We start from the raw sequence: 57,671 nt of genomic DNA on the forward strand, positions 1-57,671 counted from the left end.
GGCGAAACACCTGAAATCAGCGACGGTCTGATATCAGTACAGAATCGGTGGAGCGGTAGTTCAGTTGGTTAGAATACCTGCCTGTCACGCAGGGGGTCGCGGGTTCGAGCCCCGTCCGTTCCGCCACCCTAATTAGGGGCGTAGTTCAATTGGTAGAGCACCGGTCTCCAAAACCGGGTGTTGGGGGTTCGAGTCCCTCCGCCCCTGCCAGAAAATAATCCTTTGCTTCGGCAAAGGATTTTTTTTGCCTGAAATTCGGCACACGCAAGAGCCTGAGTTTCATTTCTTCCACTCAAACTCCCTCAATTATTGCTTCAGTGAGTCAGGACCGGATATTTAAGCAGCTGACGAATGTGTGCCTGTTGATCGCTATTCTGCAGCCATACCGCATATAACGGTCGCACTGCGACAGGTGTGTCTGGAATAACCATCAAATCACTGTAAATGCCGTGCCAGAAATCAGGTAAAAAAGCGCAGGCTCCCGTGGTATGCAGCAATTCGCGGGTCACATGTGCTGAAGTGGTAGTTAATACCGGTACGTCATCACTGGAAAGATAACTTTCATGCTGATGGAAATCCGCGCCCCACTCGAGTTTGATGTAATCATATTTTTCACGCTTTTCAGTTTTGCGTGCACGAAAGAGCGCGAGTGAAATATGACCGATCTGCTGACTGGTGAGTTCATCCATTTTTGGCGCTTCGGTGGTGATCAGCAGATCAAGCTGGCGCTCATGTAACTGCTTGACCAGCAAATGGCGCTGAGCAATACGTGCTTCCAGATGCAGGCTCTCCCGGTTCTCGTATAGCGTCTGCAGCCAGGGCGTAAGATACGCTTCCCAGAGCGATGCACTGGCACCGATTGATAGCTCATGGTGCTGCTGGGTATGCGAAACCTCCTTCTTTGCCATCAGCCAGGTACTCATCAGGCTCTCAGCGTAGGGCAATAAGCGCTCGCCTGCTGAAGTCAGCCGGATATTATTGCGGTGACGGGTAAAAAGATTAACGCCCAGCTGATTTTCCAGCTGACGGATGCGAAAACTAACGGCAGATTGCGTGAGGTAAAGCGCTTCAGCAGCACGCCCGAAATGACGCGTTCTGCTCACTTCGAGGAAAGTTTTCAGTAATTCCGTATCCACAGCATTCTCCCAAAAAATGTTTGTCGTACTGATTTAAATGTTTTGTTTTACACTCTGTCAAGCCTATCTAATACTCCGCGCCATAAATAGCACGGCCATATGAGAATCAGGAGCGTGTAAGATGGCGGACAGCTTCGCAACAACTAATCGTTTCTTTGATAACAAACATTACCCTCGTGGTTTTTCGCGTCATGGTGACTTCACCATTAAAGAAGCTCAGCTTCTGGAACGCCACGGATACGCTTTCAACGAACTGGATCTCGCTAAGCGCGATCCGGAGACCGAAGAAGAGCGTCTGTTTATTGAAGTCTGTCGTGGTCTGCGTGAGCCGCAGACTGAGGCTGAACGTGTCTGGTCAAAATACACTGCACGTATCAAGCGTCCGAAACGTTTTCATACCTTGTCCGGCGGTAAACCGCAGATGGACACGGTGGAAGACTTCAGCGATAGCGACGATTAACATGACGGGGCTGATTTCAGCCCCGTTGTCATTCCAGGCTTTTATGCAGGTAAATCAGTAAACGATCGATACTGCGATATCCCACCGCCTCCTGCAGATGCTGACGCGTAATCTGCCGTTCACCCGCTAAATCTGCGATGGTTCTCGCCACCTTTAAGATGCGCTGCCATGCACGCACCGATAATCCCAGTGCATTCAGGATCTCCTCCAGCCATTCCGCGTCCTGCTGCTGTAACACACAATCACGGGCGATCTCCGGATTCGACAGCTGCGCATTCACTTTGCCCGCGCGTGCCATCTGTATCGCCCGGGCGGCCAGTACGCGGGCGCGCACCTGCGCGCTGGTTTCGCTTTGCTGCTGCTTCTGGCTAAGCGAGCCGCCCGGTAGCAGCGGAATCTCCAGCGACAGGTCGAAGCGATCCAGAAACGGGCCAGACAGCCGGCTGAGATAGCGCAGCACCTGCTGCGGCGTGCAGCGATTATGATTCCCCTGATAATGGCCCGTCGGGCTGGGATTCATTGCACCAATCAGCTGAAAGCGCGCAGGGAAAGTGACTTTGGCGCGGGAACGGGAAATGGCGATTTCACCGGACTCAATCGGCTCGCGTAACGCATCCAGCGCTTTGCGCTCAAACTCGGGCAGTTCATCAAGAAACAGCACCCCATTGTGCGCCAGCGAAATTTCGCCCGGCCGCGGCAGGGATCCTCCGCCGACCAGCGCATACAGCGATGCGCTGTGATGAGGCGCTCTGAACGGCCGTCTACGCCACTGATGATGTAGCGTACCGCTGCTGACCAGGCTGGCAATTGCGGCGCACTCCAGCGCTTCCTGGTCATCCAGCGGCGGCATAATGCCGGGCAGTCGGGTTGCCAGCATGGTCTTACCGGTGCCGGGCGGGCCCAGCAGCAACAGGTTATGGCCACCGGCGGCGGTAATTTCCAGCGCGCGCCGTCCCTGCTGCTGGCCAATAATATCGCTCAGGTCCTGCTGCTCGTGCGGCACCGTTTCAGGCTGGTAATGGGCGACCGTCAGCGCCGTCTGGTTATGCAGGAAAGCGCAGATCTCCACCAGATGCTTGCCCACCAGCGTTTCACCCTGTTGTATCAGGCCGACATCCTGTTGATTCTGCTCCGCTAAGACCATCTGACGTCCGGCCTGCAGCGCCGCCATGGCAGCAGGAATCGCGGCCTGAACGCCACACAGCGCGCCGTTTAGCGCCAGCTCACCCAGGAACTCATAATGGGCCAGCTTATCGCCTGGCAGCTGCTCTGAGGCCGCGAGAATGGCGATAGCGATCGGCAGGTCGTAGCGCCCACCCTCTTTAGGTAAATCAGCTGGCGCGAGATTAATGGTGACGCGCTTCGCCGGAAAGGTGAAACCGCTATTGATAATGGCGCTGCGCACGCGTTCGCGGGCTTCTTTGACGGTGGTTTCCGGCAGACCAACCAGCGTCAATGCTGGCAGACCGTTGCTGATATGCACTTCAATCGTCACCAGTGGAGCCTGCACTCCGAGCGCCGCGCGTGTTAATACTTTCGATAAAGACATAACCGCTCCTTGTTGCCTTTATCCTTGCTGAAAAAAATCCACACGGCGACCGCTGAAACTATCATCCTGAAGCGGTATTCAGGAAAATCGCTGCGCTTTTCATCCTGTTCATTAATTTTCGCAGCCAGATCGCAAAAGCAAAATAACGGTTGCGTCGCGGGCGTAATGAATAATTATCACAAATGCGAATAACCTTTTACTTACAAAGCGATAACGCACGCCAGCTGCGCGCGTCATAAAATTTTCCGATGAAAATTATTGTAAATCCCCTGCTAACTATGGTAACTCTGTAGGTATTACTTCGAACTAACGAAAAAACAGACGACACATGAAAGCCCTTCTACAAGTGATTAGCCTAGTCGTGATTAGCGTGGTGGTGATTATTAACCCACCGTGCGGGGCTACGCTTGGAGAAAGAAAGGCTTAAAAATCAAGCCTGGAATTCGAAAAACCCCCGCACCGTAAGGTCCGGGGGTTTTTTTTCGACCAGACGAAATATCAGCGAATCAGCGAGGAACAGATTATGAGCAGTAGCATAAAATTCTGTTGTTCCAGCAGGAATACAGGAGAATAACCATGACAGGTGCACAGTGGGTAGTTCAGGCTTTACGCGCGCAGGGTGTCGACACAGTGTTTGGTTATCCTGGCGGAGCAATCATGCCAGTGTACGATGCGCTCTACGATGGCGGCGTGGAACATCTACTGTGTCGTCATGAACAAGGTGCGGTGATGGCAGCGATCGGTTATGCGCGTGCGACCGGCAAAACCGGGGTTTGCATCGCGACTTCCGGACCGGGCGCCACCAACCTGATCACCGGGCTGGCCGATGCGATGATGGATTCCGTTCCGGTTGTCGCCATCACCGGGCAGGTCTCTTCAGCGTTTATCGGTACCGACGCCTTTCAGGAGATCGACGTTCTTGGCCTGTCATTAGCCTGCACTAAACACAGCTTCCTCGTTGAATCGCTTGATGATTTACCCTCGGTGATGGCGGAAGCTTTCGCCATCGCGCAGTCCGGCCGTCCGGGACCGGTGCTGGTCGACATTCCCAAAGATATTCAGATTGCCAGCGGTGACCTGACGCCGCACCTGCTGCCGGTTGAAGAGGCACTGAGCCATTCACCGCAGCACATTGCCGAAGCGCGCGCGCTGATGGCGCAGGCGCAAAAACCGATGCTGTATATCGGCGGCGGTGTTGGCATGGCGCAGGCCGTCCCGGCGCTGCGGGCTATGGCGCAGGAGACCGGCATCCCGATGGTTTCTACCCTGAAAGGGCTGGGCAGCGCCGAAGCCAGCAGCGATCTCTATCTTGGTATGCTCGGCATGCACGGCACCAAAGCGGCCAACCTGGCGGTGCAATCCTGTGATTTGCTGATTGCCGTCGGCGCACGTTTCGACGACCGCGTCACCGGTAAGCTGGATACCTTCGCGCCGCACGCCAGCGTCATTCATATCGATATCGATCCGGCCGAATTGAACAAACTGCGTCGCGCTCACGTTTCGCTGCAGGGCGATCTCAACCAGGTGTTGCCGGCGCTGAGCATGCCGCTGCAGATCGACGGCTGGCGTACTGAAGTTAAAGCGATGAACGCGGAGTTCGCGTGGCGCTACGACCATCCCGGTGAGGCGATCTACGCGCCGCTGCTGCTGAAGCAGTTGTCAGATCGTAAACCTGACAGCGCGGTGGTAACCACCGACGTTGGCCAGCACCAGATGTGGGCGGCGCAGCACATGCGCTTCAGCGCGCCGGAAAACTTCATCACCTCCAGCGGCCTGGGCACCATGGGCTTTGGGCTGCCGGCTGCGGTGGGCGCGCAGGTTGCCCGTCCGGATGACACCGTTATCTGCGTGTCCGGTGACGGCTCAATCATGATGAATATTCAGGAGCTGGGCACCATCAAGCGTAAGCAGCTGCCGGTAAAAATCCTGCTGCTGGATAACCAGCGTCTTGGCATGGTTCGCCAGTGGCAGCAGCTGTTCTTTGATGGTCGCTACAGCGAAACCATCCTCACCGATAACCCCGATTTCCTCACGCTGGCCAGCGCCTTTGATATTCCGGGCCAGCGCATTAGCCGTAAAGATCAGGTCGACGCCGCGATTGATGCTCTGCTGAACAGTGAAGGTCCTTACTTCCTGCATGTTGCGATTGATGAGCATGAAAACGTCTGGCCACTGGTACCGCCGGGTGCCAGCAACGCAAACATGATGGAGAAAACCGTATGAACCAGCATCAATTGTCTATCGAAGCCCGCTTTCGCCCTGAAATATTGGAGCGCATTTTGCGCGTCGTGCGTCACCGTGGCTTCCAGGTCTGCGCGATGAATATGGCGTCCGCCGTCAATGCGGAGAACATTAATATCGAAATGACCGTTGCCAGCCAGCGCTCTGTCGATTTACTGTCTTCGCAGTTAAGCAAACTTATGGATGTCGCCTGTGTCGAGATCCAGCAACAGACAACACAACAAATCCGCGCCTAGTCGCCAAAGGAAATAACAATGAGTACGAAGAAAGCAGACTTTATCTGGTTCAATGGAGAGATGGTTAAGTGGGAAGACGCCAAGGTTAGCGTTATGTCTCACGCACTGCATTACGGCACCTCTGTGTTCGAAGGCGTTCGCTGCTACGACTCACACAAAGGTCCGGTGGTGTTCCGTCACCGTGAACACATGCAGCGTCTGCACGACTCCGCCAAAATTTACCGTTTCCCGATCAAAGCCAGCGTGGATGAGCTGATGGAAGCGTGCCGCGAAGTCATCCGCGTCAATAAACTGAAGAGCGCCTACATTCGTCCGCTGGCCTTTGTCGGCGACGTGGGCCTCGGCGTTAACCCGCCAGACGGCTTTACCACCGATGTGATCATCGCTGCGTTCCCGTGGGGGGCTTACCTGGGTGCCGAAGCGCTGGAGCAGGGCATCAACGCCATGGTTTCTTCCTGGAATCGCGTGGCGCCAAACACCCTGCCAACCGCGGCGAAAGCGGGCGGTAACTATCTCTCTTCCCTGCTGGTTGGCAGCGAAGCGCGCCGCCACGGCTATCAGGAAGGTATCGCGCTGGATACCCAGGGTTATATCTCCGAAGGTGCTGGCGAAAACCTGTTTGAAGTGAAAGACGGCATCCTCTTCACCCCGCCGTTCACCTCTTCAGCGCTGCCGGGCATCACCCGTGACGCCATCATCAAGCTGGCGAAGGATCTCGGTATCGAAGTGCGCGAGCAGGTGCTGTCTCGCGAATCACTGTACCTGGCGGATGAAGTGTTCATGTCCGGTACTGCCGCAGAAATCACGCCGGTACGCAGCGTGGACGGCATCCAGGTGGGTGAGGGCAAACGTGGTCCGGTGACCACCAAAATCCAGCAGGCGTTCTTTGGCCTGTTCACCGGCGAAACCGAAGACAAGTACGGCTGGCTGGATCAGGTGAATCCATAACAAGACAGTAACGCGGGTGCAGCAGCGCCCGCGTCATTTTTCAGACTGGAGTAAATAGAGCATGCCTAAGTACCGTTCCGCCACCACCACCCATGGTCGTAACATGGCGGGTGCCCGTGCCCTGTGGCGCGCCACCGGAATGACCGACGACGATTTCGGTAAGCCGATTATCGCCGTGGTCAACTCCTTCACCCAATTCGTACCGGGCCACGTGCACCTGCGCGATCTTGGCAAACTGGTTGCTGAGCAAATCGAAGCCGCGGGTGGTGTAGCCAAAGAGTTCAACACCATCGCGGTGGATGACGGTATCGCCATGGGTCATGGCGGCATGCTGTATTCACTGCCTTCACGCGAGCTGATTGCCGACTCCGTGGAATATATGGTGAACGCCCACTGCGCCGACGCCATGGTATGTATCTCCAACTGCGACAAAATCACCCCCGGCATGCTGATGGCCTCGCTGCGCCTCAACATTCCGGTGATCTTTGTCTCCGGCGGTCCGATGGAAGCCGGTAAAACCAAGCTGTCAGACAAAATCATCAAGCTGGATCTGGTGGACGCGATGATTCAGGGTGCGAACCCGAACGTCAGCGATGCCGACAGCGAGCAGATTGAGCGTTCCGCCTGCCCGACCTGCGGCTCGTGCTCCGGCATGTTCACCGCCAACTCCATGAACTGTCTGACCGAAGCGCTGGGCCTGTCGCAGCCGGGCAACGGCTCGCTGCTGGCAACCCACGCCGATCGTAAAGACCTGTTCATCAACGCCGGCAAGCGCATCGTTAACCTGACCAAACAGTATTACGAGCAGGATGATGCGCGCGTGCTGCCGCGTAACATCGCCAGCAAAGCCGCGTTCGAAAACGCCATGACGCTGGATATCGCCATGGGCGGTTCCACCAATACCGTGCTGCACCTGCTGGCCGCCGCGCAGGAAGGCGAGATCGATTTCAACATTTCCGACATCGATCGCCTGTCACGTAAAGTGCCGCACCTGTGCAAAGTGGCGCCGAGCACACAGAAATATCATATGGAAGATGTGCACCGCGCGGGCGGGGTAATCGGTATTCTTGGCGAGCTGGATCGTGCCGGCCTGCTGCATACCGACGTACGCAACGTGCTGGGTCTCAACCTGCGCGAAACCCTCGATCAGTACGACATCATGCTGACCAAAGACGAAGCGGTGAAGAAGATGTTTCGCGCCGGCCCGGCGGGCATCCGTACTACCCAGGCGTTCTCACAGGACTGCCGCTGGGACACGCTGGATGACGATCGTCAGGAAGGCTGTATCCGCACGCGCGAACACGCGTTCTCTCAGGATGGCGGTCTGGCAGTGCTGTACGGCAACATGGCGGAAGATGGCTGCATCGTGAAAACCGCCGGCGTCGACAAAGAGATCCTCACCTTTAAAGGTCCGGCAAAAGTGTATGAAAGCCAGGACGATGCGGTGGAAGCGATTCTCGGCGGTAAAGTGGTCGCCGGTGACGTGGTGGTAATCCGCTACGAAGGACCGAAAGGCGGTCCGGGCATGCAGGAAATGCTCTATCCGACCACTTATCTGAAATCGATGGGCCTTGGCAAAAGCTGTGCGCTGATCACTGACGGACGCTTCTCGGGCGGCACCTCGGGCCTCTCCATTGGTCACGCATCACCGGAAGCGGCGAACGGCGGCACCATCGCGCTGGTTAAAGATGGCGACATCATTGAAATCGATATCCCGAATCGTGGCATTAAGCTGGCGGTACCGGATAACGAACTGCATGCCCGTCGTGAAGAAGAGGAAGCGCGTGGCGAAGCGGCTTATACGCCGCACGGTCGTGTGCGTCAGGTCTCCTTCGCACTGCGTGCTTATGCATCGCTCGCCACCAGCGCTGACAAGGGCGCGGTGCGCGATAAGTCTAAGCTGGGAGGCTAATCTCTGATGGCTGAGTCTCAACCGCTTTCCGCGTCGCCCAATGGCGCGGAGTATCTGCGCGCGGTGCTGCGTGCGCCTGTGTACGAAATTGCCCAGGTGACGCCGCTGCAAAAAATGGAAAAAATTTCGTCGCGTCTTGGCAACACCATTCTGGTGAAGCGCGAAGATCGCCAGCCGGTGCACAGCTTCAAGCTGCGCGGTGCCTACGCCATGATCGCCGGGCTGACGGAAGAGCAGAAAGCGCGCGGCGTGGTTACTGCTTCGGCGGGTAACCACGCGCAGGGCGTGGCGCTCTCGGCCAGCACGCTCGGCATTAAGTCACTGATTGTGATGCCAGTGGCGACGGCGGACATCAAGGTTGATGCAGTGCGCGCGTTTGGCGGTGAGGCTTACCTGTTCGGAGCAAACTTTGACGAGGCAAAAGCCAAAGCGATCGAGCTGGCGGAGCAGCAGGGTTACACCTTCGTGCCGCCGTTTGATCATCCGGCGGTGATTGCCGGTCAGGGCACGCTGGCGATGGAGCTGTTGCAGCAGGATGCGCATCTCGATCGCGTGTTTGTGCCGGTAGGCGGCGGCGGCTTAGCGGCGGGTGTGGCGGTACTGATTAAACAGCTGATGCCGCAAATCAAGGTTATCGCGGTCGAGTCGCAGGACTCTGCCTGCCTGAAGGCGGCGCTTGATGCCGGCGAGCCGGTGGATTTGCCGCGCGTCGGGCTGTTTGCCGAAGGCGTGGCGGTCAAGCGTATCGGCAGCGAAACCTTCCGCCTGTGCAAAGAATACCTCGACGACATCATCACCGTGGACAGCGATGCCATCTGCGCAGCGATGAAGGATCTGTTCGAGGATGTGCGTGCGGTGGCGGAGCCTTCCGGCGCGCTGGCGCTGGCGGGCATGAAGAAGTACATCCAGCAGCACGACATCAAAGGCGAGCGGCTGGCGCACGTGCTGTCGGGCGCCAACGTCAACTTCCACGGTCTGCGCTATGTCTCCGAGCGCTGTGAGCTGGGTGAACAGCGTGAAGCGCTGCTGGCGGTCACCATTCCTGAGCAGCAGGGCAGCTTCCTGCGTTTCTGCCAGACGCTGGGCGGCCGTGCGGTAACCGAGTTCAACTACCGTTATGCCGATGCCGACAACGCCTGCATCTTTGTTGGCGTGCGTTTAACGCGCGGCCTTGAGGAGCGCAGCGAGATCATCAGCCAGCTGGCTGAAGGCGGCTATCAGGTGGTGGATTTGTCGGATGATGAGATGGCGAAGCTGCACGTGCGCTACATGGTGGGCGGACGCCCGTCAAAACCGTTGCGTGAACGGCTGTTCAGCTTCGAATTCCCGGAAGCGCCGGGCGCGCTGCTGAAGTTTCTGCAGACGCTGGGTGCGCACTGGAATATTTCGCTGTTCCACTATCGTAGCCACGGCACCGATTTTGGTCGCGTGCTGGCGGCGTTCGAGATCAACGACAAAGAGCCGGATTTCGACACTCACCTCAACGCGCTCGGCTATGAGTGGCACGACGAGGCCAGCAATCCGGCGTTTCGCTTCTTCCTCGCCGGCTAAACTACAGCAGGTGCCAGAAAGCATTAATCAGCGGCTCCCCGAGCCGCTTTTTTTGTACGCATACGCCAAGCTCCAGCGGCGCCACCGACTCGACATTCTCCAGCGTCAGCACGCGATTGCGCACCGGTTCCGGACTGTTTTCCAGCACCACATCCGGCAGCAGCGCGATGCCGCAACCGAGCGCCACCATCGACACAATCGCCTCATGGCCTGACACCGTGGCGTAAATCTGCGGGTTGGCAATGCGGTGGCGGCGAAACCATACATCAATACCGCGCCGCGCCGGCCCCTGATCCGGCAGGATAAAGGGAATCTGCGACCAGTCCGGCTGTTCCTGCGTCGCCTGGCTGCGCACCGGGCAGGGCAGCGCCGGGGCGATTAGCACCAGCGGGATCAAACCCAGCGGTGTAAAATCGATACTGGCGGGCAGCGACTCCGGCCGGCCGGCGATGGCCAGATCCGCTTCGCCGGACTGCACCATTTCAATGGCATCGGCGGCGTCGCCGGTGGTGAGTTTGATCTCCACCTGCGGATGCTCCGCGCGAAAGCGGTCGAGAATCGGCGGCAGATGGCTGTAGGCGGCGGTTACCGAGCAGAACAGGCGCAGCTCGCCGCTCAGCGACGGACCGTTCAGGTCCATGACATGGCGCAGTTGCTGATACTGCAGCAGGGTCTGCTGGGCGAACTGACGCAGCCGCTCGCCGGCTTCGGTCAGCGTCACGGTGCGGTTGTCGCGCAGGAAAAGCGCGTGTCCGACATCCTCTTCCAGTCGCTGAATCTGGCGTGATAATGTCGACGGGCTGACGTGCATGGCGCGCGCGGTGCGGCCAAAGTGGCAGCTTTCCGCCAAGTGAAGAAACAGTTTCAGGTCTCGTAAATCCATGCGCGTTTTGCCCTCAGCGTGATGTTGCAAATTCTGCAATGTGACGTTGTTAATATATCAATTTAAGCAACAGATTTCCTGTCATATGATGGGGTCATTCGCGGCGCTAAATCCGGCGCCGTTACTGAACAAAAGCAAACACAACATCTGAGCGGAGTACCCATGGCTAACTACTTCAACACATTGAATCTGCGCAATCAGTTAGCGCAGTTAGGCAAATGTCGCTTCATGTCGCGCGATGAATTCGCGGATGGCGCTAGCTTCCTGAAAGGTAAGAAAGTGGTCATCGTCGGCTGCGGCGCGCAGGGCCTGAACCAGGGTCTGAACATGCGTGACTCTGGCCTTGATGTGTCTTACGCACTGCGCGCTGAAGCCATCGCTGAGAAGCGTGCGTCGTTCCGTAAAGCCACCGAAAACGGTTTTAAAGTGGGTACTTACGAAGAGCTGATCCCGCAGGCGGATCTGGTGGTTAACCTGACCCCGGACAAGCAGCACTCTGCCGTTGTGCAGGCCGTTCAGCCGCTGATGAAAGACGGTGCCGCGCTGGGTTACTCTCACGGTTTCAACATCGTCGAAGTGGGCGAGACCATCCGTAAAGACATCACCGTGGTGATGGTGGCACCGAAGTGCCCGGGTACCGAAGTGCGTGAAGAGTACAAACGTGGCTTCGGCGTCCCAACGCTGATCGCTGTTCACCCGGAAAACGATCCAAAAGGCGAAGGCATGGCGATTGCCAAAGCCTGGGCTGCAGCCACCGGCGGCGACCGTGCAGGCGTGCTGGAATCGTCTTTCGTGGCAGAAGTCAAATCAGACCTGATGGGCGAGCAGACCATTCTGTGCGGTATGCTGCAGGCCGGTTCACTGCTGTGCTTCGACAAGCTGGTGGCTGAAGGTCACGACGCGGCTTATACCGAGAAACTGATTCAGTTCGGCTGGGAAACCATCACCGAATCGCTGAAGTTTGGCGGCATCACGCTGATGATGGATCGTCTGTCTAATCCGGCAAAAATCCGCGCTTACGCGTTGTCTGAGCAGCTGAAAACCATCATGGCACCGCTGTTCCAGAAGCACATGGATGACATCATCTCGGGTGAATTCTCCTCCGGTATGATGGCTGACTGGGCGAATGACGACAAAAACCTGCTGACCTGGCGTGAAGAGACCGGTAAAACCGCGTTCGAAAATGCCCCGCAGTTCGAAGGCAAAATCGACGAGCAGGAGTACTACGACAAAGGCGTGGTCATGGTCGCGATGGTGAAAGCGGGCGTTGAGCTGGCATTTGAAACCATGGTTGACGCGGGCATCATCGAAGAGTCAGCTTACTATGAATCCCTGCACGAGCTGCCGCTGATTGCCAACACCATCGCCCGTAAGCGTCTGTATGAAATGAACGTGGTAATTTCCGATACCGCAGAATACGGTAACTACCTGTTCTCCTTCGCAGCCGTTCCGCTGCTGAAAGAGTTCATGACCACGCTGCAGCCTGGCGATCTGGGCAAAGCGGTGGAAGGCACGCAGGTGGATAACGCGCAGCTGCGCGACGTGAACGAAGCGATCCGCCAGCATCCAATCGAAGCCGTTGGCCGCAAACTGCGTGGCTATATGACCGACATGAAACGCATCGCCGTCGCGGGCTAAGGCACGCGAGACACAGTTTTCAGCACACTCAAACCCCGGCTTGCCGGGGTTTTTTTATGTCTTATGTCTGGGTGCAGAAGGGTTTTTCTCACCCTAGCCCTCGCCCTCGCCCTCGCCCTCACCCCGGCCCTCTCCCGTAAACGGGAGAGGGAGCGTCCGCGCGGTGTTGATGGATAAGTGCAGAAACATCAGCCCGCACCAAACGGTTCCCTCTCCCGCCAGCGGGAGAGGGCCAGGGTGAGGGACACACCGCACGATCCCCACACCGCCAATAAAAAACCCGGCCGGAGCCGGGTTCTGTCAACACGCAATCAATCACACCGCTTCATACAGCGTCTGGTGGCGCGTCTCTTTACAGGCGATCAGCGCGATCAGCGTCAGCACCGCCATGGAGGCCAGATAGAAGCCCACCGCCTGCAAGCCATAGTTCGCATTCAGCCAGGTCGCAATATAAGGCGCTACCGAGGCACCAAGAATCGACGACAGGTTGTAAGAGAACGACGCGCCGGTATAGCGTACTTCGGTCGGGAACAGTTCTGGCAGCAGCGCGCCCATCGGGCCGAATGTCAGACCCATAATACTCAGGCCGAGCAGCAGGAAGCCCATCACCAGAATCTGCGAGCCGGAGCCGAGCAGCAGCGGGAACATCAGCGCAAAGGCGATGATCATCAGCGTAATGGTGATCATCGTTTTGCGACGGCCAAAACGGTCCGCCAGCAGGCCGGCAATCGGCACCATCACGCCAAAACCGATGACCGCCACCATCAGCATCCACAGGAAGCTGTTACGCGAATAGCCGAGACCAACCGGCGCCGGCGCGGTGCCGTAGCTCATCGAATACACCGTCATAATGTAGAAAAGTGTATAGGTCGCCAGCATGATAAACGTGCCAAGAATGGTCGCGGTCATATGCTTGCTCAGCAGCGTACCGATGGGGATCCGCACCTGTTTCTTCTCTTTCTGCACTTTGGCAAACACCGGGCTCTCATGCAGCGATACGCGCACATACAGACCGATAATCACCAGCACCGCAGAAAGCACAAACGGCACGCGCCAGCCCCAGTTCATGAACTGCTCATCGGTCAGCAGCCACGAGAGCAGCAGGAACGTGCCATTGGCAAAGAAGAAGCCAATCGGTGCGCCCAGCTGCGGGAACGAGCCGTACAGCGCACGTTTCTTCGCCGGGGCGTTCTCGGTGGCCAGCAGCGCCGCGCCGCCCCATTCGCCGCCCAGTCCCAGGCCCTGACCAAAACGCGCCAGCGCCAGCAGCAGCGGTGCCGCCACGCCAATGGTCTGATAACCCGGTAGCAGGCCGATCAGTACGGTAGAAACGCCCATGGTCAGCAGCGAGGCAACCAGCGTCGCTTTACGGCCCACGCGGTCGCCAAAGTGACCAAACAGCGCAGAGCCAATAGGGCGCGCAACAAAGGCGATAGCGAAGGTCGCCAGCGATTGCAGCGTGGCAACCGTAGCGTCACCCTGCGGGAAGAAGATATGCGGAAAAACAATTACCGCGGCGGTGGCATAGATATAGAAATCGAAGAATTCGATCGCAGTGCCGACCAGCGAGGCAACTACCACTTTACTGCGTGAGTTAACCGGTGTGCCGTCGTGTGGTTGGTCGGGTGTTTCGGAGATGGAGGCTTGCATAACTGTTTCTTAATTGTAAATGTAAACAAAGAATCTTACGCACCTGTTTTGCCGCATTCAATGACGAAAAACCGCGTCACACCGGGCTTTGGCGGCGAAAAAGAGGATAATTTCTGAGTTATGGCAATCGGCGGCGGATGGGAAGGGGAAGCGCGGCTTTTCTGGCGTGATTCTCTGCAAAAGGGCCAAATAAAAGTGACCCTTTAGCGTTTCCTGCTGGTTTTTGCTGCTTTAATAGCCAGCAGGAAACATTTTTTGCTGTTGCGGCAAATGTAACTGAATTGTCGCGTTACGCAGAGTGGTGCGGCTGCGACATCTCGGGATCATCCTTGTATTTTGCGGTGGCGATCCACGCGGCGCAGAACAGCGTCAGACGGGCAAAGAAGTAGAAGAAGGCCATCAGCCCCAGTACCGATCCAAAGGCGGCACCGGAGGGCGACGTCGCCAGCTTCGGCAGCGTCAGCGTCATGACAAACTTGATCACCTCAAACCCAATCGCCGCTAGCAGCGTACCGCGCAGCAGCGCTTTTTTGCGTGGCTTGTGGCGCGGCAGAATCCAGAAAATCCACAGGAACAGCAGATAGTTGGCGAAGATGGAGATCGACAGCGCAATGATGGTCATCGCCGGCCGCAGCCACTCGATATCGCCCAGCCCCAGCGCATTCACGATCGCCGCCTGCGCTGCGCCGGCAATCGAGGTCAGCGACAGCGTAATCACCAGCGCCAGCATCAGACCCAGCAGCGAAACCAGGTCGCGCAGATATTTCTTCCACCACTTCTCCTGGTCATCGGGCTTGCGTTCCCATACGTCACGCGACTGGGCGCGCACCGCTTCGCGCAGGTTACCCATCCAGTTAATGCCGGAGTAGAGCGCCAGCAGCAAACCGGTCAGGCCCACGGTCGCGCGCTGCTGAATCGCGGTATTCACGGTATTTTTCAGCGTGGTGGCCAGCGTCGGGTCGCTGATGCTGTTAACGATTTTGTTGATCAACTCAGAAAGCAGGTCCTGATTGGACGCCAGCACAAAGCCGACCGCCGCAAAGGAGACCATCAAAATCGGTATCAGCGAAAGAAATGAAAAATAGGTGATAGCCGCACCAAACTGGCTGCCGAGGCGATCGTTAAAGCGCTCCAGCGCGCGCAAAAAGTGAGCTACTGCCGGGATCGCCTGAAACCAGGCGGCAAAGCGTGAGACGCGCCTGATCGAGCCATCCACCGTTTTGTTCCCGGTTTTGATATCAATCAGCGGCTTAGCTTCAGCCGCTGAGGCTTTTGTGGTTTTGTCCGTCATAGACCTTCTGCATCCTGTTCACAGCGAAAATAAAATTATAGCCTGCCCGTTCAGGTCACGTATTCCTGCAGCACCTGACTCAGCCACTCCATAAACACCCGCACGCGGCGCGCCACGTTGCGACGGTGAGGATAGAGCAGGGAAATCGGCATCGGTTTGGCCGGGAAGTGGTGCAGCACTTCGACCAGCTGGCCGGATTCCAGCAGCGGCTGCACGCCAATCGCCGGTACCTGAATAATGCCCAGCCCGGCAATACAGGCGGCGCGATAGGTTTCGGTGCTGTTTACCGTCACCACGCCGCCGGTCTGCACGTAGTGGCACTGTTTGCCATCAAAGTACTCAAAGCCCGGCGAGGGCTGCCCCAGCTGTTGGGTATAGTGCACCATGGCGTGCTGGCCGAGATCGTCCAGCCGCACCGGCATGCCGAAGCGGGAAAGGTAGCCAGGGCTGGCGCAGTTGATCAAGGCGTGCGAGCCAATTTTTCGCGCAATCAGGCCGGAATCTTTCAGTTCGCCAACGCGCAACACGCAGTCAAAGCCCTCGCGAATCACATCAACCTGGCGATCGCTGCTGCTCAGTTCAATCTCCACGCCCGGATAGTGCTGCAAAAACTCCGGCAGGCGCGGCAGGATAAAACCGGTCGCCATTGCCACCGACATATCGACGCGCAGCTTGCCGCTCAGCGTGGCAGGATCGTGCTGGAACAGGCTGTCCATATCATCCAGCATCGACAGCAAATCCAGGCAGCGATCGTAATACACCAGCCCATCCTGGGTGAGATGCACACGGCGCGTGGTACGGTGCAGCAAACGTGTGCCCATCTGGTTTTCCAGCGCCTGCAGCTGGCGGGACACGCTGCCCTTGGGTAAACCCAGACTCTCAGCCGCGCGGGTAAAACTGCCCATTTCTGCCACCCGCACAAACACCTGCATAGCGTGAATTTTATCCATGTTGTTCACCGATTGTTGTTGTTAGTGAAACAGTGCTGTGTATTCCCCTGCGTTTATAGATCAATTATTCGCGAATATCCTTAATCCGTGTTCAATTTTCCAACCGGAGCGAAACATGTCTCATAAAATTGCATTGATTACCGGCGGTAACCGCGGTCTGGGCAAGAATGGCGCGCTAAAACTGGCGGCTAAGGGCGTCGATATTCTGTTTACCTGGCGCGGTCATGCTGAAGAAGCGCAGGCGGTCGTGAAGGAGATTGAGGCGCTGGGCGCGCGTGCGGTGGCGCTGCAGCTGGATGTGGGCGACAGTAAACAGTTCGATGACTTTGCGGCGCGGGTCAAAGCAACGCTGAACGAGACCTGGCAGCGCGATAACTTTGATTATTTAGTGAACAACGCTGGCCACGGTCATTACAAGCTGTTGGCCGAAACCAGTGAAGAGGAGTTTGATGCGCTGGTGAATGTGCATTTTAAAGGGCCGTATTTCCTGACGCAGAAACTGCTGCCGCTGATCGCCGATGGTGGACGCATCCTGAACATTTCCAGCGGTCTGACGCGCATGACGCTGCCGGGTTCAGGCACTTACGCCGCCATGAAAGGGGCGATGGAAGTGCTGACGCGCTATCAGGCGAAGGAGCTGGGCGAGCGCCGCATTCGCGTCAACATTCTGGCACCGGGGGCGATTGAAACCGACTTTGGCGGCGGTCGCGTGCGCGACACCAAAGATCTGAACGCGCATATTGCTTCAGTGACCGCGCTGGGCCGCGTTGGTCTGCCGGATGACATCGGTGATGCCATCAGCGCGATCCTGAGCGACGAAACCGGCTGGATTACCGCCCAGCGCCTCGAGGCCTCTGGCGGTCAGGCACTGTAAAAACATCGCGCTGCGACCGAATCGTGTTAACGAACGGAGCAGCGCCCGTTTTACACCTCAATCGTGCCATCAATCAGGGTGAGGGTTTGCCCGCCGATCCAGATTGTCTCACCGGCAAAACGCACCACAATGCGACCGGCACGCTGGATGGCGCTGCCCTGACGCGCGCAGTAATCCTGCCGCTGGCCCTGCGCCGCCAGATAGCGTGCCAGACAGGCGTTGGCGCTGCCGGTGACCGGATCTTCGACCAGGCTACCGTTCTCGACCAGCAGCGCGCGCACCTCGTACTGCGCCTCTGCATCCTGCGGCAGCGGGCCAAACAGGGCGATGCCGTTCACACCCGCATGCTGCTGCAGCCGCAGTAAATCGTCCGCCTGGGTGACCACCTCCAGCACCGCCTGCGCGCTGCTCATCGGAATCAACAGCCAGCGAATCCCCATATCCGCCACGGCTGGCGTCTGGCTGAGATCGAACGCGTCACTGTGCAGTGCGCTGCTCATCAGCGCATCGCTGAACGGCGTCAGGCTGGCGTCCGGCGCGGCAAAGGCCAGCGTACCGTCAGCGCCAATCTGCACCTCAACCAGGCCCACGCCGCACTCCTGCACAATCTTACCCGCTGTTTTCAGGGGCCAGCCGGCTTCCAGCAAGGCATGCGCGGTGCCAAGCGTGGGGTGTCCGGCAAACGGCAGCTCGCCGCCGGGCGTAAAGATGCGCACACGATAGTCGGCTGTGGCATCCTGTGGTGGCAGCACGAAGGTGGTTTCCGACAGATTGGTCCAGCGTGCGATGGCCGCCAGCTGTGCGTCGCTCAGACCCTGGGCATCCATGATCACCGCCAGCGGATTGCCGCTGAACGCGCCTGTGGAGAACACATCCACTTGTTTAAACGCCACCTGCATGTTTGCTCCTTTCCTCATTGAGGTTGTCTGAAATCCGGATTTACATCCTGCAGATTGCTTAAGGCGTCTAACAGGACTATGAATAGATTAACAATTCTGCCAGCGGAGTCCGCTATGTTAAAAATTCTGGGCCGTAACTCGTCAATCAACGTTCGTAAAGTGCTGTGGCTCTGTTCAGAGCTGGATATTGCCTGGGAGCACGAGCCGTGGGGCGAAGACCCGCAGTCGTTGCACTCACCGCAGTTTATGGCGCTCAATCCCAACGCCATGGTGCCGGTGATCATCGAAGATGACTTCGTGATGTGGGAGTCCAACGCGATTCTGCGCTACCTCGCCAACAGCAACGGCGGTGAATGGCTCTACCCGGATAATCCGCGCGCGCGTGCGCCGGTCGATCAGTGGATGGACTGGCAGGCCACCGAGCTCAACACCTCATGGCGCTATGCTTTTATGTCGCTGGTGCGCAATTCGCCAGCCCATCAGGATCCGCGCCTGCTGGCTGCCGCCGTCAAAGGCTGGAGCCACACCATGGGTATTCTTAATCAGCAGCTGGAAAAAACCGGGCGCTACGTCGCGGGCCGTAACTTTACCCTGGCCGATATTCCGGTTGGCCTGGCGGTGAACCGCTGGTTTGAAACCCCGCTCGACCATCCGGACTTTCCCGCCGTGCAAACCTATTACGAGCGGCTGACCGAACGCGAGGGTTACACCACCTGGGGCCGCAACGGTAAGCCCTGATCCTGACCCGGCGCGATACCGGTGATTTCACAGGCCAGCGCGCCGGTGCGTTTCAGTGCCCAGGTGTAACGCTCATCAAACGGATAGCAGCAGGAGAGACGCAGCGCATGGCGATAGCGATCGCTCAGTGAATAGAGCGCGCCCGGCGTGACGCAAATCTGCTCCTGCAACAGGCGATGGAACATCTCCACCGTGTCAACCTTGCCCGGCAGCTCGACCCAAAACACAAAGCCGCCGCGCGGCAGGGTAGCGCGCGTGCCCTGCGGGAAATGACGGGCAATGATGCCGCGCGCCGCATCCAGATTGGCGGCATAGCGACGCCGCAGCGAACGCAGATGGTGATCATAACCGCCGCTGGCGAGAAATTCGGCCAGCGTTTCGCTCAGCAGTTTTGATTCGGTCATCGACGATACCGCTTTCAGCCGCGCAATCGCCGGGTGGAAGCGGCCGGCAGCCGTCCAGCCCACGCGAAAATCGGGCGCGACGGTTTTGGTGAAGCTGGTGCAGTAAATCACCCAGCCGTCGCGGTCAAAGGCTTTGACCGGCGGCGACAGCGGCCAGTCAAACTGCAATTCGTCATACAGCCCATCTTCCAGCAGCGGAACGTGGTAAGTATTCACTAACTTCGCGAGACGCTTTTTATTCTCCAGCGGCATCACGTAGCCCAGCGGATTCTGCGCGCCCGGCATGGCGATCAGCGCCTGAATGCGCTGCTCCTGTAGCAGCATCTCCAGCGCATCCAGCGACAGGCCGTTTTGCGGATCGGTGGGGATTTCCAGCGCCTTCAGCCCGAGTGAGGCCAGCAGCGGGAACAAAAAGAAGTAGGTCGGCGATTCCAGCCCGACGCAGTCGCCCGGCTTCGTCACCGCACGCAGCGCCAGCTGCAGCGCTTCCATGCAGCCGTGGGTCAGGGTGATGTCCGCGACAGTGAGATTCAGGCCGGTGTGCAGGCTACGGCGCGCAATCTCCTCCCGTAAGCGCTCACTACCCGGCGGAAGCGCGTAGCGACCAATGATGTCGTTATCGCGGCGAATAAGGGAGGCGGTAATGCGTCCCAGTTTCGCCGCCGGAAACAGCTCACTATCCTGCGGGCAGGCCAGCGAAATATTGGTGTAGTCGGGGTGATTCTGCGCGGCGAACACCTGCTCGATCAGTTCCAGTTTTTGCGTGCTGGGGTCATTAACGCTGGCGCTCATTGGCCTGAGCGGTCGCGTCACCGCGGGCAGCACGCCACGCACGTAGTAGCCCGACTGCGGACGGGCTTCTATCAGGCCGCGATCTTCCAGGATATGCCAGGCACTTAGCACGGTATTGATGCTGACCTGGTGCGACTGTGCCACGCGCCGGATGGCCGGCAGGCGCTTACCCGGCTTCAGCGTGCCCTGATGGATAGATTCGGCAAAACTGTCTGCCAGCTGCTGGTACAGCGTCTGGCCGGATGAGAGAGGAAGGGACACAAAAGCCTCCGCGCGCGATAGGTACAATTTAAAATTGCCTTAACTGTATCCATCACAATAGTCATTTTGTGTCTCTGTTGCCATTGTAATTTGCGCATTAGCATGGTGTTTCGTTGATTCTCAGGGAAACGCACCATGCTCGATCCATCCTTCTTTAGCTACGTTACGGTGATGTCGATTACACCGGGTCCGAACAATCTGTTACTGGCCACGTCCGGCGTCAATTTTGGCTTCCGGCGCACGCTGCCGATGCTGTTTGGCATCCTGCTCGGCTGTGCGTTACAGATGCTGCTGGCGAGCGTGGCGCTGGAGCTGCTGTTGCACTGGATGGCGTCGGTGCGGTTGCCGCTGACGGTGGTGGGATGCAGCTATTTGCTGTGGCTGTCGTGGAAAATCTTCCGCGCCGGTGCGCCGCAGCTGCGCGAACGTCCGCGTCCGATGACCCTGCTGGGCGGCGTGTGTTTCCAGGCGGTGAATCCCAAAGCCTGGCTGATGGTCACCAACGTGGCGCTGATGTACGCCAACAGCAACGGTGTGCTGGCGGTGCTGCTCGGCTTCGCCGCCCTCAACCTGCCGTGCATTTTAATCTGGGCAGCGCTGGGCGATCGGCTGCGCCATCACCTGCAGATTGCGTGGAAACGTCAGGCATTCAACACGCTAATGGCGCTGTCGCTGGTGGCGACCACAGGGTGGATGCTGTATGACGCGCTGCTATTGGGCTGATGCCACGGCGTTGGATGGCGCGGTAAGCAGGGGCACAATATGGGGGGCTGGTCAGTTAACGAAGCCGTACGACGCACCCTGATGTAGCGGCGCGATTTATCGCGCAATGTGCAATGTATTGTGCCGCTAACAAACGTGCGCTTCCTGGTGAATAAATCCCAGGCTGGAACCGTCAGGGATTGCGTCATCCAAAGGGCGACACTGTAATCAAAAAAGAGGCCGCGATTGCGGCCCCAGTCAGGTCTGTATTTACCGGTGAAGGGACAGGCGTCGCCGCTTACTTGCCCACCACATGGGCGGTTTCACGGCCTTCGTCGTTGGCAGCTTCCGGCGTGATGACCGGTGCGTAATCCAGCTGCAGCACGCGACTGGTTTCGGCCAGCACCTTCTCGGTCAGCGCCACGTCGCCGTTCAGCTTGCGGCCCCACGACGGGATTACCGCGCGGATTTTAGTTTGCCACTCGGGCGAGCGCATTTGCTCCGGGAACACTTTCGCCATCAGCTCCAGCATAATCGGTGCTGCGGTGGAGGCGCCCGGTGACGCGCCCAGCAGCGCAGAGATCGAGCCGTCGGCCGAGGTGACCACTTCGGTACCGAGACGCAGCACGCCGCCCTCTTTCTCATCATTTTTGATGATTTGCACGCGCTGACCGGCCGTGACCAGCTTCCAGTCTTCCTGTTTTGCCTGCGGCACATAAGCGCGCAGCGCTTCCATACGATCGTCATCGCTCTGCAGCACCTGATCGACCAGATATTTCACCAGATCGAAGCTTTTCAGCCCAACCTGCATCATCGGCAGCAGGTTACTGCTGTTCATCGCGCCGAACATATCCAGCAGCGAGCCCTGCTTGAGGAATTTGGTGGAGAAGGTCGCAAACGGGCCAAACAGCAGCACCTGCTTGCCATCCAGCACGCGGGTATCAACGTGCGGTACCGACATCGGCGGTGCGCCCACACTGGCTTTGCCGTACACCTTCGCCATGTGCTGCGCCACCACGTCCGGGTTTTCCGTGACGAGGAACGAGCCGCCCACCGGGAAACCAGCGTAGCCTTTTACTTCCGGGATGCCGGTTTTTTGCAGCAGCGGCAGCGCGGCACCGCCGGCACCGATAAACAGCTGGCGCGCAGTCAGCACCCGCGACTCACCGCTGGCGAGGTTGTGCAGGCTTACCTGCCAGCGCCCATCGCTCAGGCGCTTGATGTCGCGCACTTCCTGACGCAGACGCAGGCGGAAATTCTCTTTCTTCTCCAGCGCGGCAATCAGCTGGCGCGTCACTTCACCGAAGTTAACGTCGGTGCCCATGTCGGTCCAGGTGGCGGCCACTTTCTGCTTGCGGTCGCGCCCGTTCATCACCAGCGGAATCCACTCAGCGATTTGGTCACGATCTTCGGAGTAGTTCATGCCGCGGAACAGGGTGCTTTTCTGCAGCGCCTGGAAGCGCTTGCGCAGGAAAGCCACGTTGGCCTCGCCCCAGACAAAACTCATGTGCGGCGTGCTGTGAATAAAGCTTTGTGGATTACTCAGGTTGCCTTTCTGTACGTGATACGCCCAGAACTGGCGGGAAATCTGGAAGGATTCGTTAATCGCCACCGCTTTGGCAATGTCGATGCTGCCATCCGCTCTTTCGGGCGTATAGTTCAGCTCGGCCAGCGCCGCGTGGCCGGTGCCGGCATTGTTCCAGCCGTTAGAGGATTCGACCGCGACATCATCCAGCCGCTCGACCATCTCAATCGACCAGTCTGGCTCGAGATCCTGCAGCCAGGTGCCTAAGGTAGCACTCATCACGCCTGCGCCGATCAGCAGGACATCTACGTCTTTTCGTTCCTGAAGGTGTGTGCTTTCCATGCCAGCGGCGGCTAGCGCCAGATTTACCGCAGTGTTGCTCATGAGGCGACATCTCCTCTCTGTTGCCCTGAAGCTCAACAGGTTCGCAGGCGAAACAGCCACGCTTTTTGCAAGCGCGTTGCGCTATTTCTCAAAGGTTAAGACTCAGGTTTAAGCCATAGGTGTGATAACGGTTAACTGCACGTTATGCATATGCATTCGAATATAACATTCTCGTATCGGAATTAAACGTTTGTTTATTTTTTAAATGCAGAAATGATTCAGCATAAGAATTAATCAGCCCGACGGCGCTGTCATAAGGGATTTTTATCCCCTAATCAGGCAGTTATAGTAACGTAGTTGTTGCGACAGTGTGAGGGAAATGGAGAGGGTTGATTTCACAAGGTGAGCTGGGTCACAAATTAACGCATTGAAAAAGATAGGTTTTAGCGAAATTGATTTTTTATGCGGATTTTATGTTGCCTGATGTTTCGCCAGATCGTGTAAAAATAATGTTACATTTGTGTGACTTTTAATTTGGGCACCGTGTCAGGCGCCCGTCAGAAGAAAAATGCATCACGCGCAACACTCAGCGCAGCTGGAACCAGCGGCGCCAGACGAAGCGGATAATGAAAAACTCAACGGTACCCAGCAGCAAAAACCAGACGCAGAACACCATGGTGTACAGCTGATTCACATCCTGCAGATGCAGAGCCTGCTGCAGCTGTTTTGCCAGCGCTACGCCAAACGAAGGGGCGGGCAGCAGTAGCGCCGAAAGAAAGCCCAGCAGCAGAATGCCGCCCGGGATGATCAGCGTTTCAAACGGGTTTTTCATCGCATCATTCCAAATCAGTTAGCGCGGGCATTAGCGCATAAAACCGCGGCGCGGTGCAATCCCCGCAGTAGCGCGCGCTAAGAAATTTCTTCTATTCCATCCACTTAGCTGCAGAAATAGCGGCAGTTAAGAGTTATAGCCTTTGCTATACTTAAACCCATGATTTTGTTGTCTTTTTTTTGGCGGGTTGGCGTGCTAGACTGCGCGCACTTTTTCATTACTGAACCCGATATGCGGACAAAGTGCAGGCTTAATCGTCTTATTTCCCCGCATTGACTGAAAACCATGACATTTATCGCAACCCTGATTCTGGCCTTTGGTATGTCGATGGACGCTTTCGCTGCAGCACTGGGCAAAGGCGCGTCGCTGTATCGTCCGGGTTTCAAAGAAGCATTACGCACAGGGCTGATTTTTGGCGTCATTGAAATGCTGACGCCGCTGGTGGGCTGGGCCATCGGGCTGGCCGCCAGCCACTACATTATGGCGTGGGATCACTGGGTGGCATTTGGTCTGCTGGGCATTCTTGGCGGGCGGATGATCATGGAAGGTTTCCGTCAGACGGCCGACGAGCCGTGTGAAGCGCCGCAGCGCCACGGCTTTATGGTACTGGCGCTGACGGCGGTAGCGACCAGCCTTGATGCGCTGGCGGTGGGGGTTGGCCTCGCGTTCCTGCAGGTTAACATTGTGCTCACCGCGCTCACCATCGGTGCGGCTACCACTATCATGGCGACCACCGGTGTGCTGGTCGGCCGCTTTATCGGTCCGGTAATGGGCAAATGGGCAGAAGTGCTGGGCGGCGTGGTACTGATCAGCATTGGCTGCACCATCCTGATTGAGCACTTAGGGCTGTTCCGTTAACGTCTGGCACGATGGGGTGGGCGCGTTTTTGTGATCTGGTTCAAAAATAATTGCGTGAAAAATGCGCGGGCGTTATAATTTTCACGTAATTCTTCAACAATTTTTGTATCAGGTGCACCATGAAACGTTTTTTCCGCTCCGTGTTTCGCTCTTATGTTGAGACCTTCAAACACGTACCGCCGGGCGCCTTAAACTAAGCGCTCCGCCAGAAACCCTCGATAATCGCGGTCAGGGATCGACCTGTGGTTATCACCCGGCGCCGTTCCCCTCTGCGCATCTCTGTCACCAAAACTCACAAACATTAATTACTTTACCCTCAGGTCATACCGCTTTTCCGTCTGGCTTTTGATAACCTGCGCGCAAATTCTCTATAACATTGAGGCCATCATGCAGCTGTGCAGTTTTTCTCTTATTGACCAGGCAAGAAAAAGTTATGGCATCGTGCAACCCGACGGCGTGATCGATCTCGGTGCGCGGCTGGGCGACAGCTGTCCGGATTTGAAAACTCTGCTACAGCGCGGTGGCCTGAGTGACCTGCAGGTGTACCTGAGCGAGCCGGTGGACTATGCCTTCAGCGCGATTCGCTTCCTGCCGGTGGTGGAAAACCCAGGCAAAGTCTTCTGCGTTGGTATGAACTATGCCGACAAGCGCCAGGAGTTTGCCGCCACGCTCGACGCGCCGACGCTGTTCGTACGCTTTGCCGATTCGCTGGCAGCACACGAGCAGCCCCTGCTGAAACCGGCGACCACGGCTGAATTTGATTACGAAGGCGAGCTGGCGGTGATCATCGGCAAGGCTGCTTATCAGGTAAAAGCCGCCGATGCGCTACAGCATGTAGCGGGCTACAGCTGCTTTATGGATGCCACGGTGCGCGACATGCAGTTCACCTGGTTTACCGCAGGCAAAAACTGGCAGCAAACCGGCGGCTTTGGCCCGTGGATGACCACCGCCGACGACATCCCGGACCCGCAGCAGCTGGCGATCAAAACCTGGCTGAATCAGCGCGAAGTGCAGAACGATACCACGGCCAGCATGGTGCATCCGGTGGCGAAGATCATTGAATACATCTCGGCGTTTAGTCCGCTGTCACCGGGCGATGTCATCATCACCGGCTCACCGGGCGGCGTGGGGAAAAAGCGTACGCCACCGCTATTTATGTTCCCTGGCGATGAGATCGAAGTGGAAATTGAGAAGATTGGCCGTCTGCGCCACCGCATCGTCTGACACGCTGTTACGCGGTGGCGAACGTTGCACAGCCACCGCGCTACCGCTTAAATAAATATTCAACAATACGAAATGTCCCGAATTTATATTTAAATGGCGCAGATTTAGTTATCAGGTTAAATAATTATTGTTAAGTTAATTTTCCTGCGATGTATTGCGTAAATATTTTTGTGATCGCCAACTAATTCCCTCGCTTTGCTATAGTTAAAATTAAAAGCAGCGGCGTATTATCGTCCACTGCCGATTCCGGCATGGAAATAAGGGATGATAATGAAAACCATCAGTCGCGAGATCATTAACGATCTCATTGACCGCGTGGGCGGTCGGGAAAATATTCTGTCACTTTCGCACTGTATTACCCGCCTGCGCTTTGTGCTGCAGGATGTCGACAAGGCCGATCCAGAGGCCATCCGCGCCACGCCCGGCGTTAAAGGATGCTTTAATTCTGCCGGACAGTTTCAGGTAATTATTGGAACCGAAGTTGACACTTATTATAAAGCGTTAGTTGAAGCACTAAATATTAGTGAGACCTCTAAGGAGCAGATTAAATCTGCAGCGCGCAGCCAGATGAAATGGCACGAGGCATTATTATCCCATTTTGCTGAGATATTTTTCCCGTTATTACCGGCGTTAATTAGCGGCGGTTTAATTCTCGGTTTCCGTAACGTGCTCGGCGATATTGCCGTGGCGGATGATAAAACCCTGGTGCAGCTCTATCCCGGTGTGAAAGGGCTGTACGATTTCCTCTGGCTGATTGGCGAAGCGATCTTCTTCTATTTGCCGGTGGGGATTTGCTGGTCGGTGGTGCGCAAGCTGGGCGGTACGCCAATCCTGGGGATTGTGCTGGGCATTACGCTGGTTTCACCGCAGCTGATGAATGCGTATCTGATTGGCAGCCAGGTGCCGGAAGTGTGGAACTTCGGCTGGTTCAGCATTGATCGGGTCGGCTACCAGGCGCAGGTGATTCCGGCGCTGCTGGCCGGGCTGGCGCTGGCGAAAATCGAACTGGCGCTAAAACGTATCGTGCCCGCCTATCTGACGCTGGTGGTGGTGCCGGTGTGTGCGCTGCTGCTGTCGGTTTTCCTCGCCCACAGCCTGATTGGCCCGTTTGGCCGTCTGATCGGCGACGGCATCGCCTTTGCGGTGCGTCACCTGATGACCGGCAGCTTCGCGCCGATTGGGGCCGCGCTGTTTGGCTTCCTGTATGCGCCGATGGTGATCACCGGCGTGCATCAGACCACGCTGGCGGTTGATCTGCAGATGATTCAGAGCATGGGCGGCACGCCGGTGTGGCCGCTGATTGCGCTGTCCAATATTGCACAGGGCGCAGCGGTGGTCGGCATCATTATCGCTAACAAAGATCGTGCTGAACGCGACCTCACCGTGCCGGCCGCCATTTCAGCGTGGCTCGGCGTAACAGAGCCGGCGATGTACGGCGTCAACCTCAAGTACCGCTACCCTATGCTGTGCGCCATGATTGGCTCTGCGCTGGCGGCGCTGCTGTGCGGCCTCAACGGCGTGATGGCCAACGGCATCGGCGTAGGCGGCTTGCCGGGTATTCTCTCTATTCAGCCACAGTACTGGACGGTTTACTCGCTGGCGATTCTGGTGGCGATTCTGGTTCCGCTGCTGCTGACCATCATCATCACCAAACGTAAAGCGGCAACCGCCATCATCAGCCAGGCAGAGGTGCAACATGAACAGGCACGCTGAATATCCCTGGTGGCGCCAGGCGGTGATCTACCAAATCTATCCCAAAAGTTTTCAGGACAGCGGGGCGCGCGGCACCGGCGATCTCAATGGCGTAATTCAGCGGCTGGATTATCTGCAGCAGCTGGGCGTCGATGCGCTGTGGCTGACGCCGATCTATGTGTCGCCGCAGATCGATAACGGTTACGACGTGGCGGATTACACCGCCATCGATCCCGCCTATGGCACCATGGCCGACTTTGACCACCTGCTGGCGGAGACGCACCGGCGCGGTATGCGCATGGTGCTGGATATGGTGTTCAACCACACCTCGACCGAGCACGCCTGGTTTAAGCGTGCCGAAGCCGGTGAACAGCCGTACGTCGATTTTTATATCTGGCGCGACGGGGTGCCCGGCACGCCGCCCAATAACTGGCAGTCTAAGTTTGGCGGCAGCGCCTGGGCGTGGAACGAACGGCGTCAGCAATACTATCTGCACCTATACGCGCCGGAGCAGGCCGATCTCAACTGGGAAAATCCGGCGGTGCGCGAGGCGTTAAAGCAGGTGTGCCACTTCTGGGCGGATCGAGGCGTCGATGGATTGCGGCTTGATGTGATCAACCTGGTGTCGAAGCACCAGGATTTTAGCGACGATCTGCCCGGCCATGACGGGCGGCGCTTTTACACCGATGGTCCGCGCATCCATGACTACCTGCAGGAGTTCAACCGCGATGTGTTCACGCCGCGCGCGCTGATGACGGTGGGGGAAATGTCCTCGACCACGCTGGCCAACTGCCAGCGCTATGCTTCGCTGGCGCAAAACGAGCTGTCGATGACCTTTAACTTCCACCATCTCAAGGTGGATTATCCCCAGGGCGACAAATGGATGCTGGCGGCACCGGACTTCGTTCAGCTTAAGGCAATTTTTTCGGAGTGGCAGCGCGGGATGCACGACGTGGCGTGGAATGCGCTGTTCTGGTGTAACCACGATCAGCCGCGTATCGTCACGCGCTTTGGTGATGAAGGTGCGCTGCGCATCGCCTCGGCAAAATGCTTTGCGATGCTGCTGCACGGCATGCAGGGCACGCCCTATATCTATCAGGGCGAAGAGCTGGGAATGACCAACCCTCATTTTACCCGCATTGAGCAGTATCAGGACATCGAGAGCCACAACATCCACGCTGCGTGGCTGGCGCAGGGCAAGCCGGAGGCGGCAATCCTGGCGATACTGGCCAGCAAATCGCGCGATAACAGCCGCTCGCCGATGCTGTGGGACAGCAGCGCCAATGCCGGCTTCACGCGGGGTGAGCCGTGGATAGGCGTGGCGGATAACTATACGCTGATCAACGCGGCTAACGCGCTGCTCGACAGCAACTCGGTGTTCTATGGCTACCAAACGCTGATTCGGCTGCGTAAGCGTTACGCTATCTTCACCGAGGGCGATTATCAGGATCTGGCACCGCAAGCGTCACACATCTGGTGTTATCGTCGCAATTCGCCGCGTGAAAGCCTGCTGGTGGTGGCGAACCTGAGTCACAGCGCGCAGCCACTGCTGCTGCCGGAAGTTGAAGGCAACTGGCAGGTACTGATGAGTAATTACAGTGAGGCATCGCCGCCTGGGGCATTGACGCACCTGCGGCCTTTTGAAGCGGTGTATTACTACCAGTCGTAACGGAGAAAACCGGCGGCGCGTTTCAGCAATGAGCAGAGCGCGCCGCCTGCACTCACTTCAGCGTGCCGCATTCCGCCACGGCGAGATAATCGGTATACAGCTGCGGCGAACCGGAAAAGGACGCCAGCTGCTTCCACTCTTCATACATCTGTTTGGTATCCCGGTGCGCGCGCGCAAAGTCAGCCGCGCTGGCGGTGGCGATATCAGGCTGCGGATAAAACACATTCAGCGCCGCTTCACTCTCAATCTCCATCATCACCACATAGCCGTCCAGCCGGTTGCCGCTGTGGCCTTTCAGCAGATGAAACTTCCAGCCGGGATAATCAACGATACGCGCGGCATTCTGCGCGATGAATTGCTCAAATTCCTGCGGCTGCACGCCCGGCCGTAGCGCCAGATAGTGGGTACCGAGAATGCGCGCGGTGCCGCTGCGGGCATCAAAACGCGGGCCGCCCGGCAGCGTACTGTTAGGATTCTCTGCCAGCAGATCGAAATGGGTGAAAATCGTCGGGCGCCGCGCGAAGGTTGCCAGCTGGCGCCACTCGCTGAGCAGCGCGTCCGCGTCGGGATGCAGATGCCAGAAGTGCTCTGCCTCGGCGGTAAGTTCACCGTCATCCTGCATAAAGCGCGCGCGCTGTGCCGCATCTTTCATTTCAAACAGCATCAGGTATTGATCGACGCGCTCGCCGCGCAGACCGCGAAACAGCGTCCAGCGCCAGCCGGGATAGCAGGGCAGATGCACGCCTTTTTCGCGCACGAAGGTTTCAAACTGTTCAGCGGTGACGCCCGCTTCGGTGTCGATGGCGATATAAAAAAAGCTATAAACAGATTGGGACATAACAGGCTCCAGGCACGCCGTCGCGTGCCGTTGAGAGGTAAGGGCGGTTTAGTCGAACTGGGTGTTGATGATGGCTTCTACCAGCACGCGGCCGGCGGGGGTGAGCGTGACGTAGCGGCCATCGCTGTGCACTAACTCGCGCTGCTGCAACTCACGCAGCGCACGGGCGATGGTCGGCTGGGCAAACAGGCTGACGCCAAACTTCTGCTGAAACAGCACATCGTCGATCGGAATCAGCGTTGACAGCGCCATCTTGCAGCCGTTGATGGCCTGCTGATCCGGCGACATGCCGCGCACCGAAGCGATCGGCAGCTCACCGTTATCCAGTGCGCGCTGATAATCGGCGTAGTCGGTCAGGTTAATCAGCTCCGCGCCGGCACATTTGGAGCTGCCGCCAAGGCCAATCGCCACTTCCGGCGCCTGCTGGTCGAGATCGGTAATGATCGCTTTCCACTTCTCCGGCGGTGCGCTGCGATGGTGGAAATACATGGTGGGATGTTCAAGGTAATCGCCATCCAGCCACTGCTCGGCCAGCGCGCGCATCTGATATTGCTGACCCAGACTGGGCATCGCCGCATTCTTACGCTGCCAGGCATTTTCTCCCTCCGCCGACACGCCGGTGCGGCTTTCGGCGAACGGCTTCATGTGCAGCTTGGTGAACACCAGATGCGACAGGTCAAGCGCGCGCGCCTGCTGCAGATCGTCACGCACGTCATCCACCGTTTGTCCCAGCAGGCCATACATCAGGTCGACGCTGACCAGGGCGAAGCCCAGCTCGCGCGCATCACGAATCACCTTGTAGCAGGCATCCGCGCTGTGCAGGCGACCACAGCCTTTGATCAGGCGGTCAGAGAATGACTGCGCGCCAAACGACAGTTTGCTGAAGCCCAGTTCGCGCAGCTGCGCGAGGAATTCGCGCGTCAGCGTGCCGGGCTCGCCTTCGAAGCGCAGCGTGGCCTCGCGGAAGTTGAAATGGTTGCGGTAAAAATCCATTAAGCGCCGCAGCTCATCCGGTGGCAGCAGCGAGGGCGTGCCGCCGAACAGGTTGAACTCACCCACCGGCACTTCACCCAGTGCCGGCAGCTGCGCCAGCCACAGTTTCGCCTCCTGAATGTTGCGATCGACGATATCGCGGAACAGCTCAGGCGCGCGCGGCGACTGCGGATTTACAATCACCGTAGGAAACTGGCAAAAGTGGCACTTGTAGCGGCAGGTGGGGATATACGCCCACAGATGAATTTGCGGCGCATGGCTCAGGCTGTGCTGCATGGCGCGGAAAAAATTCGGCAGCGGAAAATCGTCGATATCACCGGGAAACACATGGCAGCCAAAAGGATCATGTACCACGTATTCCAGCAAATCGGCGTTTTCCGGCCGGCTAAGCACCTCGCATATGGCCGGGCGAGGATAGTGACGATCGATATCCTGCAGGGATTGCAGCCAGGCAGCACGCATCAGAACACCCCGCCGTTTGCAAAGTAGTTATGCGCCTCACCGGATTCGCGATCTTCGCAGTAATACCAGACAAAGCGGGCGAAATCATTTTCCGTCACCTGGGCGAAGCAGGCCGGCAGCGGCGGCGGCTCGCCAATCTCTGCGCCGACGGCACGACGCAGCGCGGCAAACAGCTCATGGCGGAATTCAAAATAGAGGCGAAACGCCGGGGTTTTGTAGCTGTGAATCGGCAGGAAATCGGTCACGCTCATCTCCAGCATTATGCTGTGAATGCGGTCGAACAGGCGTTCAGCCACCTCTGCCGTGAAGAAATCAATCACCGCGGCATCGTCGCGCAGCAGCGACGGATTCAGCAGCACCGGCAGCACCAGATTTTTTGGCACGTAATCTTTAATCGAGTAGTGCCACGCCTGCTGCGCCTGCTCTGCGCTGACATCGGTGAACGGCGTCAGTGCGGTGAGCGTGGGTCGCACATCTTTCATGATGATGATGCCGTTATGGCCGTAGGCCACGCCTTCAATTACTTCGTGCAGCAGATTATCCACCCGGCGGCTGTTGATCTGCACGCGGGAGTTGGGCGCATACACCGGTTTGCCGCCGGCGGCGATCACCTTGATGCCAAAATCCCAGTCGTCTGACAGATGCTCAACAAACTCACCGTTTTTCAGCTGGTAAAAAATCTCGATGCCGCCCACTTCGTCGTACAGCTGCTTTTCGACGCCAAAGCCTTTGCCGTCCGGAAAGCCGCCAAACAGGGAGAAGGAAGCGTGGCGGCAGCGCAGCGTTTTATCTATCTCCGCATACAGCCGCGGGCGCTCGTGAAAATCCGCGGTTTCGTAGTAGTAGTTACAGGTTCCCAGATCGCCGTTTTGCGCAATCATGGTGCCGACCAGTTCGTCGATCCACAGTGCATCAACGGTACAGTCCGCATCGGCCGAAAGAATGTAGTGCTTGCGCTGAAAGCCGCTGGCCTCGTCGCGCAGACCGGCGCGCTGTGAGGCGAAATCCATGCCTTTTTTCCGCGCCGAAGAGACGCCCTGCACCGTCTCCTGCAGCTGATGAATCGTCAGCTGCGGATGCTGCGCGGCAAAGGCTTCAATCAGCGCGACCGAATTATCGGTGGAATTATTATCCACCATGATCACTTCCAGATTATCAAAATTAAACAATCCGCCGGGTGAACGCTGCTGCAATATTGATTCCAGCACCGCGTTAATACGTGCTGCCTCGTTATAAACCGGCAGCACGACAGAAATAAAACAACGGTTATCCATAGTCACTCCTTAACTACACATTAAATATCTGCCGGAAGATGTGATCCGACAGCAGGGATTTTCCTTTCTGATAATTGCGCGTGGCGATGGCGTCGCGGCGTGCGTCATCCCGTAATAAGGCACTGACGCGCTGAATAAAATCGGCATCCGGCAGGCCATCATGGCTGGCGGAAATCGCCATCAGTTCGCCTTCAAAACCGTACTGGCCATATACTTCGTGATAATATTCATAGCGGGTGGCGATATAACAGCGCTGATGGCTGATCGCCTCGCCAATCGGATTACCGTAGCTGTCGTAATCCCATGCGGTTAAAAACGACACCACATCGCAGGCGTGATAAAGATCCTGAATGGTGGTGGCCTGTGGATTGCGCTCCATAAAGTCGTGATTTAACGCGCCAAAAAAGATGACGTAGCGTTCCAGCTGGAACTGGCTAATTAACTGTTTTAACGCGTGGTAATGTACGCTGTCTTCCAAAGGATCGCCGGCCACCATTAAATAGACGCGCTGCGGCTGATGCTGCGCAATAAGTTCACTGTTCAGCGCATGCAACAGGTGAATATCGCGATCGAGCCGCTTAGCCGGAATAATCCGCGTGGTGCGGGCAATCACCTTATCCTGTGGCAGCAACCCAAACTGGCGGCGTAAATCTTTGCGCGGATGGCTCGGGTCAAAAGGATAGGTATTACGCATCACCTCGATTTCGACCTGATGTTCGCACCAGGCCGCCAGCTGTGAGGCCAGTGCCTGGTTCAGCGTGACGTAGGTAATATGCGGCGAGGGCTGCGGCCTGACGGCATGTGGCCAGGGCGCGCTGCCGTAACGCGATGAAGTGGATTCGCTGTTCCACATCAGGTCATGGTCGCGCCACAACACAAACCGGCCGAGCTGTTTAGCGGCGCCGTATTGCGCAATCGCCAGATAGAGCGCGCGGGTAAAAATAATATTATCCGGCAGCGTCCCGTTCTCAATGATTAAATAATTGATATCCAGCGCCTGCCATTTTGCGCACAGCGCGTTTGCCACCGCCTGTGCCATCTTTTCCGTCTGCTGCACCAGGATTTTTTCTGCGGCGGCATCCAGCGTCTGGCTATGATTAATCAGTACGTCATGAATATATTGCAGGAAGGCCGGGTTATAACCTTCCACCTGACGGATTTCATCATGCCGGACTAATGTAAAATGATGCTTTAGCGAATTGATTTCATTTTCGGAATAGGGGCGTCCGAAGTTTCCCTTATCAATTTTTATGTCGTAGCCGATATCAAGAAAGGAGGTGATTCCCTGCTCGCGTAAACGAACGGCAATTTTAGTGGCTTCTACCGTAATACCCGATAATGCCACGGCATCAAAAGAGATAAAAAGGGCCTTGCGTTGTAAATCCATTTGGTCACCACGCTCATACCTGAACATTAATAGTGACTGAACGGTAAGTTAAATTATCCGGTCAAACTTTGATCTAATCCACAAAAGTTTACTGTGGCTAATTAATTCACCTTCGTTAATGCATTAATGGATAATAATGCACTGAGGGTGGTAATTTATAATATTCGTCTTTGAGTTTTGTCTTAAAATAATAACTATTACCGACGTGTTTAGCGGTATATTTTCCTTATTTCGGGCTTAATAGTGCTGGATAGTAATTGCCATCATGCAGTTTAATTTATCTGATCAGACCCGGACTCAGGCGATAACGCGGCGGCTGGAATAGGTGTGGCGGGCGGATGAAGCAAGGGTGCGCATAACCTGCGCACCTGGAGAAGAGCATTAAGCAGAAACCCTGGTGTTACACCCCATCGGTGATCGGTTTTCTGACCAGCAGCAGGTAAGCCAGCGCGCCGACCACCGTGACGCCCGCACATATCATCAGCGCGAGGCTGAACGATTTGGTGGTATCCAGCACCCAGCCGGTAATTACTGGCGCAAAAGAGGCGAAAACGAAGCTGGCAAAGTTCTGGATACTGCCCACTGACGCCGTCATACGCGCCGTGACGTTAGCGTGGATCAGGCCCCAGCATGAGGTACCGGCAAAGTGAATGCAGAACAGCGCCATACCAATCAGCGTCACCGCGCTGGTGGTGTCGGTGGCGCGCGTCACGAAGGTGGTAAAGGCCGCGGAGAGCAGCATGCCGCTGACAATCGACACCTTGCGCACTTTCACCGCGTCAAAACCGCGACGCACCAGTGCATCCACCACGTAACCGTTGAGCAGCATGCCCGCCGCGCCGAACAGGAAAGGAATGGCGGCCAGCAGGCCGGTGCTTTTCAGATCCAGATGATAGGTCGACTGCAGATAGCCCGGCAGCCAGGCGATGTACAGCCACGCGGTATAGTTGATGCCGCTGAAGCCAATCATCATGCCCCACATGGTGCGCTGCTTAAACAGCCCCCGCCATTCGGCAAAACTCAGCGGCTCTTTGCGTGATGCCACGCTGCCCGCCTGCAGATAGTGGATCTCTTCACCGCTCAGCTTGTTGTTATCCCGGTCGCGATAGGTGAGATACCAGCCAATGGCGAGAAACATGCCCAGCACGCCGATGGTGACAAACATGCCGCGCCAGCCCATCACCAGCATCATCGCCGCCAGAATCGGCGGTGCCACCGACAGACCAATCATCGACGCCGCGTTAAACATCCCCATCGGCATACCGCGATCTTTGATGTTGAACCAGTCGTTGATCACCTTCACGCCGCACGGGTTCATCGGCGCTTCGCCAATGCCCAGCCCGATGCGCACCAGCACAAATTGCGTGAAGTTATGCACCAGCCCGGCCGCCGCCTGGAACAGTGACCAGAAGAACATGCCGATGGCCAGCATAATGCGCGGGCCTTTGCGATCGAGCAGCGCGCCGCACGGCAGCTGGGCTAAACCGTAGGCCAGCGAAAACGCCGACAGCAGCACGCCAATCTCGGTGGCCGATAAGCCCAGCTCCTCGCGGATGGTCATGTTGGCCACCGACAGCGAGCTGCGGTCAAGGTAGTTGATGATGGCGGCGAACAGCAGCAACAGCATGGCGGTGATTTGAATCTTACGGATGCGCGGAGAGCGCACCACATCGGCGCGCGCCGGCACATAATCCTGCCCGGCGTGCTCGGGTGCTGGCGCGGTGGTGCCGCCGCGCGTTGATGTATTTTCCATTGCAACCTCCCAGGTTCGGGTACTTATCGTTATCAGTCTTGGGGTTCCTGCGGCAGCGAAACGGGCTGCCCTAAGGGGCTGCCTTCGAGACTAGAAGTAAACCGCGGGAGATGTTGCAAACATGTTTCTGATTCGTGCGGGCGCTTATGCTTTGTGGTTTTTAATCGGTTTTTAATTGTACTGCCGGATAGAGCGGATCATCGAGTGTTTGGCGGTTCTGAGATGCGCATGCAGCGCGCACAGCGCGTCCACATCCTGGCGGCTGATGAGCGCGGTAAGAATCGCCATATGCTCCTCCAGCGCGACGATGTTGCGCTGCTTAAGATCGCTTTCATCCCACTGATAATGCGAGTGAAAAATCACAGAGATAATTTCCAGTGACTGGTTGAAAAACGGGTTGTTGGCGGCGGAGAGAATCAGCGTATGCATCTCTTTATCCAGCGCGGCAAACTGGCGGTAGTTGCTGGCGATGGTGTCGCGCAGCGCGCGATGACGATCCAGCAGATCGCGCGCCTGCACCCAGCGTTCATCACCGGCGGCGAGGTTAAGAAAGCGGGTCAGCGCGTGCGTTTCCAGCATCTCGCGCAGTTCAAACAGCTTTTCGGCGTACTCCTGATCGAATTTCTTCATCCGCCAGTGGCCGCGCTTAACCGGTTCCAGCAGGTTATAACGCATAAAACGCAGCAGGAACTCGCGCACCACCACCGGGCTGACCCGCACCTGCTGCGCCAGCTGCAGTTCGGTGAAACTGTCGCCTGGCATCAGCAAACGCTGGTTAATCAGGTTAAAAAACGCCTGCTCAAACTGCACCGCCTGTTGGTCGATCGGTGGGCTGAGTACGCTAAACCCATCCTCCTCGCAGGGATCGCGCACAATCACGTAGGTCTCAGCCACTTTTTCCAGCACGCCGCGCTGATGCAGATGCTGCAGCGTGTGTCGCACCGTGGTGCGGCTGATGTTAAACATCTCGGCCAGCGCCGCCTGCGGAGGCAACGGCGAGCGCACATGGCGGCGGGCAATGGCTTCCAGCATTTGATTGATGACGTTCTGGCGCAGATTCTGGCTTCGGCTCATACGGCCCTCCGGTTTTTTATGCATTAAAAACCACACAAAGCCCAAAAAAATCGCGCTGACTCACACTTCGCACAGCGCAACCTCCCGCCGCGGTCGATTTTCGCCATAACTGCGTGAACAGCCCAGGAGGAAACGATGACGAACATGAAAACGCTGGTGGTCGCCGAACCGCGCAGCATGGTGTGGCAGCAGCGCAGCGTACCGACGCCAGCGGCACACGAAGTCCTGATCAAACCGATTGCCGCCGGCATTTGCGGCACCGATATTCACGCCTGGGCCGGCAATCAGCCGTTTTTCTCCTATCCGCGCGTGCTCGGTCATGAGCTGTGCGGTGAAGTGGTGGCGCTGGGCGCGACGGCGCAGGGATTTCAGCCAGGGCAGCGCGTGGCGCTGATTCCTTACGTGGCCTGCCAGCGTTGCGACGCCTGCTTAAGCGGCAAAACCAACTGCTGTGAACAGATTTCAGTGATTGGCGTGCATCAGGACGGGGGTTTTTGCGAGTTTCTCAGCGTGCCGGACACTAATTTGCTGGCGGTTGACGATGTGGCGCCCGAAGCAGCGGCGCTGATTGAGCCCTTTGCCATCAGCGCCCATGCGGTGCGACGCGCGGCGCTGGTCGCCGATGAGCAGGTGCTGGTGGTCGGGGCCGGACCGATTGGCCTGGGCGTCGCGGCGATTGCCGCCGCAGTCGGTGCACAGGTGGTGGTGGCCGATACCAGCGCTCAGCGGCGCGCGCACGTTGCGCAGCAGTTGCAGCTGGTGACGATCGATCCGCTGGCGGCGGATTTTACGGCCGCGCTGCGCGCAGAGTTTGGCGGGCGGCTGGCCGCTAAAGTGATTGACGCCACCGGCAGTCCGGCGGCGATGAACAGCGTCGTGCAGCTGATTCGTCACGGCGGCACCATCGTGTTTGTTGGCCTGCACAAAGGCGATCTGGTGATCCCCGACACCGAGTTTCACAAAAAGGAGACCACGCTGCTGGGCAGCCGCAACGCCACGCGGGAAGACTTCGACAAGGTGCGCGCCCTGATGGCCAGCGGTCAGCTGCGGGCCGATATGATGCTCAACCGCCATTACGACTTCTCGACGCTGGCCGAGACTTTTGAGCCCGGGGTGATCAACAACCCTGAGCTGATCAAAGGCGTCATCCATTTCGCCCGCTAAAGAGAGTGTCAGACGCGCAGCGCGGCAAAAAAATGTTGCCGTACCGCCTCGGCATCGACGCCCAGACACAACCGCTGGGCGCGCAGGCCGGCGAACGGATCGTCGCGCGAGGCGAGGGTGCTCACGCGCTGCAGCGTCTGGCCGCGGCTGATGCCTTCGGTCACCACGCGCACCGGCGCTGTCGTCACGTTGAACGCCTGCGGCAGCGCCAGCCACGACAGCGTCAGGGTATCGTGCAGCGCCATGCCATCAAATCCTTCTTTTTGCAGGCTGTAAGCCAGATAAGGCCGGCAGATAGCACTTAACACCGGCTGATTCAGCTGGCGCACTTCCTCTCCGCTGATCAGTACCTTGTGCGTCACATCCAGCGGCAGCATCACCACCGGCAGCGCCGAGGCCAGCACCTGATCGGCGGCATGCGGATCTTTCCAGATATTGAACTCGGCGAACGGCGTCACGTTACCGGCGTGGCCGTCGGTGCCAAACGCGCCGCCCATGATCACCAGCTCTTTCACCAGCGGAATGATGTCTGGCGCCTGGTTGATGGCGCAGGCGATATTGGTCAGCGGCCCGATTGCCACCAGGGTAATCGCGTGCGGCTGCGCGCGTACGCTATCAATGATGAACTGCACCGCGCTGTCGGCGGCATCGCTATACGGGTTATCGAAGGCATCGCCGAGACCGTCTGCGCCGTGCAGGGTAGCCGGTGCGGAAGGGGCCAGCGCCAGCGGACGCGCACAGCCACGATACACCGGCGCGCTGATGTTCATCTTTGCACAGAACAGCCGGGCATTTTTTACCGCCTGGCCAACCGCGACATTGCCAAACACCGTGGTGATGCCCAGCAGCTGCTGCGTGCGCGCCGCATACGCCAGCGCAAAGGCGTCATCCACGCCGATATCAGTATCAAAAATCAGGGTACGCATCGGAATCTCCTCGCTGATGATGTCTGCCACGGTAAAACATAATTGTTCCCGACGATACGCTGACGGCAGGTGAATATTGTCACCTCCGCCGCGCCAGCGTATTATCGTGCCTCTGAGGTGATGGCGTGCCACCTTACCCAACCGCCCTCTGGTTACAGACGGCTGATGACGCCTGACAACTTGCTTATCCCTGCGCGGGAGACGGCGGTGTGTCAGGTGTAGTTTCTGTCCTGCCGCGGCCCTGCGCGTATCTCAATTCAGGAGCTCCAGACTATGCTGAAGTCGCTGTTCACGGTCATGATCGGTGGTGCCATCGGTTGCACGCTGCGCTGGCTTATCTCTCTACGTTTCAATACGTTATTCCCAAACCTGCCGCCAGGGACGCTGATCGTTAATCTGGTCGGTGGCTTTATTATTGGCGCGGCGATGGCGTGGTTTGTGCGCAATCCGCACATCGATCCCGTATGGAAACTGCTGATCGTCACCGGCCTGTGCGGCGGGCTGACCACGTTTTCGACCTTCTCGGCCGAGATCGTGGTGTTGCTACAATCAGGAAAATACCTGTGGGCAATGTCGAGCGTGATGGTGCATGTCATCGGTTCATTGCTGATGACCTTTGCCGGTTTCGCCGTGGTGAACCTGCTGGGCTAAACGACACGCTTGAAATCACCCTTGAGAGGGGGATACTGATCAGGATGCTGTGCGGGTGGCGCACAGCCTCTGTCACCGCTTTATCCGGACGATTAAGGAGCTGTTGATGTCTGCAAACCCGAAATTCCTTAACCTGGTGCTGTTAAACGGTGAATCGGCGCATAAGCTGCAGGCGGCGCGTGCCGCCGGGTTCGATCAGGTTGAAATGTGGCGGGAAGAGGTTACTGAGCACACGGCGGCGCTGGCCGCGCAGCTAAACCTGGGCTTTACCAATCTGCAGGTGCTGCGTGACTTTACCGGCGCGCCGGACAGCGAACGGCTGCAAAAGCGCGCCGAACTGCGTGATTTCATTCGCGTCGCGCAATCGCTGGGCTGCGATACCATTCAGGCGCCGGCGACCACGCGCGAAGACTGCGTTGCGGAGCGCATTGATGAAGATCTGCGCTGGCTGGCCTCGGAAGCCGCGCGCTATAACATGCGCATCATGTATGAACCGATGGCGTGGTGCAGCGTCGACAATACGCTGCCGCTGGCGTGGCAGCGTTTGCAGCGGCTGGATCAGCCCAATATCGGGCTGGTGGTCGATCTGTTCCACATCTGCGCACGCGGTGGCGATGCCTCTCAGCTCGACGGCATTCCGGCCGACCGCATTTATGAAGTGCAGCTGTGCGATATGGCGCAGATGCCACCGCAGGAGAAGCAGGCGCTGAGCGACTATGCGCGCCATCAGCGCTTGCTGCCCGGCGACGGCATCATTGAAGTGGAACGCTTTGTCGATAAGCTGAAAAGTGCAGGCTATCGCGGTCCGGTGGGCATCGAAGTGTTTAACGATCGCCTCAAAGCACAGCCGCCGGAAGCGGCCGCGCGTCAGGCGTGGCAGGCGCTGCAGCGCTACTGGCCTTAATCCTGCAGACACTGGGCGATGTAGGCCGCTGCCTGCATTGCGCCGTGGCTGGAAATGGTGTGACCGGTGGCGGGTTCATACTGTGCGGTGACCGCGACGCCCGCGCTCTGCAGGCGCTGCGCGGCGGAGACGGTTTCGCTGAACGGGATGACCTCATCGGCTTTGCCGTGAATCAGCAGCGCGGAGGCATGCGGCGGCGGCGTGAGCGCCTCGTCAAAGGCCAGGCGACCGGAGAAGGCCACCACACCAGCCAGCGGATAGCGTCCGGAGGCCAGCGCATCCAGCGCCATGATCGAGCCCTGCGAGAATCCCACCAGAATCACCTTTTGCCACGCGCCGGCCATCGCGTGCTGCGCCATCAGCTGCTGCAGCGTGGCGTCAAAGGCGTCGCGCGCAGCCCGTACGCGTGCCGGACGGTTTTCCGGCGTGATGCCGGTCAGGCTGAACCACTGATAGCCCATGGCGTGCTCAAAGGGAAAGGGCGCATCGGGCGCGGCAAATGCCACGTCGGGCAGCAGCGCTGACCAGTGTTGCCCCAGCACCGCCAAATCCGCGCCATTACTGCCGACGCCATGTAAAAACACCACTAACGCTTTTGCCATTGCCCTGCTCCTTAAAAACCGTAGTCCGCCATATCCGGTCCCGCTGGCACGATGCCGTTGGGATTCAGCGCTTTAATCGAATAATAGCCCTGTTTGATGTGGTCGATGTTCACCGTTTGCCGCACGCCGGAGACCGCCAGCACACTCTTCAGATAACGATCGAGCAGCGGGTAATCGCGCAGGCGGCGCAGGTTGCATTTGAACAGGCCGTGATAGGCGACGTCAAAGCGTATCAGGGTCACAAACAGGCGGATATCGGCTTCGGTCAGTCGTTCACCCAGCAGAAAAGTGCGGCCATCTTTCAGCCGTTGCTCCAGCTCATCCAGCTGCTCAAATACCTCATTAAACGCCTGCTGATAGCTCACCTGGGTGGTGGCGAAACCGGTGCGATAAACGCCGTTATTAAGTCGCGGATAGATCGTTGCGTTCAGCGCGTCGATCTCCGGCCGCAGATCCTCAGGGTAGAGATCGAGCCGGTTGTCAGCCAGCTCGCCAAAGCCGCTGTTGAACATGCGCAGAATATCCGCCGACTCATTGTTAACGATGGTCTGTGTTTTTTTATCCCACAGCACCGGCACGGTCGCGCGCCCGGTAAAGTCGGCGTCGGCGCGGGTATACAGCTGGTGGAGATACTCAGCGTTGTTCAGCGGGTCGCGATCGGTACCGGGATAATCGCCGAAGCGCCAGCCCTGCGCGCCAAGCTGCGGCTCAACCACCGACACGCTGACAATCTGCTCCAGCCCTTTCAGGCTGCGTGCAATGAGCGTGCGCGAGGCCCACGGGCAGATCAGCGCGACGTACAGATGATAGCGATCCGGCTCGGCGGCAAATTCGCTGCTGCCATCGGCGCTAATCCAGTGACGAAAGCTGGAAGTCTGGCGTACAAAGCCACCCTGTTTATCGGTGGCCTGAACCGGATGCCACTCTGCGCTCCACTTACCGTTTACCAACATCGCTCTGCTCCTCTGAAGTGATGTCAGCAGCTTACCGTGCTGCCGTTATGCTGATAATCCGGGCAAAACGGCTTTGATTGTTTCCAGAATGGAAGGAATCAGCCGGGCGGATGCAGGCGGAAGTGCTCGGCCAGAAAGTCGATCAGCAGGCGGGTTTTCTGCGCCAGATGGCGCGCGGGCGGATACAGGGCAAACAGGCCCATGGCTGGCGGCGCAAAGTCCTCCAGCAGCGTGACGATTTCGCCCCGCTGCAGCGCCGGTGCAGCGATAAAACCGGGCAGACGCGCAATGCCGAGGCCGGCCAGCGCCGCCTGCAGGCAGGCTTCGGTATTGGAGAAGCACAGGCGGCCGCGAATCGGCATGCTGACGCTGTCGCCGCACGGCGTGACGAACGGCCAGTGCCACGGATCGCGAAAGTTGGTATCGCTGATGCACCGATGCGTCGCCAGATCGCGCCAGTGCTGCGGCGTGCCGTGCTGCAGCAGATAGCCGGGCGCGGCGGCGAGGCGAATCGGCACCTCGCCCAGACGGCGCGCAATCAGGCTGCTGTCGTCCAGCTTGCCGATGCGGATCGCCATATCGAAGCCTTCATCGACGATATTCACGGCGCGGTCGGAGAAGTTGACGTCCAGCTCAATCAGCGGATAGTGACGCGCGAACGCCACCAGCACGCTGGCCAGCACCGCGGTGCCGAAGGTGCCGGGTGCGCTAATCTTCAGGCGACCGGTGGGTGAGCGGGCATTTTCCTGCACCGTGGCATCCAGCGCGTCGAACGCCTCCAGCAGGGTTTTCACCCGCTCGTAATAGGCGCGGCCGATCTCGGTGGGCGACAGCGCCCGTGTGCTGCGCTTGAACAGCTGCACGCCAAGCTGCTGCTCCAGACGCGACACCAGCTTTGACGCCTGGCCGCTGCTGGTGCCGAGCCGGGCGGCGGCACCGGCAAAACTGCCGACTTCGAGTACGGCGACAAACATGCGATCACAATCAAGACGATCCATGGCATTTCCTGCAAGGGAAAAGGGTGAGTATACACAGGCGACGTGAAAAATCGTGGCACGGGCCGCGACAGCAATGTGCGCAGCATGGCGCAACGACCCGCTTTACATTCAGTGCGCCGCACCTTTCGCACAGCGGCAAAACCTGCTGAACTAGGCGTTCGCCTTAAGCTGGCCGGGAGCCACCAATGCCTTTGCTTCACCTGTCATCGCTGGCGGAGATCACCGCTGCCGAATGGGATGCGCTGTTACCTGACAATCAACCTTTTTTGCGTCACGCCTTCCTGCTCGCGCTGGAAGAGAGTGGCAGCGTGCGCGCGGAAAACGGCTGGCAGCCGGAACATCTGCTGTGGCGCGAAGACGGCAGGCTGCGGGCAGCGCTGCCGGGCTACCGTAAACGCAATTCGTGGGGCGAATATGTGTTCGATCACGCGTGGGCCGATGCCTGCCAGCGTGCCGGTATTCCTTATTACCCCAAATGGCTCGGCGCCATTCCGTTCAGCCCGGTGACCGGTGCGCGGCTGCTGGGTGACGAGGCGGCTATCATCCCGATGCTGGAAGCGCTGCCCGATGCGTTGCAGCGGCACGGCTTAAGCGGGGCGCATATCAACTTCACCACGCCGCACGCCAACGCGCTGCTGGCAACCCAGCCGGACTGGCTGGCGCGTCTCGGCGTGCAGTATCACTGGCACAATCGCGGTTACCGCGATTTTCACGACTTTCTCGACACGCTGATGTCGCGCAAACGCAAGCAGCTACGCAAAGAGCGCGAACAGTTGGCCAGCAGCGGCTTTGCGTTTAACTGGTATCGCGGCGATGAGCTGCGTGAAGATCAGTGGGATTTTGTGTATACCTGCTACGCCAACACCTACGCGGTGCGCGGCCAGCGACCTTATCTGACGCGCTCCTTCTTCAGCCTGCTGGCGGAGCGGATGCCGCAGGCGATTCGCGTGGTGATCGCCACGCTACAGCAGCAGCCCGCCGCCATGGCCTTCTGTCTGGTGGATGACGACACGCTGTATGGCCGCTACTGGGGCTGTCTGGCGGAGTTTGACCGGCTGCACTTCGAGACCTGTTTCTACCAGGGCATGGATTTCGCCATCGCTGAAGGGCTGCAGCGCTTTGATGCCGGTGCGCAGGGCGAGCACAAGCTGGTGCGCGGCTTTGAACCGCAACTCACCCATTCCTGGCACTATCTGTGCCATCCGGGGCTGCGTGATGCGGTCGGGGATTTTCTGCACCAGGAGCGGGCAGGGGTGCGCGCCTGGGCACAGGAAGCGCGCGACGCCCTGCCTTACCGGCGCGGCGATTAATCGACGCCGACAAATCCGCCGGTCTGATGCTGCCACAGGCGCGCGTACAGCCCGCCGTGCGCCAGCAGTTCGCGATGGTTACCCATCTCAACAATGCCGCCATTTTCCAGCACCACCAGCCGGTCCATTTTCGCGATGGTCGACAGGCGATGGGCGATGGCGATCACCGTTTTGCCCTGCATCAGCGTCTCCAGGCTCTCCTGAATCGCCGCTTCCACTTCAGAGTCGAGCGCCGACGTGGCTTCATCCATGATCAGAACCGGCGCATCTTTCAGCAGCACGCGGGCGATGGCAATACGCTGGCGCTGGCCGCCAGAGAGTTTGACGCCGCGCTCGCCGACGTGCGCATCCAGCCCGGTACGGCCCTGCGGATCGGAGAGCAGCGGGATAAATTCGTCGGCGCGGGCGCGCACAATCGCCGCCTGCAGTTCGGCTTCGCTGGCATCCGGGCGACCGTACAGCAGGTTTTCGCGAATCGAGCGGTGCAGCAGCGACGTATCCTGGGTGATCATGCCAATCTGACTGCGCAGGCTCGCCTGCGTGACCTGCGCGATGTCCTGATCGTCAATCAGAATGCGCCCGCCGTTGATGTCATACAGCCGCAGCAGCAGGTTCACGAGGGTCGATTTACCGGCGCCGGACGGGCCAATCAGACCGATTTTCTCGCCAGGCTTGATGTTGAGATTCAGGCGGTTAATCACCTGGCGGCCGCCGCCATAGTCAAAACGCACATCCTCAAAGCGGATCTGGCCGCGCGTCACCTGCAGCTTTTTCGCCTGCGGCGCATCCTGCACGCTGAGCGGTTGCGCAATGGTATTCAGGCCATCCTGCACCATGCCGATGTTTTCGAAGATGCCGTTCACCACCCACATGATCCAGCCGGACATGTTCACCAGGCGAATCACCAGCCCGGTGGCCAGCGCGATGGCGCCAACGCTGATCAGCGACTGGCTCCACAGCCACAGCGCGAGGCCGGAAGTGCTGACAATCAGCAGGCCATTGAGCGTCGACAGCGTGATATCCATGCTGGTCACCATGCGGCTGGCATGCTGGGTTTTGTCGGTCTGCTCCTGAATGGCGTCGCGCGCGTAGCGTTTTTCCAGATCGTTATGGGCAAACAGTTTCAGGGTAGCGATGTTGGTGTAACCGTCAACGATGGTGCCCATCAGCTTCGAGCGCGCCTCGGATGACACCACCGAGCGCTGCTTAACGCGCGGCACAAAGAAGCGCAGCGACAGGCTGTACGCCCCAATCCAGACGATCAGCGGAATCATCAGGCGCCAGTCAGCTTCCGCGAACAGCACCAGTGAGGTCACGGCGTAAATCACCACGTGCCAGATGGCATCCACCAGCTGGACCGCCGAGTCACGCAGCGAGTTACCGGTTTGCATGATGCGCTGGGCGATACGGCCGGCAAAATCGTTCTGGAAGAAATTGAGGCTCTGCCGCAGCACATAGTTATGATGCTGCCAGCGAATCATGCTGGTCATGCTGGGGTTAATGCTTTGATGCACCAGCATATCGTGCAGCGCGATTACTACCGGCCGCAGAATCAGCGCCACCGCCGCCATCCACAGCAGAATCGGCCAGTTATCGCTGAACAGCGTTGCGGGCGTGGTGTGATTGACCAGATCGATAATACGGCTGAGATAGCTAAACAGCGCCACTTCGATCAGCGCCTGCGCCAGTCCGACAATCAGCAGCGCGACAAAACCTGGCCACACCTGACGCAGATAATAGAGGTAAAACGGCCACACGCTGGCGGGTGGGGAATCGGTGGGGGCATCCTGAAAAATATTGATAAAACGTTCAAAACGACGATACAACATAAGGCCACTCTTTCCGATCGGTGAGAGTTAACAGCTTAGTGCAACTGAACAGGGATTATCGACATGGATTTGCAGATTCGCGGACGCGAACCGGGCGATGCCGCCGCCTATCAACGTTTATACAGTCATCCCGAGGTGTATCGCTGGACCACGCAGCTGCCGTTTCCCAGCGTCGCCACCTGGCAGAAAAAATTCGAGCGTATGGACAGCGAAGGCTATATCGGCTTTGTGGCGGAAATCGACGGGCAGATGGTGGGCGAGCTGACGCTGTTTACCGAACAGCGGCCGCGTACGCGTCACAGCATCAGTTTTGGTATTGGCGTCGATCCGGCGTTTAGCGGTCGTGGCATCGGCGAGCGGCTGATCCGCACCGGTATCGACTATGCTTTTAACTGGCTGGGCGTGATCCGCGTTGAGCTGGAAGTGTTTCACGACAATCAGCGCGCGCTGCGTCTGTATCAGCGCCTGGGCTTTGAGCAGGAAGGCGTGAAGCGCAAAGCCTGCCTGCGCGAGGGCGAGTACCACGACATTATCGTCATGGCGATACTGCGCGAGTGATGGTTGCGTCGGCCTGGAACCGGGGCGCCCGGTAACCAGGTCGCCATAAATGGCGCCCCTGCAATTTCACAGACTACCTGTAGGGTGCGCATTCATGCGCACCAGGCAACCCAGGTCGCCATCAATGGCGACCCTACAATTTCACAGACTATCTGTAGGGTGCGCATTCATGCGCACCAGGCAACTCAGCTCGCCATAATCGCGCCCCGGCAGTGTCCGTCTGCTACTGGCTGCGCTCGACGTATTTTTGCATATTCTCTTTGGTCACCAGCTCGAACGGGATCCACACGTGTGAAGCCACTTTCTCGCCTTTAATCAGCTTCTGCGCCACGTCTACCGAGGTTTTGCCCTGACCGATGGCGTCCTGAAACACCGTCACCTGCATCTTGTCCTGCGCCAGAGCCTTCAGGCCGTCCGGCGTGGCGTCGATGCCGCCCACCAGAATCTTTTTATTGCTCTTTGCCAGCGCCATTGCCGCGCCAATCGCCATCTCATCGTTATTGGCCGCGACGATATCGATCGCTTCCCCGTTGCCAATCCAGTTGAGCATCAGGTCCATGCCTTCGTTGCGCGCATAATTTGCTGGCTGCTTCTGTACCACTTTCATGCCTGGGTATTTCGCCACCACCTGCTCGACATCTTTGGTGCGCTGCAGCGCGCCGGCATCGGTCAGGTTGCCGATCATGATCGCCACGTTACCTTTATAATTCGCCAGCTTAGCCAGCGCCTCCATTTGCAGCGTGCCGGATTCGCGTTCGTCCGAACCGACAAACACTACGCCGGGCGGCAGGGTTTTATCGCCTGGCGTGCGGTTGACGTACACCAGCGGAATTTTCGCCTGCTGCGCCAGTCTGGTCAGCTGTGGTGTGCTGGCAGAATCCACCGGATCGACGATGATGGCATCCACGCCGGCGCTGATAAAACTCTGCACCTGGTCGGTCTGGCGGCCGACGTCGCCGCGCGCATCTTCAAACTGGGCATCCAGTCCGCGCGCTTTGGCTTCTTTATCGATGGCATGACGAATAATGGTAAGGAAGTTCTGGTCAAAATAGGCCATCGACACGCCAATCTTCTCCGCCAGCGCGGAGGCTGAACTGGTCAGCAGGCCAAGTAACAGTATCGCCTTGAGGGTTTTCATCGCAGACTCCAGAGTAAGCTGTTTATTAGAATAAATTTTTCATTGGTGTTAAAAATGGCTCAATGAAATCATTTTCAGCCTACGAGCCGGCAGCAGAGCTGGCAATCTGCTGCGTGGTAATTTGCTGTGTAGCGCACAATTTGCCCGACGCGCATGGATGCTTTGCCTGCTCATAGTGATCGCGCAAACTCTTTTCTCAGCGCTGGCGCACATTCCGCGGCGAAAGCCAGCACGGATTGAAGATTTTGTGCGCTACCGCACCCGGCTTTGTGTCAGCGACCAAAACCCGCGCCGTTTCGCCGCGCGGATTCCTTCATTCGCACAATGACCAGAGCAACACTGGCTTCCTATAGTTGCTGAACAGGGAAATCTGCGCGGTATTCCTGACCATCATCGCTTCGGGGCAGGATGCTCCTCCATCAAGGAATTCAGCCTATGTTGCAACGCAAAAACCGCAGCCAGAACAGCCATGTGCGTATCTGGATCCTTTGCCTGATTCTGTTCCTGTCAGTGGTCGCTTATGCCGATCGCTCGATCCTGTCGATCTCCGGCTCAGCGATCAAACAGGAGTTTGGCCTGTCGGCGATCCAGCTCGGCCTGATCCTTTCGGCCTTTAGTTGGGCGTATGTTATCGGTCAGATCCCCGGCGGATTGATTCTCGATCGCTTCGGCACCAAAAAGGTCTACGGCGTGACGCTGGCGCTGTGGTCGGTTTCGACCCTGCTGATGGGATTTGTCGGTGAGTTTTCCAGTGGCATGACCATGGCGCTGACGCTGATGTTTGCGCTGCGCTTCGCGCTGGGCCTGATTGAGGCGCCGAGCTTTCCCGCCAACGCCCGCGCAGTCATCATGTGGTTCCCGGGCGCAGAGCGCGGACGCGCATCGTCGCTGTTTGCCTCGGCACAATACTTTGCCGTGGCGATATTCTCACCGCTCTCCGGCTGGCTGGTGTCGCGTTATGGCTGGGAATGGCCATTCTTTGTGCTCGGCGGCATCGGCGTGCTGGCAGTGTTTGTCTGGGCGGGCTATATGCGCAGCCCGCGTCAGCATCCGCACGTTTCCGCCAGCGAGTTACATTACATTGAACAGGGCGGCGCGCTGGTGGATATCGACGCCGCGCAAACGCTGCGCGCACGGCCGCCGGTCAGCAAAGCGATGTTCAAAACATTGCTCACCAACCGCATGCTGTGGTGCGCCTACCTCGGCCAGTATTGCACCATCGCGCTTAGCTACTTCTTCATTACCTGGTTCCCGATCTATCTGGTGCAGGCGCGCGGCATGAACATTCTGGATGCCGGTTTCGCCACCATTGCACCGGCGCTGTTTGGCTTTCTGGGCGGCATCAGCGGTGGCTACATCTCAGATAAGCTGCTGGCGCGCGGCTGGAGCCTGTCGTGGGCGCGCAAAACGCCGTACATCGTTGGCATGCTGATGGCCGCCTCGCTGATTCTGGCGGCGGTGATCCCTTCCAACGCCGGCATTATCGCCATCATGTCGTTTGCCTTCTTCGGCAAAGGCGTGGCGGCGGGCGCGGGCACCTGGACCGTGGTCAGCGATACGGCACCCAAAGAGGCGGTTGGCCTCGCCGGCGCGATCTTCAACGGCATCGGCAACATGGCGGGCTTTATCACGCCGCTGTTGTTTGGCGTGATCGTTGGCCTGACCGGCAGCTACAGCATTGGCCTGGTGTTCGTCGGTGCGCACTGTGTCGTCGCGGCACTGCTGTTCCTGCTGGTGATGGGCCCGATTGAACGCGTAGGCGATCGGCACAACGCTGCCGCTGCAACAGAAGAGAAAACGGCGCAAAAGGCTGGCATTAAAGTGGCTTAATGCACTGCGCGGTAGCGGCGCAATTTATTGCGCTATGCATAAACGTTCCTGCCTGACCCGACCAGTCACGCCGCCCTGAAGATTTTTTGCTCAGCTGCCGATATCACTCCTTACCATCCACTGATATTAAGGAGCGATATCGTGATAAAGCTGATTACCGTTGACGAGCTGCGGCCAGGCATGTTTATCCACAAGCTTGAGGTCTGGTGGATCAAGGACAAACGCATTCGCAACCAGATGCTGATCACCGATAAGCGTCAGATCGCCCTGATCCGTAACGAGGGGATCCAGCAGGTATGGATCGATCCCGAGCGGTCGGTGCGCGCGCCTGCCACGCCGCAGCCGAAAAAAGACATTCCGCAGACGCCGTTTTTCCGCGAGATGGATCAGGCGCAGTGCATCTTCAACCAGGGCAAGCCGCAGGTGCTGGCGATGTTCAACGAAGCGCGCATGGGGCAGGGCCTCGATCTTGCCTTTACCCTTGAGCTGGTCGATGAAATTGCCGGATCGATTACCCGCGAGCCAACCGCGCTGCTCAGCGTGGCGCGGCTGAAAAATCATGATGATTACACTTACCTGCACTCTATGGCGGTGTGCGGTCTGATGATTTCGCTGGGCAAGAAAATGGGGCTGGATGAGCAGCAGTTGCGTCGCGTGGGCATGGGCGGATTGCTGCATGACGTCGGTAAAGCCGCGGTGCCGCTGACCATCCTCAACAAGCCGGATAAGCTCACCGACGAAGAGTTTACGATTATGCGCCAGCATCCAATCGTCGGTGCGCAAATGCTGATGGAAGCACATGCGGATGAAGATTTGCTGGATATTGCGCTGCATCACCATGAAAAATTCGATGGCAGCGGCTATCCGCATCGGCTGCAGGGCGAAGAGATCTCGCTCTACGCACGCATGGCGGCGGTGTGTGACGTCTACGACGCGGTGACCTCCGATCGCCCGTATCGCAAAGGCTGGACGCCGGCTGAGGCGATGCACAATATGCTGAGCTGGCGCGGCCACTTTGACAGTGCGCTGCTGCACGCGTTTGTGCGCACCATCGGTATTTATCCGGTGGGCTCGCTGGTACGGCTGGCTTCCGGGCGCGTGGCGCTGGTGGTGCAGGCCGGGGAAAAATCGCTGCTGAAGCCCAAAGTGCATGTGTTCTGGTCGCTGCATTCGCAGCGCGAGGTCAAACCGGAAGCGCTGGACCTCGGCGACAGCTTCTGCACCGATACCATCACCGGCGCTGAGGACAGCGGCTTGTGGCACAACGTTGACCTGAACCGCATCTGGGCGCTGGAAAGCGCCTGATCTGCCCGCGTTTTTATACTTTCTTTACGCCCGCTCTGCGCCTTTTTACCCCTTCTTTATGCCGCGCCGCGCATGCTTGCTGCACTACCAAATCCTCTGGAGGTTGCTGTGAGTGTGGGCGTGATAGCCGGCATCGTGCTGGTATTTTTATTACTGGGCTACCTGATTTATGCCCTGCTTAATGCGGAGGCATTCTGATGGCGGCGTATGCGTTTTTACTGATTGCGTGCTATCTGCTGGTGCTGATGGTGCTGGCGCAGCCGCTGGGCCGCTTGCTGGCGCTGATGGTGGCGGATAAACCCCTGCTAACGCGCAGCGAACGCGTGCTGTGGCGTCTGGCCGGCGTTGACGGCGCGGCGATGCGCTGGCCGCACTATCTGCTGGCCATCCTGCTGTTTAACGCGCTCGGCTTTGTGCTGCTGCTGGCGATGCTGATGGGGCAGGGCGCGCTGCCGCTCAATCCTCAGCATCTGCCTGGCCTGAGCTGGGATCTGGCGCTCAATACGGCGATCAGTTTTGTCACCAACACCAACTGGCAGGCGTACGCGGGCGAGAGCACGCTGAGTTACTTCAGCCAGATGGCGGGCTTAACGGTGCAAAACTTCCTTTCGGCGGCAACCGGTATTGCGGTGGCGTTTGCGCTGATGCGCGGTTTTGCCAACCGTTCGCTGGAAACGCTCGGCAACGCCTGGCGCGACCTGATGCGCATCACCGTCTACGTGCTGCTGCCGATTAGCCTGCTGATGGCGCTGTTTTTTGTCAGCCAGGGCAGCATTCAGAACTTTGAACCCTATCATGCCTTCACCACGCTGGAAGGCGCGCAGCAAACGCTGCCGCTCGGGCCGGTAGCCTCGCAGGAAGCGATCAAAATGCTCGGCACCAACGGCGGCGGTTTCTTCAACGCCAACTCGGCGCATCCGTTCGAAAACCCTACGGCACTGACCAACTTTGTGCAGATGCTGAGCATCTTCCTGATCCCGGCCGCGCTGTGTTTTGCCTTTGGTCAGCAACTGGGCGATCGCCGTCAGGGCCATATGCTGCTGTGGGCGATGAGCATCATGTTTGTGCTGGCGGTGGTCGCGGTGATGTGGGCTGAGCTGCGCGGCAATCCGCACTTTCTGACCCTGGGGGCCGATAGCGCGATCAACATGGAAGGCAAGGAGACACGCTTCGGCATTCTCAACTCCAGCCTGTTTGCGGTGATCACCACCGCGGCGTCGTGCGGCGCGGTAAACGCCATGCATGACTCCTTCACTGCGCTGGGCGGCATGGTGCCGATGTGGCTGATGCAGCTGGGCGAAGTGGTGTTCGGCGGCGTCGGTGCCGGCTTGTACGGCATGCTGCTGTTTGTGCTGCTCGGGGTGTTTATCGCCGGTCTGATGATTGGCCGTACGCCGGAGTACATGGGCAAAAAGATCGATGTGTGGGAGATGAAAATGACCGCGCTGGCGATTCTGGTGACGCCGACGCTGGTGCTGCTGGGTACTGCGCTGGCGATGATGACCGAAGCTGGACGCGCCGGTATGGCCAACCCTGGCATTCACGGCTTCAGCGAGGTGCTGTATGCGGTGTCGTCGGCGGCCAACAACAACGGCAGCGCCTTCGCCGGTCTCAGCGCCAACACCCCGTTCTGGAACCTGCTGCTGGGCTTCTGCATGCTGGTCGGCCGCTTCGGCATCATCATTCCGGTGCTGGCCATTGCCGGTTCGCTGGCGGCGAAGAAAATTCAGCCGGTCGGCAACGGCACGCTGCCGACTCACGGCCCGCTGTTTATCGCACTGCTGGTGGGCACCGTGCTGCTGGTGGGTGCGCTGACCTTCGTTCCCGCGCTGGCGCTTGGCCCGGTGGCGGAACATCTGCAACTTATTCAGGGATAACGGAATCATGAGTCGTCAACAACTGGCGCTGTTTGATGCGGCGCTGACGCGCACCGCGATGCTGGATGCGGTGAAAAAACTCGATCCGCGCGTACAGTTTCGCAACCCGGTGATGTTTCTGGTGTGGATCGGCAGCGTGCTCACCTCGCTGCTGGCCATCGGTATGGCGGCGGGTCAGCTGAACGGCAGCGCCGGCTTTACCGCGGCGGTCGCCATCTGGCTGTGGTTTACCGTGCTGTTCGCTAACTTCGCCGAAGCGCTGGCGGAAGGGCGCAGCAAGGCACAGGCCAACAGTCTGAAAGGGGTGAACAAGCACAGTGATGCGAAGAAACTGGCGGAACCGTTTCATGGTGCGCAGTGGCGGCCGGTGGCGGCCGATACGCTGCGCAAAGGCGATGTGGTGCTGGTGGAAGCAGGGGACATCATCCCGTGCGACGGTGAAGTGCTGGAGGGCGGCGCATCGGTCGATGAGAGCGCCATCACCGGCGAATCGGCACCGGTGATTCGTGAATCCGGCGGGGATTTTGCCTCGGTGACCGGCGGGACGCGCATCCTGTCGGACTGGCTGGTGATTCAGTGCAGCGTCAATCCGGGCGAAACTTTCCTCGACCGCATGATCGCCATGGTGGAAGGCGCCAAACGCCGCAAAACGCCCAACGAAATCGCCCTGACCATCCTGCTGGTGTCGCTGACCATCGTGTTCCTGCTGGCGACCGCCACGCTGTGGCCGTTTTCCGCCTGGGGCGGCACGCCGGTTAGCGTGACGGTGCTGGTGGCGCTGCTGGTGTGCCTGATTCCCACCACCATCGGCGGACTGCTGTCGGCGATTGGCGTGGCGGGCATGAGCCGCATGCTGGGAGCCAACGTGATTGCCACCAGCGGGCGCGCCGTGGAGGCCGCCGGTGATGTGGATGTGCTGATGCTGGACAAAACCGGCACCATCACGCTCGGTAACCGCCAGGCGACGCAGTTCCTGCCCGCGCCGGGCGTCAGCGAGCAGCAGCTGGCCGACGCGGCGCAGCTGGCATCGCTGGCCGATGAGACGCCGGAAGGGCGCAGCATCGTGGTGTTGGCGAAGCAGAAATTTAACCTGCGCGAACGCGATCTCAGCAGCATGGGCGCCAGCTTTATCCCGTTCTCTGCGCAGACGCGCATGAGCGGCGTCAACGTGCAGGATCGCCTGATCCGCAAAGGCGCGGTCGACGCGGTACGTCGTCATATCGAAGCCAGCCACGGCAGCTTCCCGGCTGAGGTTAATGCCCGGGTGGAAGAGGTGGCGCGCGCCGGCGGTACGCCGCTGGTGGTGGCCGAAGGCGCGCAGGTGCTGGGCGTGGTGGCGTTGAAGGACATCGTTAAAGGCGGCATCAAGGAGCGTTTCGCCGAGCTGCGCAAGATGGGCATCAAAACGGTGATGATCACCGGTGATAACCCGTTAACCGCCGCGGCGATTGCGGCGGAAGCCGGTGTCGATGACTTCCTGTCGGAAGCGACGCCGGAAGCCAAGCTGGCGCTGATTCGCCAGTATCAGGCGGAAGGGCGCCTGGTGGCGATGACCGGCGACGGCACCAACGATGCGCCCGCGCTGGCGCAGGCCGACGTGGCGGTGGCGATGAACTCCGGTACCCAGGCGGCGAAAGAGGCGGGCAACATGGTCGATCTTGACTCCAACCCGACCAAACTGCTGGAAGTGGTGCACATCGGCAAACAGATGCTGATGACGCGCGGCTCGCTTACCACCTTCAGTATCGCCAACGATGTGGCGAAATACTTCGCCATCATCCCGGCGGCGTTTGCCGTGACCTATCCGCAGCTCAATATGCTGAACGTGATGGCGCTGCATTCACCGGCCTCGGCGATTTTGTCGGCGGTGATCTTCAACGCGCTGGTGATTGTGTTTTTGATTCCGCTGGCGCTGAAAGGCGTGAGCTATCGGCCGATGAGCGCGGCGGCGCTGCTGCGCCGCAATCTGTGGATTTATGGCGTAGGCGGTTTAGTGGTGCCGTTTATTGGCATTAAAGCGATCGACCTGCTGCTGACGCTGTCGGGCCTGGTGTAAGGAGAAGAGAAATGAGTCAGTTACGTCCGGCTATAGTATTGTTAGTGCTGCTTACCCTGCTGACCGGCGCGGTCTATCCGCTGCTGACCACCGGCCTGGCGCAGTGGTGGTTTCCGTCGCAGGCCAACGGTTCGCTGATTGAGCGCGACGGCGCGGTGCGCGGCTCAGAGCAGATCGGTCAGGCGTTCAGCCAGCCGGGCCACTTCTGGGGCCGTCCATCGGCCACCAGCGACGTGCCGTACAACGCGCAGGCATCAGGCGGCAGCAACCTTGCCGCCAGTAATCCGGCGCTGGATAAAGCGGTGGCGGAGCGGGTCGCTGCGCTGCGCGCAGCCAATCCGCAGGCGCCGGCAGCGGTGCCGGTGGAGCTGGTAACCGCTTCAGGCAGCGGCCTGGATCCGGACATCTCCCCTGAAGCCGCGCTGTGGCAGGCACCGCGCGTCGCGGCAGCGCGCAACATGACGCTGAAAGACGTCGAGGCGCTGATTGCGCGCAACACCGAGCGCCCGCTGCTGCCGTTTATCGGCGAAGAAACGGTGAACGTGCTGCGGCTGAATATGGCGCTGGATGATTTGCAGGGATGAGGTGAATTCGGTGCGCATGAATGCGCGCCCTACAAACGTAGGGTCGCCATTCATGGCGACCGTTTCGATGCCCGCACCACAGCGTAACGCCATTTATGGCGACCGTTTCATTGTTCGTACGGAACTCAATATTTGAACGACATACACGACGAATTACCGCGCCCCGATCCCGATGCCCTGCTGCTCAATCACAGCGACAGCCATCGCGGTAAACTGAAAATCTACTTCGGCGCCTGCGCGGGCGTAGGGAAAACCTACGCCATGCTGCAGGAGGCGCAGCGCCTGCGTGCGCAGGGGCTGGACGTGCTGGCTGGCGTGGTCGAAACTCACGGCCGTGAAGAGACCGCCGCGCTGCTGGAGGGACTGGCGGTGCTGGCGCGGCGCGCCACTGGTCGGTCGCGCCATGCGGAATTCGACCTCGACGCCGCGCTGGCGCGCCATCCGGCGGTGATCCTGATGGATGAACTGGCGCACACCAACGTACAGGGCTCGCGCCATCCCAAGCGCTGGCAGGACATTGAAGAACTGCTGGATGCCGGTATCGACGTGATTACCACCGTCAACGTGCAGCATCTGGAGAGCCTGAATGACGTGGTGGGCGGCGTCACCGGCATTCAGGTGCGCGAAACCGTACCCGATCCCTTTTTCGACAGCGCCGACGAAGTGGTGCTGGTGGATCTGCCGCCGGACGATCTGCGTCAGCGGCTGAAAGAGGGCAAAGTGTACGTCGGCGACCGCGCCGAGCGCGCCATCGAAAATTTCTTCCGCAAAGGCAACCTGTTCGCGCTGCGTGAACTGGCGCTGCGCCGCACGGCCGACCGGGTAGACGATCAGATGCGCGCCTGGCGCGATCAGCAGGGGCGCGACAAAGTGTGGCACACGCGCGACGCGATTCTGCTGTGCATCGGTGACGACACCGGCAGTGAAAAGCTGGTACGCACCGCCGCCCGTCTTGCTGCCCGTCTCGGCAGCGAGTGGCATGCGGTGTATGTGGAAACGCCGCGCCTCAACCGACTGCCGGAAGCGCAGAGGCGCGCCATTCTGCGCACGCTGCAGCTGGCGCAGGAGCTGGGCGCGGAGACCGCCACGCTGTCCGATCCGGACGAGGCGCGCGCGGTGCTGCGCTATGCGCGCGAGCACAATCTCGGCAAAATCGTCACCGGCCGCCAGCCGCAGCGGCGCTGGCGACGCGACAGCTTTGCCCAGCGTCTCGGCGAGCTGGGGCCGGAGCTTGACCTGCTGGTGGTGGCGCTGGATGAGCCGGTGCGCGATGTGCCAGCGGCCCTGAGCGGCCAGCGTGCCAGCGGCGAGAAATGGCGGCTGCACCTGCGCGGGTGTCTGATGGCGATCGCGCTCTGCGTGCTGGTGACGCTGATTGGCCGCTGGTGGCTGGTGGAGTTTGATACCGCCAACGCGGTGATGATCTATCTGCTGGCGGTGGTGCTGGTGGCGCTGCGCTTTGGCCGCTGGCCGTCGGTGTTCGCCACGGTAATCAATATTCTGGCCTTCGACCTGGTGTTTGTGGCCCCCACCGGCACGGTGGCGGTATCGGATCTGCAATATCTGGTGACCTTTGCGGTGATGCTGGCGGTCGGGGTGATTGTCGGCAATCTCACCGCCGGCGTGCGCTATCAGGCGCGGGTGGCGCGCTACCGTGAACAGCGCGCGCGCCATCTGTATGAGATGGCGAAATCGCTTGGCAGCGCGCTGACGCCGCAGGATATCGCTGCCACCAGCCAGCGCGTCATTGAGGTGACGCTGCAGGCGCGCAGCCAGCTGCTGCTGCCCGACGAACAGGGTGAGCTGCAGTCGGCGGGTGAAAGCACCATCGGGACGCCGCCCGACCTCGGCATCGCCAAATGGAGCTACAGCAAAGGGCAACCGGCCGGTGCCGGCACCGATACGTTACCGGCGGTGCCGTACCAGATTCTGCCGCTGAAAAGCGGGGCGCACTGCCGCGGCCTGC

50 protein-coding genes, 2 tRNA genes and 1 riboswitch (1 of these 53 running past the window's edge) are annotated in these 57,671 nt (G+C 58.6%); of the genes, 30 read left to right on the forward strand and 22 right to left on the reverse strand.

Annotation, left to right across the window (positions count from 1 at the left end; all coding sequences use genetic code 11):
- The first annotated feature begins 49 nt into the window (after positions 1–49).
- Together C1Y43_RS22280 and C1Y43_RS22285 are read left to right on the forward strand one after the other, a co-directional pair.
- Positions 50–126 (forward strand) — tRNA-Asp (locus C1Y43_RS22280).
- 8 nt (positions 127–134) lie between these two features.
- A tRNA-Trp gene (locus C1Y43_RS22285) sits at positions 135–210 on the forward strand.
- A gap of 104 nt (positions 211–314) precedes the next feature.
- Here C1Y43_RS22285 and hdfR read toward each other — a convergent pair.
- Positions 315–1,136: an HTH-type transcriptional regulator HdfR gene (hdfR, locus tag C1Y43_RS22290; protein ID WP_031279770.1), complete on the reverse strand. Its 822-nt coding sequence runs from the start codon at positions 1,134–1,136 to the stop codon at positions 315–317.
- A gap of 121 nt (positions 1,137–1,257) precedes the next feature.
- Between hdfR and C1Y43_RS22295 the strand changes: the two genes are divergently transcribed.
- A complete protein-coding gene (locus C1Y43_RS22295; RefSeq protein ID WP_021507919.1) occupies positions 1,258–1,596 on the forward strand; it encodes a DUF413 domain-containing protein in 339 nt (112 codons plus the stop codon).
- A gap of 28 nt (positions 1,597–1,624) precedes the next feature.
- Here the strand turns inward: C1Y43_RS22295 and C1Y43_RS22300 are convergent, their stop codons facing one another.
- Positions 1,625–3,145: a YifB family Mg chelatase-like AAA ATPase gene (locus C1Y43_RS22300; RefSeq protein ID WP_104189746.1), complete on the reverse strand. Its 1,521-nt coding sequence runs from the start codon at positions 3,143–3,145 to the stop codon at positions 1,625–1,627.
- A 328-nt stretch (positions 3,146–3,473) separates the two neighbouring features.
- Between C1Y43_RS22300 and ilvL the strand changes: the two genes are divergently transcribed.
- From ilvL to ilvA, 6 genes are all read left to right on the forward strand, one after another.
- Positions 3,474–3,572 (forward strand): ilv operon leader peptide, encoded by a 99-nt coding sequence (gene ilvL, locus C1Y43_RS22305; RefSeq protein WP_071813600.1) that lies wholly within the window; start codon positions 3,474–3,476, stop codon positions 3,570–3,572.
- A 149-nt stretch (positions 3,573–3,721) separates the two neighbouring features.
- The gene (ilvG, locus tag C1Y43_RS22310) at positions 3,722–5,368 is read left to right on the forward strand and encodes an acetolactate synthase 2 catalytic subunit (protein ID WP_021507917.1); all 1,647 of its coding nucleotides are present in this window, start codon (positions 3,722–3,724) and stop codon (positions 5,366–5,368) included.
- A complete protein-coding gene (gene ilvM / locus C1Y43_RS22315) occupies positions 5,365–5,622 on the forward strand; it encodes an acetolactate synthase 2 small subunit (RefSeq protein ID WP_008106624.1) in 258 nt (85 codons plus the stop codon). The genes ilvG and ilvM overlap by 4 nt, the downstream gene beginning before the upstream one ends.
- A gap of 18 nt (positions 5,623–5,640) precedes the next feature.
- Positions 5,641–6,570 carry a branched-chain amino acid transaminase gene (locus tag C1Y43_RS22320; protein WP_021507916.1) on the forward strand — a complete coding sequence of 310 codons (930 nt, stop codon included), beginning with the start codon at positions 5,641–5,643 and terminating at the stop codon, positions 6,568–6,570.
- Positions 6,571–6,631: 61 nt separating this feature from the next.
- Complete coding sequence (gene ilvD, locus C1Y43_RS22325; RefSeq protein WP_021507915.1) at positions 6,632–8,482, forward strand: dihydroxy-acid dehydratase; 1,851 nt, start codon at positions 6,632–6,634, stop codon at positions 8,480–8,482.
- A 6-nt stretch (positions 8,483–8,488) separates the two neighbouring features.
- Positions 8,489–10,033 (forward strand): threonine ammonia-lyase, biosynthetic, encoded by a 1,545-nt coding sequence (ilvA, locus tag C1Y43_RS22330; RefSeq protein ID WP_058759907.1) that lies wholly within the window; start codon positions 8,489–8,491, stop codon positions 10,031–10,033.
- A gap of 1 nt (position 10,034) precedes the next feature.
- Here ilvA and ilvY read toward each other — a convergent pair whose 3' ends face one another.
- On the reverse strand, positions 10,035–10,916 hold the full coding sequence (ilvY, locus tag C1Y43_RS22335) for an HTH-type transcriptional activator IlvY (RefSeq protein WP_058759908.1): 882 nt from the start codon (positions 10,914–10,916) through the stop codon (positions 10,035–10,037).
- 162 nt (positions 10,917–11,078) lie between these two features.
- Between ilvY and ilvC the strand changes: the two genes are divergently transcribed.
- The gene (gene ilvC / locus C1Y43_RS22340) at positions 11,079–12,554 is read left to right on the forward strand and encodes a ketol-acid reductoisomerase (RefSeq protein WP_021507912.1); all 1,476 of its coding nucleotides are present in this window, start codon (positions 11,079–11,081) and stop codon (positions 12,552–12,554) included.
- A 315-nt stretch (positions 12,555–12,869) separates the two neighbouring features.
- Here ilvC and C1Y43_RS22345 read toward each other — a convergent pair whose 3' ends face one another.
- The 3 genes from C1Y43_RS22345 to C1Y43_RS22355 all read right to left on the reverse strand — a co-directional run bounded on the left by C1Y43_RS22345 (position 12,870) and on the right by C1Y43_RS22355 (position 16,445).
- Entirely contained in the window at positions 12,870–14,204 is a 1,335-nt protein-coding gene (locus C1Y43_RS22345; protein WP_021507911.1) for an MFS transporter, read from the reverse strand.
- Between the two features lie 289 nt (positions 14,205–14,493).
- Positions 14,494–15,495, reverse strand: coding sequence for an inner membrane protein YhjD (gene yhjD / locus C1Y43_RS22350; protein ID WP_058770904.1), 1,002 nt, complete (start codon positions 15,493–15,495; stop codon positions 14,494–14,496).
- 50 nt (positions 15,496–15,545) lie between these two features.
- Entirely contained in the window at positions 15,546–16,445 is a 900-nt protein-coding gene (locus C1Y43_RS22355) for a LysR family transcriptional regulator (RefSeq protein ID WP_031279769.1), read from the reverse strand.
- A 115-nt stretch (positions 16,446–16,560) separates the two neighbouring features.
- Here C1Y43_RS22355 and C1Y43_RS22360 point away from each other — a divergent pair, with 115 nt between their 5' ends.
- Positions 16,561–17,319: an SDR family NAD(P)-dependent oxidoreductase gene (locus tag C1Y43_RS22360; RefSeq protein ID WP_104189748.1), complete on the forward strand. Its 759-nt coding sequence runs from the start codon at positions 16,561–16,563 to the stop codon at positions 17,317–17,319.
- Positions 17,320–17,369: 50 nt separating this feature from the next.
- Here the strand turns inward: C1Y43_RS22360 and C1Y43_RS22365 are convergent, their stop codons facing one another.
- Positions 17,370–18,218, reverse strand: coding sequence for a PhzF family phenazine biosynthesis protein (locus tag C1Y43_RS22365; protein WP_059011335.1), 849 nt, complete (start codon positions 18,216–18,218; stop codon positions 17,370–17,372).
- A 114-nt stretch (positions 18,219–18,332) separates the two neighbouring features.
- Here C1Y43_RS22365 and C1Y43_RS22370 point away from each other — a divergent pair, with 114 nt between their 5' ends.
- The gene (locus tag C1Y43_RS22370; RefSeq protein ID WP_058780243.1) at positions 18,333–18,956 is read left to right on the forward strand and encodes a glutathione S-transferase family protein; all 624 of its coding nucleotides are present in this window, start codon (positions 18,333–18,335) and stop codon (positions 18,954–18,956) included.
- On the opposite strand, the gene C1Y43_RS22375 is transcribed toward C1Y43_RS22370, so the two are convergent.
- Positions 18,923–20,413 carry a PLP-dependent aminotransferase family protein gene (locus C1Y43_RS22375; RefSeq protein WP_058775178.1) on the reverse strand — a complete coding sequence of 497 codons (1,491 nt, stop codon included), beginning with the start codon at positions 20,411–20,413 and terminating at the stop codon, positions 18,923–18,925. The two genes, C1Y43_RS22370 and C1Y43_RS22375, sit on opposite strands and share 34 nt — an antisense overlap.
- A gap of 135 nt (positions 20,414–20,548) precedes the next feature.
- Here C1Y43_RS22375 and C1Y43_RS22380 point away from each other — a divergent pair, with 135 nt between their 5' ends.
- Positions 20,549–21,136, forward strand: a complete 588-nt coding sequence (locus C1Y43_RS22380; RefSeq protein ID WP_059011339.1) for a LysE family translocator — start codon at positions 20,549–20,551, stop codon at positions 21,134–21,136.
- Positions 21,137–21,413: 277 nt separating this feature from the next.
- On the opposite strand, the gene mqo is transcribed toward C1Y43_RS22380, so the two are convergent.
- Positions 21,414–23,024 (reverse strand): malate dehydrogenase (quinone), encoded by a 1,611-nt coding sequence (mqo, locus tag C1Y43_RS22385; RefSeq protein WP_021507903.1) that lies wholly within the window; start codon positions 23,022–23,024, stop codon positions 21,414–21,416.
- 526 nt (positions 23,025–23,550) lie between these two features.
- A complete protein-coding gene (locus C1Y43_RS22390; protein ID WP_010615729.1) occupies positions 23,551–23,796 on the reverse strand; it encodes a DUF1158 domain-containing protein in 246 nt (81 codons plus the stop codon).
- A gap of 285 nt (positions 23,797–24,081) precedes the next feature.
- Between C1Y43_RS22390 and mntP the strand changes: the two genes are divergently transcribed.
- From mntP to treC, 5 genes are all read left to right on the forward strand, one after another.
- Positions 24,082–24,654, forward strand: coding sequence for a manganese efflux pump MntP (mntP, locus tag C1Y43_RS22395; protein ID WP_021507902.1), 573 nt, complete (start codon positions 24,082–24,084; stop codon positions 24,652–24,654).
- 119 nt (positions 24,655–24,773) lie between these two features.
- Positions 24,774–24,851, forward strand: a complete 78-nt coding sequence (gene azuC / locus C1Y43_RS24340; RefSeq protein WP_125310475.1) for a stress response protein AzuC — start codon at positions 24,774–24,776, stop codon at positions 24,849–24,851.
- A 190-nt stretch (positions 24,852–25,041) separates the two neighbouring features.
- Positions 25,042–25,878, forward strand: coding sequence for a fumarylacetoacetate hydrolase family protein (locus tag C1Y43_RS22400; RefSeq protein ID WP_104094200.1), 837 nt, complete (start codon positions 25,042–25,044; stop codon positions 25,876–25,878).
- A gap of 270 nt (positions 25,879–26,148) precedes the next feature.
- The gene (treB, locus tag C1Y43_RS22405; protein WP_058770908.1) at positions 26,149–27,591 is read left to right on the forward strand and encodes a PTS trehalose transporter subunit IIBC; all 1,443 of its coding nucleotides are present in this window, start codon (positions 26,149–26,151) and stop codon (positions 27,589–27,591) included.
- The gene (gene treC / locus C1Y43_RS22410; RefSeq protein WP_104189750.1) at positions 27,575–29,239 is read left to right on the forward strand and encodes an alpha,alpha-phosphotrehalase; all 1,665 of its coding nucleotides are present in this window, start codon (positions 27,575–27,577) and stop codon (positions 29,237–29,239) included. The genes treB and treC overlap by 17 nt, the downstream gene beginning before the upstream one ends.
- 52 nt (positions 29,240–29,291) lie before the next feature.
- Here treC and C1Y43_RS22415 read toward each other — a convergent pair whose 3' ends face one another.
- The 6 genes from C1Y43_RS22415 to C1Y43_RS22440 form a co-directional block, all read right to left on the reverse strand.
- A complete protein-coding gene (locus C1Y43_RS22415) occupies positions 29,292–30,077 on the reverse strand; it encodes a hypothetical protein (RefSeq protein WP_088516512.1) in 786 nt (261 codons plus the stop codon).
- A gap of 48 nt (positions 30,078–30,125) precedes the next feature.
- On the reverse strand, positions 30,126–31,532 hold the full coding sequence (locus C1Y43_RS22420; protein ID WP_059011354.1) for a radical SAM protein: 1,407 nt from the start codon (positions 31,530–31,532) through the stop codon (positions 30,126–30,128).
- Positions 31,532–32,806: a glycosyltransferase gene (locus C1Y43_RS22425; protein ID WP_058770912.1), complete on the reverse strand. Its 1,275-nt coding sequence runs from the start codon at positions 32,804–32,806 to the stop codon at positions 31,532–31,534. Before C1Y43_RS22425 ends, C1Y43_RS22420 begins: the two co-directional genes overlap by 1 nt.
- 13 nt (positions 32,807–32,819) lie before the next feature.
- Positions 32,820–34,193, reverse strand: coding sequence for a glycosyl transferase family 2 (locus tag C1Y43_RS22430; protein ID WP_104189752.1), 1,374 nt, complete (start codon positions 34,191–34,193; stop codon positions 32,820–32,822).
- A 400-nt stretch (positions 34,194–34,593) separates the two neighbouring features.
- Entirely contained in the window at positions 34,594–35,946 is a 1,353-nt protein-coding gene (locus C1Y43_RS22435) for an MFS transporter (RefSeq protein WP_021507894.1), read from the reverse strand.
- Between the two features lie 171 nt (positions 35,947–36,117).
- Positions 36,118–37,020 carry a GntR family transcriptional regulator gene (locus C1Y43_RS22440; protein ID WP_021507893.1) on the reverse strand — a complete coding sequence of 301 codons (903 nt, stop codon included), beginning with the start codon at positions 37,018–37,020 and terminating at the stop codon, positions 36,118–36,120.
- A 135-nt stretch (positions 37,021–37,155) separates the two neighbouring features.
- On the opposite strand from C1Y43_RS22440, the gene C1Y43_RS22445 reads away from it, so the two are divergent.
- Positions 37,156–38,184 (forward strand): zinc-binding alcohol dehydrogenase family protein, encoded by a 1,029-nt coding sequence (locus C1Y43_RS22445; protein WP_104189754.1) that lies wholly within the window; start codon positions 37,156–37,158, stop codon positions 38,182–38,184.
- An 8-nt stretch (positions 38,185–38,192) separates the two neighbouring features.
- Here C1Y43_RS22445 and C1Y43_RS22450 read toward each other — a convergent pair whose 3' ends face one another.
- Positions 38,193–39,110 (reverse strand): nucleoside hydrolase, encoded by a 918-nt coding sequence (locus C1Y43_RS22450; RefSeq protein ID WP_104189756.1) that lies wholly within the window; start codon positions 39,108–39,110, stop codon positions 38,193–38,195.
- A gap of 107 nt (positions 39,111–39,217) precedes the next feature.
- Positions 39,218–39,292: riboswitch (Fluoride riboswitch) on the forward strand.
- Between the two features lie 91 nt (positions 39,293–39,383).
- On the opposite strand from C1Y43_RS22450, the gene crcB reads away from it, so the two are divergent.
- Positions 39,384–39,761: a fluoride efflux transporter CrcB gene (gene crcB / locus C1Y43_RS22455; RefSeq protein ID WP_104189758.1), complete on the forward strand. Its 378-nt coding sequence runs from the start codon at positions 39,384–39,386 to the stop codon at positions 39,759–39,761.
- Between the two features lie 106 nt (positions 39,762–39,867).
- Positions 39,868–40,665, forward strand: coding sequence for a sugar phosphate isomerase/epimerase (locus C1Y43_RS22460; protein ID WP_058775150.1), 798 nt, complete (start codon positions 39,868–39,870; stop codon positions 40,663–40,665).
- Here C1Y43_RS22460 and C1Y43_RS22465 read toward each other — a convergent pair.
- The 3 genes from C1Y43_RS22465 to C1Y43_RS22475 all read right to left on the reverse strand — a co-directional run bounded on the left by C1Y43_RS22465 (position 40,662) and on the right by C1Y43_RS22475 (position 43,218).
- Positions 40,662–41,267, reverse strand: a complete 606-nt coding sequence (locus C1Y43_RS22465; RefSeq protein ID WP_058770918.1) for an alpha/beta hydrolase — start codon at positions 41,265–41,267, stop codon at positions 40,662–40,664. The two genes, C1Y43_RS22460 and C1Y43_RS22465, sit on opposite strands and share 4 nt — an antisense overlap.
- A gap of 11 nt (positions 41,268–41,278) precedes the next feature.
- On the reverse strand, positions 41,279–42,220 hold the full coding sequence (locus C1Y43_RS22470; RefSeq protein ID WP_104189760.1) for a glutathione S-transferase family protein: 942 nt from the start codon (positions 42,218–42,220) through the stop codon (positions 41,279–41,281).
- A gap of 98 nt (positions 42,221–42,318) precedes the next feature.
- Positions 42,319–43,218 (reverse strand): LysR family transcriptional regulator, encoded by a 900-nt coding sequence (locus C1Y43_RS22475; protein ID WP_104189762.1) that lies wholly within the window; start codon positions 43,216–43,218, stop codon positions 42,319–42,321.
- A 185-nt stretch (positions 43,219–43,403) separates the two neighbouring features.
- Here C1Y43_RS22475 and C1Y43_RS22480 point away from each other — a divergent pair, with 185 nt between their 5' ends.
- Entirely contained in the window at positions 43,404–44,528 is a 1,125-nt protein-coding gene (locus C1Y43_RS22480; protein WP_104189764.1) for a GNAT family N-acetyltransferase, read from the forward strand.
- Here C1Y43_RS22480 and C1Y43_RS22485 read toward each other — a convergent pair.
- On the reverse strand, positions 44,525–46,357 hold the full coding sequence (locus tag C1Y43_RS22485) for an ABC transporter ATP-binding protein (RefSeq protein WP_104094191.1): 1,833 nt from the start codon (positions 46,355–46,357) through the stop codon (positions 44,525–44,527). The two genes, C1Y43_RS22480 and C1Y43_RS22485, sit on opposite strands and share 4 nt — an antisense overlap.
- Before the next feature lie 63 nt (positions 46,358–46,420).
- Between C1Y43_RS22485 and C1Y43_RS22490 the strand changes: the two genes are divergently transcribed.
- Complete coding sequence (locus C1Y43_RS22490) at positions 46,421–46,915, forward strand: GNAT family N-acetyltransferase (protein ID WP_021507883.1); 495 nt, start codon at positions 46,421–46,423, stop codon at positions 46,913–46,915.
- A 223-nt stretch (positions 46,916–47,138) separates the two neighbouring features.
- Here the strand turns inward: C1Y43_RS22490 and C1Y43_RS22495 are convergent, their stop codons facing one another.
- Positions 47,139–48,053: a sugar ABC transporter substrate-binding protein gene (locus C1Y43_RS22495; protein WP_021507882.1), complete on the reverse strand. Its 915-nt coding sequence runs from the start codon at positions 48,051–48,053 to the stop codon at positions 47,139–47,141.
- Between the two features lie 435 nt (positions 48,054–48,488).
- Here C1Y43_RS22495 and C1Y43_RS22500 point away from each other — a divergent pair, with 435 nt between their 5' ends.
- The 7 genes from C1Y43_RS22500 to kdpD all read left to right on the forward strand — a co-directional run.
- A complete protein-coding gene (locus tag C1Y43_RS22500; RefSeq protein WP_021507881.1) occupies positions 48,489–49,883 on the forward strand; it encodes an MFS transporter in 1,395 nt (464 codons plus the stop codon).
- A gap of 141 nt (positions 49,884–50,024) precedes the next feature.
- Entirely contained in the window at positions 50,025–51,188 is a 1,164-nt protein-coding gene (locus tag C1Y43_RS22505; RefSeq protein ID WP_021507880.1) for an HD-GYP domain-containing protein, read from the forward strand.
- Positions 51,189–51,296: 108 nt separating this feature from the next.
- Positions 51,297–51,386 carry a K(+)-transporting ATPase subunit F gene (gene kdpF / locus C1Y43_RS22510; RefSeq protein ID WP_021507879.1) on the forward strand — a complete coding sequence of 30 codons (90 nt, stop codon included), beginning with the start codon at positions 51,297–51,299 and terminating at the stop codon, positions 51,384–51,386.
- Positions 51,386–53,065: a potassium-transporting ATPase subunit KdpA gene (gene kdpA, locus C1Y43_RS22515; RefSeq protein ID WP_104189766.1), complete on the forward strand. Its 1,680-nt coding sequence runs from the start codon at positions 51,386–51,388 to the stop codon at positions 53,063–53,065. Before kdpF ends, kdpA begins: the two co-directional genes overlap by 1 nt.
- A 7-nt stretch (positions 53,066–53,072) precedes the next feature.
- A complete protein-coding gene (kdpB, locus tag C1Y43_RS22520) occupies positions 53,073–55,121 on the forward strand; it encodes a potassium-transporting ATPase subunit KdpB (RefSeq protein WP_021507877.1) in 2,049 nt (682 codons plus the stop codon).
- An 11-nt stretch (positions 55,122–55,132) separates the two neighbouring features.
- Positions 55,133–55,705, forward strand: coding sequence for a potassium-transporting ATPase subunit KdpC (gene kdpC / locus C1Y43_RS22525; protein ID WP_021507876.1), 573 nt, complete (start codon positions 55,133–55,135; stop codon positions 55,703–55,705).
- Between the two features lie 141 nt (positions 55,706–55,846).
- Positions 55,847–57,671: the 5' portion of a two-component system sensor histidine kinase KdpD gene (gene kdpD / locus C1Y43_RS22530; RefSeq protein ID WP_104189768.1), read on the forward strand. It continues 851 nt past the right edge of the window; only the first 1,825 of its 2,676 coding nucleotides appear in the window; its start codon is at positions 55,847–55,849; its stop codon lies off the right edge, out of view.

It is taken from the genome of Pantoea sp. ICBG 828 (genome assembly GCF_002928355.1).
Classification (GTDB): Bacteria; Pseudomonadota; Gammaproteobacteria; order Enterobacterales; family Enterobacteriaceae; genus Pantoea; species Pantoea dispersa.

Coding starts and splice junctions, on each gene's coding strand:
- C1Y43_RS22295 (WP_021507919.1), top strand. CDS start 1,258: ATGGCGGACAGCTTCGCAACAACTAATCGTTTCTTTGATAACAAACAT.
- C1Y43_RS22300 (WP_104189746.1), bottom strand. CDS start 3,145: ATGTCTTTATCGAAAGTATTAACACGCGCGGCGCTCGGAGTGCAGGCT.
- ilvL (WP_071813600.1), top strand. CDS start 3,474: ATGAAAGCCCTTCTACAAGTGATTAGCCTAGTCGTGATTAGCGTGGTG.
- ilvG (WP_021507917.1), top strand. CDS start 3,722: ATGACAGGTGCACAGTGGGTAGTTCAGGCTTTACGCGCGCAGGGTGTC.
- ilvM (WP_008106624.1), top strand. CDS start 5,365: ATGAACCAGCATCAATTGTCTATCGAAGCCCGCTTTCGCCCTGAAATA.
- C1Y43_RS22320 (WP_021507916.1), top strand. CDS start 5,641: ATGAGTACGAAGAAAGCAGACTTTATCTGGTTCAATGGAGAGATGGTT.
- ilvD (WP_021507915.1), top strand. CDS start 6,632: ATGCCTAAGTACCGTTCCGCCACCACCACCCATGGTCGTAACATGGCG.
- ilvA (WP_058759907.1), top strand. CDS start 8,489: ATGGCTGAGTCTCAACCGCTTTCCGCGTCGCCCAATGGCGCGGAGTAT.
- ilvY (WP_058759908.1), bottom strand. CDS start 10,916: ATGGATTTACGAGACCTGAAACTGTTTCTTCACTTGGCGGAAAGCTGC.
- ilvC (WP_021507912.1), top strand. CDS start 11,079: ATGGCTAACTACTTCAACACATTGAATCTGCGCAATCAGTTAGCGCAG.
- C1Y43_RS22345 (WP_021507911.1), bottom strand. CDS start 14,204: ATGCAAGCCTCCATCTCCGAAACACCCGACCAACCACACGACGGCACA.
- yhjD (WP_058770904.1), bottom strand. CDS start 15,495: ATGACGGACAAAACCACAAAAGCCTCAGCGGCTGAAGCTAAGCCGCTG.
- C1Y43_RS22355 (WP_031279769.1), bottom strand. CDS start 16,445: ATGGATAAAATTCACGCTATGCAGGTGTTTGTGCGGGTGGCAGAAATG.
- C1Y43_RS22360 (WP_104189748.1), top strand. CDS start 16,561: ATGTCTCATAAAATTGCATTGATTACCGGCGGTAACCGCGGTCTGGGC.
- C1Y43_RS22365 (WP_059011335.1), bottom strand. CDS start 18,218: ATGCAGGTGGCGTTTAAACAAGTGGATGTGTTCTCCACAGGCGCGTTC.
- C1Y43_RS22370 (WP_058780243.1), top strand. CDS start 18,333: ATGTTAAAAATTCTGGGCCGTAACTCGTCAATCAACGTTCGTAAAGTG.
- C1Y43_RS22380 (WP_059011339.1), top strand. CDS start 20,549: ATGCTCGATCCATCCTTCTTTAGCTACGTTACGGTGATGTCGATTACA.
- mqo (WP_021507903.1), bottom strand. CDS start 23,024: ATGAGCAACACTGCGGTAAATCTGGCGCTAGCCGCCGCTGGCATGGAA.
- C1Y43_RS22390 (WP_010615729.1), bottom strand. CDS start 23,796: ATGAAAAACCCGTTTGAAACGCTGATCATCCCGGGCGGCATTCTGCTG.
- mntP (WP_021507902.1), top strand. CDS start 24,082: ATGACATTTATCGCAACCCTGATTCTGGCCTTTGGTATGTCGATGGAC.
- azuC (WP_125310475.1), top strand. CDS start 24,774: ATGAAACGTTTTTTCCGCTCCGTGTTTCGCTCTTATGTTGAGACCTTC.
- C1Y43_RS22400 (WP_104094200.1), top strand. CDS start 25,042: ATGCAGCTGTGCAGTTTTTCTCTTATTGACCAGGCAAGAAAAAGTTAT.
- treB (WP_058770908.1), top strand. CDS start 26,149: ATGAAAACCATCAGTCGCGAGATCATTAACGATCTCATTGACCGCGTG.
- treC (WP_104189750.1), top strand. CDS start 27,575: ATGAACAGGCACGCTGAATATCCCTGGTGGCGCCAGGCGGTGATCTAC.
- C1Y43_RS22415 (WP_088516512.1), bottom strand. CDS start 30,077: ATGTCCCAATCTGTTTATAGCTTTTTTTATATCGCCATCGACACCGAA.
- C1Y43_RS22420 (WP_059011354.1), bottom strand. CDS start 31,532: ATGCGTGCTGCCTGGCTGCAATCCCTGCAGGATATCGATCGTCACTAT.
- C1Y43_RS22425 (WP_058770912.1), bottom strand. CDS start 32,806: ATGGATAACCGTTGTTTTATTTCTGTCGTGCTGCCGGTTTATAACGAG.
- C1Y43_RS22430 (WP_104189752.1), bottom strand. CDS start 34,193: ATGGATTTACAACGCAAGGCCCTTTTTATCTCTTTTGATGCCGTGGCA.
- C1Y43_RS22435 (WP_021507894.1), bottom strand. CDS start 35,946: ATGGAAAATACATCAACGCGCGGCGGCACCACCGCGCCAGCACCCGAG.
- C1Y43_RS22440 (WP_021507893.1), bottom strand. CDS start 37,020: ATGAGCCGAAGCCAGAATCTGCGCCAGAACGTCATCAATCAAATGCTG.
- C1Y43_RS22445 (WP_104189754.1), top strand. CDS start 37,156: ATGACGAACATGAAAACGCTGGTGGTCGCCGAACCGCGCAGCATGGTG.
- C1Y43_RS22450 (WP_104189756.1), bottom strand. CDS start 39,110: ATGCGTACCCTGATTTTTGATACTGATATCGGCGTGGATGACGCCTTT.
- crcB (WP_104189758.1), top strand. CDS start 39,384: ATGCTGAAGTCGCTGTTCACGGTCATGATCGGTGGTGCCATCGGTTGC.
- C1Y43_RS22460 (WP_058775150.1), top strand. CDS start 39,868: ATGTCTGCAAACCCGAAATTCCTTAACCTGGTGCTGTTAAACGGTGAA.
- C1Y43_RS22465 (WP_058770918.1), bottom strand. CDS start 41,267: ATGGCAAAAGCGTTAGTGGTGTTTTTACATGGCGTCGGCAGTAATGGC.
- C1Y43_RS22470 (WP_104189760.1), bottom strand. CDS start 42,220: ATGTTGGTAAACGGTAAGTGGAGCGCAGAGTGGCATCCGGTTCAGGCC.
- C1Y43_RS22475 (WP_104189762.1), bottom strand. CDS start 43,218: ATGGATCGTCTTGATTGTGATCGCATGTTTGTCGCCGTACTCGAAGTC.
- C1Y43_RS22480 (WP_104189764.1), top strand. CDS start 43,404: ATGCCTTTGCTTCACCTGTCATCGCTGGCGGAGATCACCGCTGCCGAA.
- C1Y43_RS22485 (WP_104094191.1), bottom strand. CDS start 46,357: ATGTTGTATCGTCGTTTTGAACGTTTTATCAATATTTTTCAGGATGCC.
- C1Y43_RS22490 (WP_021507883.1), top strand. CDS start 46,421: ATGGATTTGCAGATTCGCGGACGCGAACCGGGCGATGCCGCCGCCTAT.
- C1Y43_RS22495 (WP_021507882.1), bottom strand. CDS start 48,053: ATGAAAACCCTCAAGGCGATACTGTTACTTGGCCTGCTGACCAGTTCA.
- C1Y43_RS22500 (WP_021507881.1), top strand. CDS start 48,489: ATGTTGCAACGCAAAAACCGCAGCCAGAACAGCCATGTGCGTATCTGG.
- kdpA (WP_104189766.1), top strand. CDS start 51,386: ATGGCGGCGTATGCGTTTTTACTGATTGCGTGCTATCTGCTGGTGCTG.
- kdpB (WP_021507877.1), top strand. CDS start 53,073: ATGAGTCGTCAACAACTGGCGCTGTTTGATGCGGCGCTGACGCGCACC.
- kdpC (WP_021507876.1), top strand. CDS start 55,133: ATGAGTCAGTTACGTCCGGCTATAGTATTGTTAGTGCTGCTTACCCTG.